Annotated in this window: 51 protein-coding genes and 1 pseudogene (2 of these 52 running past the window's edge); 27 read left to right on the top strand and 25 right to left on the bottom strand. The window is 70.4% G+C overall.

Going from position 1 to position 56,856, the window contains the following annotated elements:
• The 7 genes from Q0818_RS10300 to Q0818_RS10270 all read right to left on the bottom strand — a co-directional run.
• Positions 1-359, bottom strand: the start of a protein-coding gene (locus tag Q0818_RS10300; protein ID WP_298874141.1) for a carbohydrate kinase. 583 nt of this gene lie to the left of the window's left edge; the window shows 359 of its 942 coding nt (coding positions 1-359); the start codon lies at positions 357-359; its stop codon lies off the left edge, out of view.
• 138 nt (positions 360-497) lie between these two features.
• Entirely contained in the window at positions 498-1,511 is a 1,014-nt protein-coding gene (locus Q0818_RS10295) for an ABC transporter permease (protein ID WP_298874139.1), read from the bottom strand.
• Positions 1,508-2,206 (bottom strand): ATP-binding cassette domain-containing protein, encoded by a 699-nt coding sequence (locus Q0818_RS10290; RefSeq protein ID WP_298874137.1) that lies wholly within the window; start codon positions 2,204-2,206, stop codon positions 1,508-1,510. Before Q0818_RS10290 ends, Q0818_RS10295 begins: the two co-directional genes overlap by 4 nt.
• A gap of 68 nt (positions 2,207-2,274) precedes the next feature.
• A complete protein-coding gene (locus Q0818_RS10285; protein WP_298874135.1) occupies positions 2,275-3,267 on the bottom strand; it encodes a sugar ABC transporter substrate-binding protein in 993 nt (330 codons plus the stop codon).
• A 47-nt stretch (positions 3,268-3,314) separates the two neighbouring features.
• Positions 3,315-4,706 (bottom strand): mannitol dehydrogenase family protein, encoded by a 1,392-nt coding sequence (locus tag Q0818_RS10280; protein ID WP_298874265.1) that lies wholly within the window; start codon positions 4,704-4,706, stop codon positions 3,315-3,317.
• A gap of 140 nt (positions 4,707-4,846) precedes the next feature.
• A complete protein-coding gene (locus Q0818_RS10275; RefSeq protein WP_298874133.1) occupies positions 4,847-5,683 on the bottom strand; it encodes an alpha/beta hydrolase in 837 nt (278 codons plus the stop codon).
• Positions 5,684-5,850: 167 nt separating this feature from the next.
• Positions 5,851-6,795, bottom strand: a complete 945-nt coding sequence (locus Q0818_RS10270) for an alpha/beta hydrolase (RefSeq protein WP_298874131.1) — start codon at positions 6,793-6,795, stop codon at positions 5,851-5,853.
• A 112-nt stretch (positions 6,796-6,907) separates the two neighbouring features.
• On the opposite strand from Q0818_RS10270, the gene Q0818_RS10265 reads away from it, so the two are divergent.
• The 5 genes and pseudogenes from Q0818_RS10265 to Q0818_RS10245 all read left to right on the top strand — a co-directional run.
• Complete coding sequence (locus tag Q0818_RS10265; protein ID WP_298874130.1) at positions 6,908-8,020, top strand: helix-turn-helix domain-containing protein; 1,113 nt, start codon at positions 6,908-6,910, stop codon at positions 8,018-8,020.
• Positions 8,021-8,337: 317 nt separating this feature from the next.
• Entirely contained in the window at positions 8,338-9,045 is a 708-nt protein-coding gene (locus tag Q0818_RS10260; protein WP_298874128.1) for a TetR/AcrR family transcriptional regulator C-terminal domain-containing protein, read from the top strand.
• Between the two features lie 583 nt (positions 9,046-9,628).
• On the top strand, positions 9,629-10,045 hold the full coding sequence (locus Q0818_RS10255) for a nuclear transport factor 2 family protein (RefSeq protein ID WP_298874126.1): 417 nt from the start codon (positions 9,629-9,631) through the stop codon (positions 10,043-10,045).
• A gap of 44 nt (positions 10,046-10,089) precedes the next feature.
• Positions 10,090-10,212, top strand: a complete 123-nt coding sequence (locus Q0818_RS10250) for a hypothetical protein (RefSeq protein WP_298874124.1) — start codon at positions 10,090-10,092, stop codon at positions 10,210-10,212.
• 12 nt (positions 10,213-10,224) lie between these two features.
• A pseudogene (locus Q0818_RS10245) lies at positions 10,225-11,481 on the top strand (amino acid permease); the annotation flags it as partial.
• Between the two features lie 450 nt (positions 11,482-11,931).
• On the opposite strand, the gene Q0818_RS10240 reads toward Q0818_RS10245, so the two are convergent.
• The gene (locus Q0818_RS10240) at positions 11,932-13,179 is read right to left on the bottom strand and encodes an HAD-IA family hydrolase (protein ID WP_298874122.1); all 1,248 of its coding nucleotides are present in this window, start codon (positions 13,177-13,179) and stop codon (positions 11,932-11,934) included.
• A gap of 56 nt (positions 13,180-13,235) precedes the next feature.
• Between Q0818_RS10240 and Q0818_RS10235 the strand changes: the two genes are divergently transcribed.
• The 8 genes from Q0818_RS10235 to Q0818_RS10200 all read left to right on the top strand — a co-directional run bounded on the left by Q0818_RS10235 (position 13,236) and on the right by Q0818_RS10200 (position 22,105).
• The gene (locus tag Q0818_RS10235; RefSeq protein WP_298874120.1) at positions 13,236-14,606 is read left to right on the top strand and encodes an FGGY family carbohydrate kinase; all 1,371 of its coding nucleotides are present in this window, start codon (positions 13,236-13,238) and stop codon (positions 14,604-14,606) included.
• Positions 14,607-14,665: 59 nt separating this feature from the next.
• Positions 14,666-15,553, top strand: coding sequence for a hypothetical protein (locus Q0818_RS10230; RefSeq protein ID WP_298874118.1), 888 nt, complete (start codon positions 14,666-14,668; stop codon positions 15,551-15,553).
• Between the two features lie 279 nt (positions 15,554-15,832).
• Positions 15,833-16,804 (top strand): LacI family DNA-binding transcriptional regulator, encoded by a 972-nt coding sequence (locus Q0818_RS10225; RefSeq protein ID WP_298874260.1) that lies wholly within the window; start codon positions 15,833-15,835, stop codon positions 16,802-16,804.
• A 236-nt stretch (positions 16,805-17,040) separates the two neighbouring features.
• Positions 17,041-18,693 (top strand): alpha-amylase family protein, encoded by a 1,653-nt coding sequence (locus Q0818_RS10220; RefSeq protein ID WP_298874116.1) that lies wholly within the window; start codon positions 17,041-17,043, stop codon positions 18,691-18,693.
• A gap of 274 nt (positions 18,694-18,967) precedes the next feature.
• Positions 18,968-19,564 carry a helix-turn-helix transcriptional regulator gene (locus Q0818_RS10215; RefSeq protein WP_298874114.1) on the top strand — a complete coding sequence of 199 codons (597 nt, stop codon included), beginning with the start codon at positions 18,968-18,970 and terminating at the stop codon, positions 19,562-19,564.
• A 23-nt stretch (positions 19,565-19,587) separates the two neighbouring features.
• Entirely contained in the window at positions 19,588-20,061 is a 474-nt protein-coding gene (locus Q0818_RS10210; protein ID WP_298874110.1) for a hypothetical protein, read from the top strand.
• Positions 20,055-20,981 carry a hypothetical protein gene (locus tag Q0818_RS10205; protein WP_298874108.1) on the top strand — a complete coding sequence of 309 codons (927 nt, stop codon included), beginning with the start codon at positions 20,055-20,057 and terminating at the stop codon, positions 20,979-20,981. The genes Q0818_RS10210 and Q0818_RS10205 overlap by 7 nt, the downstream gene beginning before the upstream one ends.
• Positions 20,978-22,105 carry a hypothetical protein gene (locus Q0818_RS10200; protein ID WP_298874107.1) on the top strand — a complete coding sequence of 376 codons (1,128 nt, stop codon included), beginning with the start codon at positions 20,978-20,980 and terminating at the stop codon, positions 22,103-22,105. Before Q0818_RS10205 ends, Q0818_RS10200 begins: the two co-directional genes overlap by 4 nt.
• Before the next feature lie 148 nt (positions 22,106-22,253).
• Here Q0818_RS10200 and Q0818_RS10195 read toward each other — a convergent pair whose 3' ends face one another.
• The 5 genes from Q0818_RS10195 to Q0818_RS10175 form a co-directional block, all read right to left on the bottom strand.
• Positions 22,254-23,717, bottom strand: a complete 1,464-nt coding sequence (locus tag Q0818_RS10195) for a mannitol dehydrogenase family protein (protein WP_298874106.1) — start codon at positions 23,715-23,717, stop codon at positions 22,254-22,256.
• Positions 23,718-23,953: 236 nt separating this feature from the next.
• Entirely contained in the window at positions 23,954-24,940 is a 987-nt protein-coding gene (locus Q0818_RS10190; RefSeq protein WP_298874105.1) for an ABC transporter substrate-binding protein, read from the bottom strand.
• A 62-nt stretch (positions 24,941-25,002) separates the two neighbouring features.
• On the bottom strand, positions 25,003-26,088 hold the full coding sequence (locus Q0818_RS10185; protein WP_298874104.1) for an ABC transporter permease: 1,086 nt from the start codon (positions 26,086-26,088) through the stop codon (positions 25,003-25,005).
• Complete coding sequence (locus Q0818_RS10180) at positions 26,085-26,861, bottom strand: ATP-binding cassette domain-containing protein (RefSeq protein WP_298874103.1); 777 nt, start codon at positions 26,859-26,861, stop codon at positions 26,085-26,087. The genes Q0818_RS10185 and Q0818_RS10180 overlap by 4 nt, the downstream gene beginning before the upstream one ends.
• Positions 26,858-27,556, bottom strand: coding sequence for a nucleoside/nucleotide kinase family protein (locus Q0818_RS10175; RefSeq protein WP_298874102.1), 699 nt, complete (start codon positions 27,554-27,556; stop codon positions 26,858-26,860). Before Q0818_RS10175 ends, Q0818_RS10180 begins: the two co-directional genes overlap by 4 nt.
• A gap of 235 nt (positions 27,557-27,791) precedes the next feature.
• Here Q0818_RS10175 and Q0818_RS10170 point away from each other — a divergent pair, with 235 nt between their 5' ends.
• The gene (locus Q0818_RS10170) at positions 27,792-28,520 is read left to right on the top strand and encodes an SDR family oxidoreductase (protein WP_298874100.1); all 729 of its coding nucleotides are present in this window, start codon (positions 27,792-27,794) and stop codon (positions 28,518-28,520) included.
• 298 nt (positions 28,521-28,818) lie between these two features.
• On the opposite strand, the gene Q0818_RS10165 is transcribed toward Q0818_RS10170, so the two are convergent.
• The gene (locus tag Q0818_RS10165; protein WP_298874098.1) at positions 28,819-30,066 is read right to left on the bottom strand and encodes a D-arabinono-1,4-lactone oxidase; all 1,248 of its coding nucleotides are present in this window, start codon (positions 30,064-30,066) and stop codon (positions 28,819-28,821) included.
• Between the two features lie 103 nt (positions 30,067-30,169).
• Positions 30,170-31,330 (bottom strand): ROK family transcriptional regulator, encoded by a 1,161-nt coding sequence (locus tag Q0818_RS10160; RefSeq protein WP_298874097.1) that lies wholly within the window; start codon positions 31,328-31,330, stop codon positions 30,170-30,172.
• 151 nt (positions 31,331-31,481) lie between these two features.
• Between Q0818_RS10160 and Q0818_RS10155 the strand changes: the two genes are divergently transcribed.
• Together Q0818_RS10155 and Q0818_RS10150 are read left to right on the top strand one after the other, a co-directional pair.
• A complete protein-coding gene (locus Q0818_RS10155) occupies positions 31,482-31,967 on the top strand; it encodes a glutathione peroxidase (protein ID WP_298874096.1) in 486 nt (161 codons plus the stop codon).
• A 192-nt stretch (positions 31,968-32,159) separates the two neighbouring features.
• Positions 32,160-33,056 carry an alpha/beta hydrolase gene (locus Q0818_RS10150; protein ID WP_298874092.1) on the top strand — a complete coding sequence of 299 codons (897 nt, stop codon included), beginning with the start codon at positions 32,160-32,162 and terminating at the stop codon, positions 33,054-33,056.
• 10 nt (positions 33,057-33,066) lie between these two features.
• Here the strand turns inward: Q0818_RS10150 and Q0818_RS10145 are convergent, their stop codons facing one another.
• Positions 33,067-33,480: a PIN domain-containing protein gene (locus tag Q0818_RS10145; RefSeq protein ID WP_298874090.1), complete on the bottom strand. Its 414-nt coding sequence runs from the start codon at positions 33,478-33,480 to the stop codon at positions 33,067-33,069.
• Positions 33,477-33,782: a type II toxin-antitoxin system VapB family antitoxin gene (locus Q0818_RS10140; protein ID WP_298874088.1), complete on the bottom strand. Its 306-nt coding sequence runs from the start codon at positions 33,780-33,782 to the stop codon at positions 33,477-33,479. The genes Q0818_RS10145 and Q0818_RS10140 overlap by 4 nt, the downstream gene beginning before the upstream one ends.
• 51 nt (positions 33,783-33,833) lie before the next feature.
• Here Q0818_RS10140 and xylA point away from each other — a divergent pair, with 51 nt between their 5' ends.
• From xylA to araA, 6 genes are all read left to right on the top strand, one after another.
• Positions 33,834-35,021 carry a xylose isomerase gene (gene xylA, locus Q0818_RS10135; RefSeq protein WP_298874087.1) on the top strand — a complete coding sequence of 396 codons (1,188 nt, stop codon included), beginning with the start codon at positions 33,834-33,836 and terminating at the stop codon, positions 35,019-35,021.
• Between the two features lie 265 nt (positions 35,022-35,286).
• On the top strand, positions 35,287-36,681 hold the full coding sequence (gene xylB, locus Q0818_RS10130) for a xylulokinase (RefSeq protein WP_298874086.1): 1,395 nt from the start codon (positions 35,287-35,289) through the stop codon (positions 36,679-36,681).
• Between the two features lie 386 nt (positions 36,682-37,067).
• Positions 37,068-38,036: a LacI family DNA-binding transcriptional regulator gene (locus Q0818_RS10125; protein WP_298874084.1), complete on the top strand. Its 969-nt coding sequence runs from the start codon at positions 37,068-37,070 to the stop codon at positions 38,034-38,036.
• 239 nt (positions 38,037-38,275) lie between these two features.
• Positions 38,276-38,992, top strand: a complete 717-nt coding sequence (locus tag Q0818_RS10120) for an L-ribulose-5-phosphate 4-epimerase (RefSeq protein ID WP_298874083.1) — start codon at positions 38,276-38,278, stop codon at positions 38,990-38,992.
• Positions 38,989-40,560 (top strand): FGGY-family carbohydrate kinase, encoded by a 1,572-nt coding sequence (locus tag Q0818_RS10115; protein ID WP_298874082.1) that lies wholly within the window; start codon positions 38,989-38,991, stop codon positions 40,558-40,560. Before Q0818_RS10120 ends, Q0818_RS10115 begins: the two co-directional genes overlap by 4 nt.
• 20 nt (positions 40,561-40,580) lie before the next feature.
• Positions 40,581-42,092: an L-arabinose isomerase gene (gene araA, locus Q0818_RS10110; RefSeq protein ID WP_298874081.1), complete on the top strand. Its 1,512-nt coding sequence runs from the start codon at positions 40,581-40,583 to the stop codon at positions 42,090-42,092.
• An 813-nt stretch (positions 42,093-42,905) separates the two neighbouring features.
• Here the strand turns inward: araA and Q0818_RS10105 are convergent.
• Entirely contained in the window at positions 42,906-43,415 is a 510-nt protein-coding gene (locus Q0818_RS10105; protein WP_298874080.1) for a hypothetical protein, read from the bottom strand.
• Positions 43,416-43,522: 107 nt separating this feature from the next.
• Between Q0818_RS10105 and Q0818_RS10100 the strand changes: the two genes are divergently transcribed.
• Entirely contained in the window at positions 43,523-44,590 is a 1,068-nt protein-coding gene (locus Q0818_RS10100) for an SDR family oxidoreductase (RefSeq protein ID WP_298874079.1), read from the top strand.
• 97 nt (positions 44,591-44,687) lie between these two features.
• Here the strand turns inward: Q0818_RS10100 and dgt are convergent, their stop codons facing one another.
• The 5 genes from dgt to Q0818_RS10075 all read right to left on the bottom strand — a co-directional run bounded on the left by dgt (position 44,688) and on the right by Q0818_RS10075 (position 52,095).
• A complete protein-coding gene (dgt, locus tag Q0818_RS10095; protein WP_298874078.1) occupies positions 44,688-46,256 on the bottom strand; it encodes a dGTP triphosphohydrolase in 1,569 nt (522 codons plus the stop codon).
• A 306-nt stretch (positions 46,257-46,562) separates the two neighbouring features.
• Entirely contained in the window at positions 46,563-48,896 is a 2,334-nt protein-coding gene (locus Q0818_RS10090; RefSeq protein WP_298874077.1) for a glycoside hydrolase family 3 N-terminal domain-containing protein, read from the bottom strand.
• 6 nt (positions 48,897-48,902) lie between these two features.
• Positions 48,903-49,787 (bottom strand): carbohydrate ABC transporter permease, encoded by an 885-nt coding sequence (locus tag Q0818_RS10085; RefSeq protein WP_298874076.1) that lies wholly within the window; start codon positions 49,785-49,787, stop codon positions 48,903-48,905.
• Entirely contained in the window at positions 49,784-50,797 is a 1,014-nt protein-coding gene (locus Q0818_RS10080; RefSeq protein WP_298874075.1) for a carbohydrate ABC transporter permease, read from the bottom strand. Before Q0818_RS10080 ends, Q0818_RS10085 begins: the two co-directional genes overlap by 4 nt.
• A gap of 11 nt (positions 50,798-50,808) precedes the next feature.
• Positions 50,809-52,095 carry an extracellular solute-binding protein gene (locus tag Q0818_RS10075; RefSeq protein ID WP_298874074.1) on the bottom strand — a complete coding sequence of 429 codons (1,287 nt, stop codon included), beginning with the start codon at positions 52,093-52,095 and terminating at the stop codon, positions 50,809-50,811.
• A 175-nt stretch (positions 52,096-52,270) separates the two neighbouring features.
• Here Q0818_RS10075 and Q0818_RS10070 point away from each other — a divergent pair, with 175 nt between their 5' ends.
• From Q0818_RS10070 to mmuM, 3 genes are all read left to right on the top strand, one after another.
• On the top strand, positions 52,271-53,272 hold the full coding sequence (locus tag Q0818_RS10070) for a LacI family DNA-binding transcriptional regulator (RefSeq protein WP_298874073.1): 1,002 nt from the start codon (positions 52,271-52,273) through the stop codon (positions 53,270-53,272).
• 92 nt (positions 53,273-53,364) lie between these two features.
• Positions 53,365-53,871: a MarR family transcriptional regulator gene (locus Q0818_RS10065; RefSeq protein ID WP_298874072.1), complete on the top strand. Its 507-nt coding sequence runs from the start codon at positions 53,365-53,367 to the stop codon at positions 53,869-53,871.
• Positions 53,868-54,722: a homocysteine S-methyltransferase gene (gene mmuM / locus Q0818_RS10060; RefSeq protein WP_298874071.1), complete on the top strand. Its 855-nt coding sequence runs from the start codon at positions 53,868-53,870 to the stop codon at positions 54,720-54,722. Before Q0818_RS10065 ends, mmuM begins: the two co-directional genes overlap by 4 nt.
• A gap of 27 nt (positions 54,723-54,749) precedes the next feature.
• Here the strand turns inward: mmuM and Q0818_RS10055 are convergent, their stop codons facing one another.
• Positions 54,750-55,466, bottom strand: coding sequence for a TetR/AcrR family transcriptional regulator (locus tag Q0818_RS10055; protein WP_298874070.1), 717 nt, complete (start codon positions 55,464-55,466; stop codon positions 54,750-54,752).
• 85 nt (positions 55,467-55,551) lie between these two features.
• Here Q0818_RS10055 and Q0818_RS10050 point away from each other — a divergent pair, with 85 nt between their 5' ends.
• Positions 55,552-56,409 carry an NAD(P)H-binding protein gene (locus Q0818_RS10050; protein ID WP_298874069.1) on the top strand — a complete coding sequence of 286 codons (858 nt, stop codon included), beginning with the start codon at positions 55,552-55,554 and terminating at the stop codon, positions 56,407-56,409.
• A 94-nt stretch (positions 56,410-56,503) separates the two neighbouring features.
• Here Q0818_RS10050 and Q0818_RS10045 read toward each other — a convergent pair whose 3' ends face one another.
• A protein-coding gene (locus tag Q0818_RS10045) for a hypothetical protein (RefSeq protein WP_298874068.1) crosses the window boundary here: on the bottom strand, positions 56,504-56,856 show its 3' end. Its footprint extends 562 nt past the window's final position; 353 of the gene's 915 nt are visible here — the last part of the coding sequence; the start codon falls outside the window, past its right edge; its stop codon occupies positions 56,504-56,506.

The following is a 56,856-nucleotide window of genomic DNA, read 5'->3' as shown; positions in this document are numbered from 1 at the left end:
GGCGGGTTCCAGGAGAGGTCGAAGACGTACTGGGCCGAGCCATCCTCGCGCAGCGTCGCACGGGCGGTCGAGGTGCGCGAAGCATCGCCGTGGACAACTCTCACGCCGGAGGCGCTGAGGTGTTCGGTGATGCGCTGGCCGCGGTCGTCGTCGGCGATGTCGGTCACGAGCGTCGCCTCGCGGCCGAGCCGCGCGAGCGTAAGGGCGACGTTTGCGGGGGACCCGCCCACGTGCTCCGTGACAGAGCCGTCCTTCTCGATGACGTCGATCAGTGCCTCGCCGACGACCAGGATGCGGGCCGCCGCGCTACTGCCATAATGCTGAGCGTTGGCGGGTTGCGTCTTTCCGCTGGCGGGCATCCGCTTCTCCTTCTGTGGTGACACTACGCGACGGATGCGCGAGGTCCGGGCCCCGCAGCCCTCAGCCGTCATGGTGCCTGCGCCACTGAGCCGCCCAACAGGCGCCTCTGTGGCGCAGGCACTACAAACGCGTTGTTGTTAGCGGCGCTTGTAGAGCTGCTGGCGGCGGAGGTGGTCGACGGCGACGGCGCAGACGAGGATGGCGCCGACGACGATGTTGTTGAACTGGGGTGGGATGCGGGACACGATGAGGGCGTTGTCGATGAGGGAGAGCAGGACGGCGCCAATGGCGACGCCCGTGATGTTCCCGAGCCCTCCGAGCAGGCTGACACCTCCGATGAGGACGGCTGTGACGACGACGAGCGTGGTCGCCGAGCCGCCCGCTTCAACCTGTCCTGCCCCGACTCGCGCGGAGTAAAGCAGGCCCGCGATGCCGCCGGTGACGGCGGCGATGGCGTACAGAGCGAGGTCGAGCTTCTTCACGTGGAGGCCATTGGCAACGGCGGCCGCGCGGTTGCCGCCGAGAGCGCGGACGTTGACGCCGAAGCGGGTGTGCTCGAGAGCAAACCACGTGACGATGCCCACCAGGACAGCGATCCAGATGATGTTGGGGACGCCGATGAAATATCCCTGACCGAGACGGACGAACTCCGTGGGGAGGGGGAGCACGTCGAGGCCTCCCGTGATGAGGGAGTTTGCGCCGAGGACGACGAAGAACACGCCGAGGGTGGCGATGATCGGGGGGACGTGCCAGAAGGTGATGATCAGGTGGTTGAGCACGCCGACGAGTGCCGCGATGGCGAGTGCAGCGACGATCGCGACCGGAATGGGCACCCCCATTTTCATCAGCGAGGTGCCGGTGAGGGCGCTGAGAGTGAAGATCGCGCCGACGGAGAAGTCGAGTCCGCCGCCGATGATCAGCAGTGCCGCACCGCAGGCCATCACGAAGTAGATGACGGAACTGCGGAGGATTTCGGTGATGTTGTCGCCGGTGAGAAATGCTGGGTTGATCACCGTCGCCGCGATGACGATGACGGCGACGACGCCGAGGAGGGATGCCTCTTGGCGAACCAGCACCGAGGAGATCCGGCGTGAGGCCTTCTGAGTGACGACCGGGGCCGGGGCCGGGGCTGTCGAGGTGATCTGTGTCATGACTTCTCCTTGAAGGCGGTAGCCGCAGCGCCGCGGGGGATCGCGCCGGTGATCATGCCGATGATCTCGTCACGTGTCGTTTCGGCGGTGCGCCGGGTTCCGACGCTGTTCCCGAGCCGGAGGACGGTGATGCGGTCGGAGTGTTGGAAGACGAAGTCGAGATCATGGCTGATGACGATGACGGCCTTGCCTGCGGCGCGGAGCTCGTCGAGCATTCGTCCGACCTGTGCTGTTTCCTGCACGCCGAGGGCGGCGGTGGGTTCGTCGAGCAGGATGGTGGGGGTGTCCATGCGGACTGCGCGCGCGATGGCGACGACCTGCCGTTGACCGCCCGAGAGCAGTCCTACCGGTGTCTTCACGTCGCCGACTCGGACGTTGAGGTCGGTGAGGACCTTTGCGGCTTCTCGGTCCATGCGCTTGCGATCAAGGATCATTCCGAAGCGCTTGGGAAGGTTCCCGAGTGCCATGTTGGTGGAGATGTCGAGACATTCCACGAGAGCGAGATCTTGATAGACGACGGCGATGCCCTTCTCGAGGGTGCTGGCGCCGTGACTTTCGACGACGTCGCCGTTGATCAAGATGTCGCCGCCATCGCCTCGGTGGATGCCGGTGATGATCTTGATGGTGGTGGATTTTCCGGCGCCGTTGTCTCCGACGATGGCGTGAATTTCTCCCGGGAAGGCGGCGAGATCCACGTGCTCGAGGGCGGCGACGGATCCGAAAAACTTCTTGATGCCTCGGAGTTCGAGGGCGGCGGTGTCGGTCACGACCATCCCTTCGCGACGTACTCGGCGTAGTCGTCCTTCGTGGCCATGCGAGTGCCCATGTCGATCAAGGTTGCCGCGCCCCCGGCAGCGGTGCCGCTTTCCAGACGATCGGCGACGGCGTTGAGTGCATCCTTTCCGCCGTCGCACAGCGCTTGGAGCAGGAAGCGGTACTCGGCTCCGCTTTCGATGGCTTCCTTGCCTCCGTTGTCGGGGCCATTGCCGATGAAGGAGATCTCACCGGTGAGGCCCTTCGCTTCGATGGCGGAGATCGCACCCTGGGTAGCGGTTCCCATGTTGGTGAGGATGACGTCCACGTCGGGGTGAGCGGTGAGGAGGGCGTTGGTCTGCGCTAGTGCCTTGGCGGAGTCGTCGCCGGTGTACACCTCTCCGACGATCTCGATGTCGTCGGTGGCTGCGACGGCGGTCTTGACGCCGTCCATGAACAATTTGCCGATGCCGGTGTCGGCGCTCGTGATGATTCCCACCTTCTTGTCACCGGGGAGCTTCTCGACTTCATCGATGTAGACCTTGCCGAGTTCGGTCCAGTTGATACCGACGTTGATGTCGGCGCCGCTGCCATCGGCCCCGTCGCCGTACATGGTGGCCGTGACGATTCCTGCGTCGCGGGCCTGCTGGAGGAGGGGGCCGAAGGCGTCGCTGGCGGGCAGGGTGATGATGCCAGACTTCTTATTCGCGATGGCGCTCTGGATCTGCTCGATCATGGTGGTGGGGTCCATGGCCTGCCCGGTCGGGCCGGTCTCGTTAAAGTCCACTCCGCGTTCCTTGGCCTGGTCGGCCATGCAGTCGCCGATGACACGCCAGGCGGGATAGTTGGGCAGAGGGTTGACGAATTGGATGCTGACGGCGTCGGCGCTGGCGCCATCCTTGGCGGCGTCGGATGCGCCGAGCGGGCCGTCGCTGCATGCGCTGAGCGACACAGCGAGGGCGGCGGTGCCCACGAGCGCGATCATTCGGGTGGTGCGGTTCATGATGGTGCCTTTCTGAAACGGGTGGACAGGTGAAGAGCAGGAAGAGGTCAAAGGGCGTTTGAGGCGACGGACTCGAACGCGTTGCCTCGGCGAAGACGTTCAAGGGAGGAGACGTACGTCGTTCGGAAGGTGGGGTTCTCGCCGAGCGCACCGAACCAGTCAGTGCGATCCAGAAACGACCCTGCGACGACGCGCTCGTCCAGGAGTCCCTGCCACACGTCCTCCACTTGGCGGTCTGCCAGTGGACGTGAATTGTTGTGTCTCGTCGAGGCGACGGCGACCCAACTGGCGATGACCGCTGCGGCCTCGGGCGCCGGCTGGCTGTGCTGGATGAGGTCCCGGGCGATGGGAACGACGAACTTGGGGATGCGGTCGCTGGCGTCCGTGGCGAGGCGTTCGAGGGTGTCTCGAATAGAGGCGTTGGAGAAACGCTTCAACAGCGTCATGCGATAGGCGAGAAGATCGATGCCCGGGAGAGGGGGAACCGTGCTCTCTGCCTCTTGGAGGAAGGCGTCGACGAAGGAAGCCACGGCAGGATCAGTCATCGCCTCGTGGACGAACGTGTGACCGCGGAGAAGACCGACGTATGCGAGAGCCTGATGGGCCCCGTTCAGCATCCGAAGTTTCATCGTCTCGAATGGCGCGACGTCGTCGACAAGTTGAGCTCCGACGTCCTCCCAACGCGGGCGACCTGACGGGAAGTGATCTTCCATCACCCACTGGGTGAAGTCTTCGCTGACGACAGGCCAGGAATCGTCGTACCCCGTCGTGGCGCGAACCCACGCGCGGTCGGCGTCGGTGGTGACGGGAGTGATGCGATCGACCATGCTTCCGGGAAATGCGGTGTTCCCCTCGACCCAGTCGGCCAAATCGACGTCGGTCATCCCGATGAATGACACCAGTGCTTCGCGGGCCATGTCGCCGTTGTTCTGGATGTTGTCGCAGGACAGGACCGTGAACGGCGCTATCCCCGCACGACGACGGCGGCGAAGGGCGGCAGCAAGGTATCCGAAGACGGTGGTGGGGCGGTCTTCGTTCCAGGTGTCGGCGCGCATCGCGGTGTTCGTGGTGTCGAATCGTCCGGTCGCGTCGGAGAGGTTGTAACCGCCCTCGGTAATGGTCAGCGACACGATGCGGGTAGACGCAGCCGCGAGCATCTCGATGAGCGCGGTCGGGTCGTCGGGCCCGTAGAGGTAGCCGATGATGGACGTGATCCGGTGCACTGCATTGGTGCCGTCGGCGGCGCATTCGACGAGGGTGTAGGCGTAGTCCTGATCGCGGAGGGCGTCGCGCATGCGGACGTCTCCGGGGAGCAGCCCCGCTCCCACGATCGCCCACTCGAGGTCACGGCCCTCACTGTGTAGCTGGTGCAGGTATTTGGCTTGGTGGGAGCGGTGAAAGTTGCCCACACCGAAGTGGAGGATGTGTGAAGTGATCATGTCGGCGTCCTTCGTTCCTTTCAACGCGCCAGCGCGGTCAGTGCCCAGGCGGGCGTGCCGCCACCGGCAATTGCCGCGCCGAAGGCGGTGTATGCGCACCGGAGAGCCTCGGCAGCCGCGGGGACGCGTGGAACCATCTGCTAGAAGCCATGGGTGAGCCCAGGATTGGGGAGGTATGTGGTGGGCACCTCCGCGCTAATGAGGCGGGAAGCGAGGTCGCGGTCCTCGTCGCGAAGCGGGTCGAAATCTGCGCTGACGACAACCGTCGGGGGAAGCCCTTCGAGCTCCGCGAAGCGGGGGGCGGCGCTGGGATGACGACGGTGATCGTCTGAGGGGGTATAGAGATCCCAAAACCCGCGCATGGCTTCCGCAGTCAGAAGATAATCGGCACCGTTGTCCCGGTAGGAACGGTTGTCGAATGCCGTCGGGTCGACCACTGGGTAGAGCAGGAGCATCGACGACACGATGTGCTCGGCCTTTAAAGCGATCGTCGCGCCGAGGGCGAGATTTCCGCCGGCGCTGTCTCCAGCGAGGGAAAGTGATCGACAAGGTCCTTGGTGCAGCTCCCGGAGGACGGCGATGCAGTCGTCGATGGCCGCGGGAAACGGGTGTTCCGGTGTCCGGCGGTAGTCGATCGCAACGACGGGGAGCCTGAGGTGTGCGGCCAGCCTGCGAACATCCGGGTCGTAGGAATCGACATCGCCCGCGAGCCAGCCGCCCCCGTGTATGTACACGACGAGGTCCGAATCAGCCCGCGGCTCCTCGCCATACCAGCGAACGCGTATCCCGGCTACGGAACTGTCACGCGCAGGGACGCGCGCGAGCTCCGGCTCGACATCGCCCCGCATCCACGAGTGGAGCCGGGCCTCTCTGGCCCTGATTTCGTCCACAGTGGTCGCGGGATCGAGATTCAGTACGGAGGGCGCGTTCGCGATCAGTGTCACGACGTCGGGATCGACGGGGGCGCGAGAGGTCATCGTTGTCCTTCCGGGGCCGAAACGATCCCGGACCGCAGACACAGGGCGGTTATGCGTTCGCGGGATTCGAGGCGACTTGAGGTGTATAACCGACGCTACGTCGGCACCCTCGCCTCGTTGACCGCCATTTGGCTCGATTCACTACCAAGATTGCGCCATGCGGCGCGTCAGGTGCGAAACGCCCATCGCAACGCGGTGATTTGATCGTCGAGTGCTCGCCGGCCCAGGCCCGTCATGCGGTAGCCATCGAATCCGTGGATGGTGCCCGGATACTGCATCATCCCGACGGGGACGTTGGCTGCCATCAGCTTTTGGGCGTAGGCGTGTCCCTCATCGCGCAGTGGGTCGTACTCAGCTATCCAAATGGAAGTCGGCGGCGCTCCCGTGACGTCGTCTGCCAGAGCGGCGGCCGCTCTGTGGTCAACTGGCGCAGTGGAGCCGCCCAGGTAGAGCTCCCACATGAGCTGGTTCTGAGCGAGGTTCCACCCGGGCGTGGTCCTGAACCGTTGCATGGATGCCGTCTCACTTCGGCAATCCAAGACGGGGTTCACGAGGAGCTGATGCACGAGAGGTGGGGCCTCGTCCGTGCGAGATGCCAGCGCGACGGATGCGGCGATGGCCCCTCCGGCGCTGTTCCCACCGATGCTCAGCCGACGGTTGTCGAATCCCAGAGCGTCCGCCTCATCGTGCATCCACCACAGGGCGTCTACGCAATCATGAAAGGCCGCCGGGTAGGGATGCTCCGGAGCGAGGCGGTAGTCGACGGAGACGACAGCGCAGTGCGCGTCTCGCGCGTAGTACGCGCACCGGTCGTCCTCGGTGTCTAAGCCGCCGAGCACGAAACCACCGCCGTGAATGTAAAGGATGGCGGGTAGCGTTTCGACGAGTTCGGGTCGGTAAACGCGAACAGCGAGGGCAGAGCCGTCTCGACGGGCAATCATGATGTCCTCCGTCAAAACCCCCTCAACTGTGCGACGACCTTGAGAGACGAGCTCCTGCTCAAAACGTCGTGACCCTGCCACATCGGTGAAATCGAAGCTGGGGATCATGACGCTGATCGCTGCGAGCTCTGGGTCGAGATACAGGGGGGAGGAGAGGCCGTCGACAGTCACCCCCACATCATCCCTCTCGTCCCCGCGACGCTTCGACCGCCAATCGGCACGGGGGATCTCGAAGATCAGCCGAATGGCTGGCAATCGGCGATCGTGACCGTAAAATCGGGGCATGCAGGGCCTCATGGTGAAGCTGCTCAACGTCGACACTCCCGGGGAGCGTGCCCTTCGTGTCGTGGCATTTTTCGACCAGCTGGCATCGAATACACCCGACCTCGATGCAGTGATTCGAGCGACTGCGGTCCTCGCGGATTGCCCAGCCGGCGCTGAACTCTCGTCCCAGGGCCTGCTGATTCGATACTCCAATGACGGTTCCCGGCTGGCCGGTCCGCCCACCCAGACCCCGCGAACGGTCACCGTTGAGCTGAGTCGTCATGAAAGCGGAACGCTGTGGCTGGAGCGCAGCGATGCCGGCTATGAGCTCGATGAGTTCATCCTCGAGCGGTTTGCATTGACCGTGAGCGCTGTTCTCGCCCGGCAACGACCCTACGGTGGAGCAGAGGCCGCATCGGGTCTGTCTGACCCAGCGCTGGCTCAGCTGCTCATCAACTCGCATAGCTCTGAGGCGGAACGGTCTCGCGCCGCACGCCTCATCGGGCTCCAAGCGGCCAGTGCGATTCAGCTCATCGCGGTTGAATCGACAGACTCGGCGCCGGGAGTCCTTGCCACCCAGCCTCTGCGCACAGCGTGGCAAAGACCGGTTCACATCGCGCCGCTCTCTCGCCACCTTTCACTAGTCATTGCGGTAGGTGCAGAACCCGTTGACTGGACAGCAGCCCATGGCATCACCGGCCGAGCGGCCAGCGGCCCCGTCGTCGACATCCTCGACGCGCCACGATCCTGGGCCATCGCTCGCGAGACTCTGCGATTCGCCGGCGCGACGACGTCTTGGCCCCGCATGTTGAACTCCGATCAACTCGGCGCTCTGCGCTTGCTCGGCACACTGGACCCCTCGGCCGTCGCTGAACAATCCGACATCCTGCACCTCGAGCGGCTAGCGACCGGCCCACAAGGGGCGGAGAGCATCGAGATCTTGGACCACTACCTTCACGCGGATTCCCTGCGTTCAGCGGCGCGAGCCACAAATTTCCACCACAGCAGCTTGCAGAGCAGGATCACTCGAATCAGTCAGACCCTCGGCGTCGATCTAACATCAGCGGCAGGCCGCGAGCGGATTGCCGTCGCCATGTTGCTATGGAGAGTCTTCAGAAGCTCGATGACCTGACAATCCCGATCGCAGGGGCGCGGTCAGGCTGGGTCTAGATCGCTCATCGTTTGTGCGGTGCGTCCGACTACTACCGACCCCCGCAATGCGACGAAGTCATCTCGTCTGCTATCGCAGCGTCGCGCCTGTGATAACCCGCTGAGTGCGTCGGATCCACTCCGACCCGCTCGACCCGCGCCGAGTGGTGCGAAACCGATCGGTTTCGCACCACTCGTCTGGGTGTATCTCGCTGCCGCAACCACTCGACAGTGATCAGGTTCTGCCGCGTCGCGTATGGCGCGTTCGGAGTCGGTGAGCTCGTGAGGAAGACTGGTGCGATGAAGGACGACCCTCGACCGCGGCGCGGCCGCCCGGTGGGCGGGACTGAGTTGGACCGCCAGGACGTGCTCAGGGTCGCGCTGGGGCTCGTTGATCGAGATGGTTTGTCGGGAATGACGATGCGCTCTCTCGCTACCGCTGTGGGGGTTCGGCCGAGCGCGTTGTACTGGCATTTTCGGACGAAGGAACAGCTCGTCGGCGAAGTGTCGGCGTTGGTCTTCGACGACCTAGAACTGGCAGACGACCAGGGAACAGCATGGGATCTCTGGCTCGCCGACCTGGCGCGGAAGATGCGCAGTGCGATGCATGAGCATCCACACTTGGCCGGGATCGTGACAGGACAGATGCTCGTCACTGACCGCGGCCTGCCCTTAGCGGAACGCATCTTCCGAGTCCTCGATCGCGCTGGTTTTTCCTCGACTGAGCTGGTCGAGGTCTACAACGTCTTCTTTGGCGTCGTCCTCGGTTGGGTGACGATGGAACTCTCCGCCCCTCCCGAGGGGGATGACGACTGGCAGGGGACTCTCGCGGCTGACCTGAGAGCTGTGGACAGCACCCTTTTCCCCACGCTCGCACGAGTAATGCCGGTCGCCGCAGACCAGGCGTTCATGTTGCGATGGACCTCGGGGCGGGCCAACCCACTCGATTCCTCGTTTGCAGTGGTGCTTGAAACAGTACTCACGGGGCTACGTGCACGGTTGAGCTGAAGCGCGACGCATTGCCGCCAACGGACAGAGATCCCGAATATGGGGATAGCGATCGGCGTCGGCCGTGAGCCCCTTCGATCGCGGAGCGGGCGCTTCCGCCGGTCTCCAGGGGTCGCAGCGAACTCAGCGGTGATCCATCCGAAGACGGCTCCGGTGATCGCGCTATATGAACGCACAAGGCCGTGCCCCGGCAAAGCCTGCGCGCCGCAGCGCCGCAATCATGTGGTTAGCGATGTCCAGGGATCACTGGCTGGTCTGATGCTGCTGCTGACGGAGTATGCGGCGAATCGCGGGTGACTCCCGATCATCTGCCGAGCACGTAGGCCGGGGCGAGAGCCAATCTCGCCACGGGAGGTCTGCCCGACCAGCTCCTGAGTCTCAGTTCACGAAGGGGCATCAGGGTTGCCCCACCCGCTTAGGCGCCGCTCATCGAGCGGCTGGCCAGGGGTGCGCACTGCGTTACGAGGCCGTAACGCTAGAGAAACCTAATTGAACGCGGTTCATTACAAAATGAACGGCGTACTTTTATGGTCGGCTAGCGGCCCCTTGCCCCACCCTGCCAACGCTTCTAAGGAACACATCGATGCCTCTTTCCCGCGCTGTCGTCAGCCACCTCGTCGACAGCTACCTCGCCGCTCTCGCTGCCGCCGACATCAAAGCAGTACTCGACCTGTTCGCAGACAACGGCGTTGTCAGCTCACCGTTGTACGGAGACCTGCCCGCGAACGAGTTCTACCCGCTGCTGTTCGCCGATACCGCTCAGTCCGTCCTCACCCTCCGCAAGACGCTCCATGACATCGACGGGGCGGACGCGACCGTCGCGTTCTGGTTCGACTTCGCCTGGACCCTCGCCGATGGGACACCCGCCCCCTTCACCGCAGTCGATGTCGCCGAGCTAGACGACACCGGCCGCATCACCCATCTGCACATCGTCTACGACACCCACCCGATCCGTGAGGCGTGGGAAGCCCAGCAGCAACTCAGCAATACCTCCGCCTGACCCGCACCCGAACCCGAACCCGAACCCGAAAGACAGGACCGCTCATGCAGCTAAAAGCCGAGCCGCACCGGCTCCACAACACCCTCGGCAACCGCCACGTCACGATGATCGCCATCGGCGGCACCATCGGCACCGGACTATTCCTCGGCAGCGGCATGGTCGTCTAACAAGCCGGACCCGCTGTCATCCTCAGCTACCTCGGCATCGGCCTCGTTCTCGTGCTCATCATGAGGATGCTGGGTCGACTTGCCGCCGAGCAGCCCGATCCCGGCTCCTACACGACCTATGCCGCGCGACGCTTTGGCCCGTGGGCCGGCGTCATGACGAGCTACGTCGCCGTCTATTCAGGCGTCATCCTCATCGCGCTGGAATGCTCCGCGATCGGCATGATCATGAACGGTTTCGGCCCCGCAGTTCCGGTGTGGGCATGGAGCTTCCTGGCCCTGATCGCCCTTGGTGGTCTCAACCTTCTGCCCGTCCGGGTGTTCGCCGAGATCGAGTACTGGATGGCCATCATCAAGGTCATTGCGGTGGTCGTCTTCCTCCTCATCGGAGCCGCAGCCATCTTCGGCTGGCTCCCCCAGTACCAGTCCCCGGGCCTCACGAACTGGGCGGACTTCGCCCCCGCGGGCTGGCTGCCCGTGCTCCTCACCGGCGTGACCGTGCTCTTCTCCTACATGGGCACCGAGAACGTGGCAACCGTCGCGGCCGAGGCCACCGACCCGCACAAGGCCATCGCCCGCGCTATCCGCTCCGTGGTGACCCGCATCGTCGTCTTCTACGTGGGATCGACCATCATCGTCATCACAATCATCCCGTCCTCGAGCGAGTCGCTCACAGGTGGGGCATACCCCGCAGTCTTCAACGCACTGCAAATGCCCGTACTCGCCGCCGCGATTCAGATCGTCGTCGCAACGTCCATCCTGTCCCTGGCAAACAGCAGCCTCTACACGACATCCCGGCTGTTGTACGCCGCAGCGGTGCGCCAGGAGATGCCGGCTCGCCTCGCGGTGGTCTCTCGCTCCGGAGCACCCCGCTGGGCAGCCGGCGCCATCGCCATCGCCGCCGGACTGTGCCTTCTGCTGAACTTCCTCCTGCCCGCCGCAGACGTCATCTCTCTCCTCATCTCCGTCACCGGCGCCGGTGGAGTCCTGACCTACTCGGTCATCTCCCTCACCTACCTCCGCTCCCGCACGCACACCCAAACAGGGAAGTGGATGGCCTGGGTCGTTCTTACGATCCTCGCGGCGGTCGCGCTGGCCCTGGCCTTGGACCCCGCCAGCCGCCTGCCACTGATCCTGACGATCGTCGCCGCCGCAGTCTGTGCGCTCTTTGGGGCCGTGATCCAGCGGCGAATCAAAAACCAGGCTGCACCTACGCAGACGGGGAATCCCGACCCCGAGTTGGACGCTTCTCTCCCCAAGGCGACCGTCTGATACGGCAGGAGCAGGGTCGTCGTTTCAGCTGACACGACATGAGGAGGGGCTAGCGCCAACGCTGGCCCCTCCTTCCGCGTGTCGGTGGGTCAAACAACACGCGGACACCCCTCACAACTGGCTCGGGAGGACCTGAGCGCCCCCTCCGGGCCAGAGAAGTGCGGTGCGAAACCGATCGGTTTCGCACCACTCATGATCGCGCGCGTGACGCGCATCGAGAAGCCCGTCGACTCGCGGACGCGATCGATGCAAAACCCCGTTGCGAAACCCGGGACCGTGCAAAACGGGCCCCGACCCTTTCGCATCGGTTGTTCTCGTCTCGGCGGCGTGTTGCCCCGGGGGAGACCCCGGCGTCGTGTCGAGAAGCGGGGCTCCAGCCCGAGGGAGCGCGGACAGGGACGTCCTCCCGTCCCGAAAGGCCCTGCGCTCGCAGCGCCCGTGGCTCCGCGGTCAGGGCCGGGCAAGCACCACGCGCAACGCCCCCGATGCGAGAACCTCGACCCGCACGGCATCCAATCCATCGACCACGAGGTCGGCGCTCAACTCTTCCTCCACCGTCGTCCCGGTCAGAGCGATCACCGCGCACCCGGCCGCACGAGCCGCGGCGATACCGGCCGGGGCGTCCTCGACGACGAGGCAGCGGGTCGGGTCGACGCCCAAGCGGGACGCGGCCAGTAGAAACGGCTCCGGGTGGGGTTTGCCCTGCACGACGTCGTCCACGGTGACGAACACCGCGGGACGCTCGTACCCCGAGGCGGCGAGGCGGGCGGTCGCGATCGGCACGGAGCCCGAGGTGACGATTGCCCGGCGCTCGGCCGGCACCGAGGCGAAGAACGAGTCGGCTCCGCGGATGGGGAGGAGCCCGACGGCATCCGTCACCTCGAGGTCGGTGACATGGGTGAGCGCCTCGGCGTGCCGGTCGGTGGGCAGCAGCAGGCTCACGAGCGTGCGGGCGGGCTGCCCGTGGTTGGCGTGCAGGGCCTCCATCGAGACGTCGAAGTGCTCCGCGAAGCGCCGCCAGGAGCGGGCGACGGATGCCGTGGAGTCGACAAGGGTGCCGTCGAGGTCGAACAGCACGGCGTCGAACTCGCGCGCGAAGATCGCGGCTCCCGCGTCGAGCGGGCGGCGGATGCCGAGGGCGGGCAGCGCGCGGGCGAGCTGCTGCGCGGTCGTGAGCTCGGCGTCGACGGCGACCACGGGCACGGCGGGCGCGACCGCTGGGACGTCCACGCGGTGCGCGTCGCGGGCGGCTCCGCGCGCGACGCGGCGTGAAGCCAGGATCTCCGGATCCCCGTCGACGTGGAGGACGACCGGTTCGGTGGGGAAGAGCGCGTCGCGCAGCGCCTGCCAGTCGTCGCCGCCGGTGAGCTCGGCGGTGAAGGGGGCCACGACGACCACGCGGCCCGCGGTCGAGAGGGCGTCGGCGGCCGTCGCACGTAGCGCGGCGTAGCGACCGGCGCGGATGACGCCCGCGTGCCGGGAGGTGAGCCAGTGCCCGCCGAGGGCATCGGCGGGGAGGGCTTCGAGCAGCGGCGTGGTCACGCTGTCGAGGTCGACCAGGGGTGCCCGCAGTTCGGCGGCGAGGGCGCGTCCGAGCGTGCTCTTGCCGCTGCCGGCGGGGCCGGCGACGACGACGGCGAGCGGTTCGGGTATTTGACACGGCGACGGCATACCTCCACCATAGACGTAGCAAGTCACCGGTGTCATGCTCGTCATTCCGGGACTCGAAGAGGTTCCGGAGAGGACGGCCGCTCATGCAAGACACCGGTGACATGGATGCCGCCGAACCGCGACTGCACGGAGGGATCGACCTCGGTAGCACGGGCATCAAGATGCTGGTCATCGACGACTCCGGCGCCGAGATCGCGGGGGCGCAGGTACCGACCCCGTGGCGGGTCGGGGCCGGCGGCACGACCGACATCGACGCCGACGACCTGCTGTCGGCCGTGCGCACGCTCATCGACCTCGTCGACGCCGAGCTCGCGGCGGTGTCGTCTGCTCCGTTGACGTCGCTCGCGGTGGCCGGCATGGGTGAGACCGGAATCTTGATCGATGCCGACGGCGCGGCGGCAGCGCCCGGCTTCGCGTGGTTCGACCCGCGGGGGTGGGAGCAGATCGCCGCCTTCCCCGCCGAGGTGCGCGAGGAGTTCGCCGGGCGCACCGGCCTGCCGCTCGGCGCGCAGGTCAGCGTCGCCAAGCTCGCGTGGCTGCGCGACCAGGGCACCGACCTCGCGGGGCTGCGCTGGCTCGACCTGCCCGAGTTCGTCGTCGCCGCCCTCGGCGGAGACGTGGCGCTCGAGCTCTCCCTGGCCTCGCGCACCGGCCTCATCGATCAGGACTCCGGCGCCGCCTGGCCCGCGATGCTCGACGCCCTCGGCGTCACCGCCGACCTGCTCCCTCCGCTGCGAGGGGGAGGGACGGCCTGGGGAACGGCATCCACCGCGTTCGGACCCCGCGTCGCGGGAGCCGCGCTCACAGTCGCCGGACACGACCACCTCGTCGCCGCTCAAGCCAACGGCACCCTGGATGCCGACGGGTACCACGTCTCGCTCGGCACGGCCGAGGTGCTGCTGCGGGTGCTCGACGAGCCCCTCGGCTTCGCCGCACGCCGGCGTCTCGCCGATGCGCTCATCAACGAGGTGCGCCACGTCGTCCCCGGCAAGCACGTGCTCGTCGCCGGGGTGAAGACCGGTCTGCTGCTGCGCCGGGTGCTGCACGCCGCCGGTATCGGCGATCGCGCCGGTCGCGACGCGCTGGATGCCGCGGTCATGACGCTCCCCGTCGAGGGGGAGCTGCCGCCCGGGGCAATCGAGGTCACCGGCGCCCGCAACGACGACGGCGTGCTCCGGCTGACGCTGCACGCCGAGGCGAGCCCGGCCGAGATCTTCGGCGCGGTGCTGCGGCACAGCAACGACGAGATCGCCGCGCTCATCGCCGCGATGGACCGCGAGGTGGCCCCGGCGACCCACGCGACCCTCACCGGGGGATGGGCGGGCATGGCCTCCGTCCGCCGCGCCCGCTGCGAGGTTCTCCCGAACGTCGCCCTGTCCACCCGCGAGCAGGACGTCGCGTGGGGAGCCGCCGACCGGGCGCGACGCCTCGTCACGGCATCCGTCCCCTCCTGACCCCGACCCCGCACCGACCTCCGCGCTCACCTGCGCGATGACCCCAGAGAAGAGAGATCATGAACGCACTCACCACGCTCGAGCGCCGCGCGCTCCAGTCCATCAGCACCCCCGACGGCCACATGCTCATCGTCGCCGCCGACCAGCGCAACGGCATGAAGGCCGCCATCAAGGACGCCCCGAACGGCTCCGACGCGATCTCGCGCGAGGAGCTCGCCGAGGTGAAGGCCGACCTCGTGCGCCACCTCGCCAACCACGCCCCCGCGATCCTGCTCGACCCCGAGGTCGCGCTGCCGCAGATCGTCGACGACGGTGTGCTCTCCCGCGACACCGCCCTCGTCGTCGGCCTCGACGCCTCGGGCGCCGAGACGGTCGACGGCCTCAAGTACACGCGGTACGTCCCCGGGACCACGCCGCACTCCATCCGCGAGCAGGGCGCCGACGTCGCCAAGATGCTCTGGTACACCCGCCCCGACAAGCAGGATGCCGACTCCCGCGTCGCGCACGAGATCCGCGACCTCGTGAAGGCGTGCGACGAAGAGGGGCTGCTCCTCATCGTCGAGCTGCTCACCTACCAGCTCGAGGACGAGAGCGACGAGGAGTACCGGGCGAAGTTCGCCGACCTCGTCGTGGACGGTGCCGCTCTGGCGGTGGCCTGCGGTGCGAAGATCCTGAAGCTCCAGTACCCCGGATCGGCCGAGGCCAGCGCCCGCGTGACCGAGGCCGCGCAGGGCGTGCCGTGGGCCGTGCTCTCGGCCGGCGTCGACCACGAGACTTTCATCGAGCAGGTGCGCACCGCCGTCGCGAACGGCGCCTCGGGGGCCATGGCCGGTCGGTCGCTGTGGAAGGACAGCCTCTCGATCGACGCAGACCGCCGCGAGGAGCTGCTCTCGGGTCGCGCCCTCCCGCGTCTGCGCGAGCTCGCCGACGCCGTCGACGGTCGCTGAGGTGACCCCGCCCGCCCGGCGGCGGCTCCGTCATCCGGTCGTGTCCGACTCCCCTCGGGCCGGCTCGCCGCGGGTGCACGCGGGAGACGGATGCCGCCGGGCCGGGCGGGCGGGCGGGTCGCTCCGAGACGCCGGTCGCGCGGCGTCCGCTCGCGCGATCGGCGACGGCACGGCATCCGTCCGCCGTGCCGCGGCGCGGAACGAGTATTGGGCCCGGCGGATAGGGTTGCACGTCGAAGCCCCCACACGCCCACACCCCGGAGGTGCCTCGTGACCACGATGCGCGATGTCGCCCTGCGGGCCGGGGTGAGCACGAAGACCGTGTCGCGCGTCTTCAACGACGACCCGCACGTGCTGCCCGACACCCGCGCCCTCGTCGAGGCCGCCATGCGCGAGCTCAACTACGTGCCCAACGCCCTGGCGACCACCTTCCGCGCCGGACGCGCCTCGGTCATCGGGGTCGCCGTTCCCGACGTCGTCGACCCGTTCTTCGCCGCGATCGCGCGCGCGGTGGAGGACACCGCGCGCCGCCACGGACTGTCGACCCTCGTCACGAGTCTGGGTGAGAACCCCGACGACGAGCGGCCCGCCCTGGAGTCGCTCCTCGGCCGTCAGCTCACGGGGCTGGTGATCGCCCCCGTCGGCACCGATCACTCGTGGCTCGAGAGGTGGCGCGGGCACACCCCGATCGTGTTCGTCGACCGCGCCCCGGTCGACCTGCTCACCGACACGTTCACCGAGAACGACGAGGCCGGCGCGCACCTGGCCACCACTCACCTGCTCTCGCACGGGCACCGCCGCATCGCCTACGTGGGCGACATGGTGCACCTCTCGACCGAGACCAACCGCGTCGAGGGCTGGCGACGGGCCCTGCGTGACGCCGGCGTCGACGTTGACGAGCGACTCGTCGCCTCGCAGGTCTCCGACCGCGCCTCGGCGGCGTCCGCCCTCCAGCGTCTCCGCAGCCTCGACGAGCCGCCCACGGCCCTCTTCTCCGCCAACGCCCGGTCGTCGATGGCTCTCGCCCACGTGCTGCGCGGCGATCCGCTGCCCTTCGTCGGCTTCGGCGACTTCCCCATGGCCGACACGCTCACCCCGTCGGTCACGGTGATCGACCAGGATCCGCGTCGCATCGGCGCGCTCGCCGCCGAGCGCGTGTTCGCGCGCCTGCAGCCCGACGCCGGTCTCGGCCTCGACGAGGTCACGGTGATCGACGTCTCGCTCGTCGAGCGGGAGTCCTGCGCGCTCTGACCCGGGTTTCCCCCGTGTGAGGTGCCAGGAATCGTCGCTCGCGGCGATGCCGAAGCGACGATTCCTGGCACCTCACGCGCGTCGAGCACGGGGAGGAGAGCGGCGCAAGCGCTCACCCGACGCCGGGCGCGCGCGATAGGAAGAGGGTCCACCGCCACCGCTCCCGAGAAGAGGGCTCCGATGACGACCTCCCCGCACCCCGACCGCTGCACCGCCGATCGGACGGAGGTGACGTCGTGAGGCTCACCGACACCAGTGATCTGTGGTGGAAGACCGCCGTCTTCTACAACCTCGACGTCAAGACCTACCTCGATGCCGACGACGACGGTGTCGGCGACCTGCGCGGCCTCGCGCAGCGCCTCGACCACCTCGCCGAGCTCGGCGTGACGTGCCTGTGGCTCGCGCCGTTCTACCCGTCTCCGCAGCGCGACAACGGATATGACATCGAGGATTACTACGGCGTCGATCCGCGCTACGGCTCGCTCGGCGACATGGTCGAGGTGCTGCGCACCGCCCACGACCGCGGCATGCGGGTGATCGTCGATCTCGTCGTCAACCACACCTCCGACCGGCATCCGTGGTTCCAGCAGGCGCGGCAGAGCCCCGACAACCGCTACCGGCACTTCTACCAGTGGAGCGACGAGGTGCCCGACGACGCCCCCGCGAGCATGTTCCCCGACGTCGAGGACGGCGTGTGGTTCTTCGACGACACGGCCGGGCAGTACTACAAGCACTCGTTCTACCGTCATCAGCCCGACCTCGCCACCGACCACCCCGAGGTGCGCGAGGAGATCGCCAAGGTCATCGGTTTCTGGCTGGAACTCGGTATCGACGGATTCCGTGTGGATGCCGTGCCCCACCTCATCGACGGCGATGCGGGGCCCGAGCACGACTTTCTCCGCGCGCTGCGGGGCTATGTCTCGCGTCGCAGCGGTCACGCCATGATGCTCGGCGAGGTCAACCTCCCCTACGACGAGCAGCTGCGCTTCTTCGGCGACGCCGACGGCGACGAACTGACCATGCAGTTCGACTTCGTCGCCAACCAGCGGCTCTACCTCGCCCTCGCCCGTCAGGATGCCACGCCGCTGCGGGAGGCGCTGGAGTCGCGACCCGAGATCGCCCGCGGCAACCAGTGGGGCAATTTCGTGCGCAACCACGACGAGCTGACCCTCGATCAGCTCTCGGACACCGAGCGCGAGGAGGTCTTCGCCGCGTTCGCCCCGGAGAAGGGGCAACGCATCCACGGACGCGGAATCACGCGCCGGCTGCCGGCGATGCTCGACGGCGACCCGCGCCGCATCCGCATGGTCTACAGCCTGACCTTCTCGCTGCCGGGAGCGCCGGTGCTGTACTACGGCGAGGAGATCGGCATGGGGGAGAACCCGAGCATCGAGGGCAGCCGATCCGCGGTGCGCACGCCCATGCAGTGGACCGGGGCTCCCGACGCGGGTTTCTCCGGCGCCGAGGAGCTCATCGCCGACGTCGTCCCCGGCGGCTTCGCGCCCGAACACGTGAACGTCGCGCAGCAGCGCCGTGATCCTGACTCGATGCTGCGGTTCGTGCAGAACCTCGTGCGCCAGTACCGGGCCTCGCCCGAGATCGGATGGGGGGAGCTCGGCATCCTGGATCAGCCGCACGCGTGCGTGCTGGCCCACTCGGTGTCGAGCGAGCTCGGCATGCTCGTCGCGGCGCACAACTTCGCCCCCGACGGGCGGACGTTCCGGCTGCGCGTCGAGGGGACGGATGCCGGGGGATGGAGCATCGTCGACCTGCTCGACGATGCGGGCGGGGCCCGGCCGCTGGACGGCGACGGGTTCGACGTGACGCTCGACGGCTACGGGTACCGGTGGTGGCGGGTGATCCGGCCGGGGGAGCGGCGCATCGCTTGAGGGCGCGCACACCGGAGGAGTGAACGGACGCGGCGCCCCCCAATGGCGCCGCGCCCGTCACCGAGCGGATCGGGAAGCCTCTCCCGATCCCTCGCGCGCAGGGGTTCCCCCACGTCCGCCCGGCGCGCGGTCTGATCCATAAAAGCACAGCGTCCCGTAATTAGCACCCGGGTGGTGGTCGTAAATACGACCTCGGGCGATTCGGAGGGTCGTCTACGATCGGAACGTGGGTCGCGGCGCAGTCGGACCACCCTCCCGGTACTCCCGTCGAGTGGTGGCGAACGTGGATCGCCTGCGGAGGGCCAAGGGGCTCACCGTCGGCGAGCTGCTCAGCCGCGCCGGAATGACGAAGAGCTACTACCAGTCGCGCGCCGGCTTCTCGCTGCCCTACAACACGAACGACCTAGAGGCCCTCGCGGGGGCGCTCGGCGTCTCGCCCGAGGAGCTCGCGAGCCCCGAGACGGCGCCGCGGGTCGAGATGCGCGTTCCGGCCGCACCCCTGGCATCCCGCGTCCGACGGCTCATCGTGGCTCGAGGGGCCACCTCCGACGAGCTGCTCGCGCACCTCGACGGCATCGATTCGGCGGCCGCCGACAGCGCTCGCACGCTCCTCGCCGACGGTGCCACCAGCGTCGTGCTCGACGAGGAGGTGCTGCGTCTCATCACCCAGTGGGGCGACGTGCCCACCGAGTACCTCACCGACTACACCGACGCCACGGTGACGGACCGGACGGATGCCGAGCTCGACCTGCGCGACGCGATGCGCGAGGCCGGGGCCAGCCGCATCCGGTTCCGCGCCCTCGGCGAGATGTCGCCCGACGCCCTGCGCGCCATCGCCCAGTCGCTGCGGAACAGGCCGCCGGCGACATGAGCGACCGCGACGGGGGGAGAGCGGTGACCGAGGCGGATCTGCTGGCGAGAGTGCAGGCGCGGGTCGACCGCGCGATCGCGCGCGCGGAGCTGACGGCGGACATGGGGTTCGACGACGTGGTGCGCGCGGTCGAGCGCGCCGTCGGCATCCGTCTCCGGGTCATCCGCGAGATCGACACGAGCGGATGGGGGACGCTCACCGGCTACCTCACCTTGTTCGCCGACCGGGGCGAGGCGAGCATCCACGTGCGCGCGTCGGACGCGACGCTGTACAGCCAGTTCGCCGCCTCGCACGAGCTCGGCCATCTGCTCGACGACGCGCACTGCACCGGGCCCCTGCACGAGCCCGGCGCGCGCGAACGCTCCTCGGTCGCGCCCCACGACAACCCGACGCTGACGACGCCCGAGTTCGAGGCCGAACTCGTCGCCGAGCACGTCGCCCACCGCATCGCCCGCCTGCTGTACGCGAGCCCTCGGGTGGCCGAGTCGTCGTGGTGACCGTTCTGCTCATCGATGCGGCTCTCATCGCTCTGCTCCTGCTCGTCGTGGCGCGCGCTCGTGCCGCCCGACGCCAGCCGCGGGCGCGGATCGCGTGGCTCGCGGGGCTCGTCGGCGCCCTCGCGCTGCTGACGCAGGGCACGGTCGTCCCCCTCGACGTGCTCGACGGTCTGCTCGGCGGCACGAACGTGCTCAAACTCGTGCAGGGCGTGCTCACGATGGTGGCGCTGTGGCTCGGCATCCAGGCGGGGATCGCGCCCGTGACCGCGCGTGTCTCGACGCTGCGCTGGCGGTTCCCGGCGATCCTGGCGGGGGTGTTCGCCGTGGTGTTCTTCGTCGCCCTGCCCGAGCGCGGACCGACGTCGTTCCGCTTCATCGAAGACGCCGTCGCCACCTCGACGGGGGCCTGGGCGTACGGGGTGGTCCATATGGCCGGCATCGCCCTCGTCGGGGTGCTGCTGTGCGTGTCGGCCCGGGTCTCGCTCCCGGGCGTGCGGGGCTTCTTCCGGGCCGGGGCCATCGGCATCGTGCTCGGCTGCGTGAGCGAGATCGTCGACCTCACCCTGACGCGGTTCTTCACGCCCGTCCCGGTGGTCAGCGCCCTCTTTGACCCGCTCTTCTACCTCGGCGTGCTCGCCTTCGTCATCGGGATCTTCCGCGCCTCGCGCATGACCGGTCGCATCCGTCGTCGCGGCGAAGCGCTGCTCGACGACCTCGACGCCGTCGCCGCGCGGCGCGGGGTCGCGAGCCTGCCGGGACTGACCGACGAGCCGTCCACCGACACGCGGCTGCACGCGCTGCGCGTGGCCGTCGAGGATCACGCCATCGCGACCTCGTCGCCGCTGAGCGCCCCGGAGCGCGCGCTCCTCGACGACATCGACGCCCACCTCACCCGCCGACCCACGGGAGCCCGCCCATGATCCGCCCCCTCGCCCTCGGCGCCGGAGTCGTCGTCGCCACCGTCGCCCTCGCCCACACCGCGCTCGCCGGTTACGTCGCCCGCCGGCTCATCGCCCCGCGCGCGGCGAAGGTCTACGGCCCCGTGACCATCGCGGGCGACACGGTCACCGTGCCCGCCACGCTCGAGAGCCGCGAGCCGGGCACCTACGGCCTGTGGCTCGACGACGGTCGGCACGTGGTGATCGGCGAACCGCTCCGCGTCGAGAAGGACCGGGTCGTGCGCGAGCTCGCATCGCGCCCGGACGGACTCGTCGACGGCGTCGCCGTGGCGACCTGGACCTCGCAGAGCATCGGCTCCCCCGAAGACGTCGGGCCCACGCGGCACGTCTCCGTGCCGCTGCGGCGCGGCGGGGTCGCCGAGGCGTGGGAGATCGGCGAGCCCGACACGGCCGACGGGCGCTGGACAATCCACGTGCACGGGCTGCGGTCCAGCCGCAACGGAGCACTGCGATCGGCGCCGGCGGCGGTGGATGCCGGATGGATGGCGCTCGTGGTGTCGTACGCCGGCGACGAGGAGTGCGCCCCCGCCGATGCCCTGCCCTCCACGCTGGGCACGCGCGAGTGGCGCGACGTCGACGACGCGATCGCCTACGCCCTCTCGCGCGGGGCCCGCGAGATCGTGTTGGTGGCGTGGTCGATGGGCGGAACGATCGCGATGCTCGCGCTCGAGCACTCCGCGCACCGCGAGGCCATCGTGGGACTGGCCCTCGTGGCCCCGGCGCTCGACTGGCCGCGGGTCGTCGACAACGCCGTGGCGAACGCCCACCTGCCGCGCACGGTCGCGGCGGCGTCGATGCGCGTGCTCGGCAGCCGGCTCGGTGCGCGGGCACTCGGCCTCGTCGAGGCGGTCGACGCGCGAGCCCTGACGTGGGTGGGGGATTCGCGGCCCGGGCCCGGGGTGCCGACGCTCATCGTGCACAGCCGCGTCGACCCCGTCGTGCCCTTCTCGGGATCGGTGGCGTTCGTCGAACGGCATCCGGATGCCGAGCTCGTGGCCTTCGACGCCACCGGTCACTGCAACGAGGCCAACCAGGAGCCGGAGCGCTTCCACGACACGATCGCCGGCTGGCTGCGCGCCCGCTGAAGGACCGGGGATCGCGCGGGTGCCGGTGGCTTCGACGGGCTCAGCCACCTGGGTTCGCGGGGTGGTCGCTGCGTCGTCGGAGGTCCCTGAGCCTGTCGGAGGTCCCTGAGCCTGTCGAAGGGACCGGGCCCCCTGACAGGGCCGGCGTTCAGGCGCCGATGACGCCCGCGATCGCCCCGCGCGCCCCGCGCTCGGCCAGCGCCGCGCGGGCGGCGAGGTAGGCCTCTCGCAGGCGGGCATCCTGCCCGAGGTCGCCGAACACCGGCGTGTAGTCGAGCAGCGACGCCGGGTCGTCGGCGACGATCGCCCGCAGCTCGTCGAGGCGGCTGTCGACGGCCGGCGTCTGCTCGCCGGTCTCGGTGCGCCCCTCGAGGAACACGCTCCAGCCGGCCAGCACCAGCGCCGCGTGGTCGATGCGGCCGCCCGAGGCGAGCTGTTCGCGCACGACGGGCAGGAGGAACTTCGGCAGTCGATCGGACCCGTCGACGACCTGACGCGCGAGCGTGTCACGGATCGCCTCGCTGCCGAACCGCGCGATGAGCTCGTCGCAGTACGCGTCGAGGTCGATGCCGGGCACCGGACGCAGCGTCGGGATCGCCTCGTCGTGCATGTACCCCTGCAGGAAGTCGATGAACAGCGGGTCGGTGCACACCTCGTGCACGTAGTGGGCGCCCGAGAGGATGCCGAGGTAGCTCATCGCCTGGTGCGACGCGTTGAGCAGGCGCAGTTTCATGAGCTCGTAGGGCTCGACGTCGCCGACCAACTGCACGCCGACCTCGTCGAAGGGCGGGCGGCCGCAGGCGAAATCGTCTTCGAGCACCCACTGCGCGAACGACTCGCTGCGCACGGGCCAGCGGTCCCGGATGCCGAACTCCTCGGCGACCGCGGCGCGGGTCTCATCCGTGGTGACCGGCGTGATGCGGTCGACCATCGAGTTCGGGAACGTCGCGTTCTCGGCGATCCAGGCGGCCAGCTCCGCATCGCGGCGCTCCGCGAAGCCCAGGAGGGCGGCGCGGGCGACGTGGCCGTTGCCCTGGATGTTGTCGCACGACATGACCGTGAACGCCGGGATGCCGGCATCCCGCCGCCGACGCAGGCCCTCGGTCAGCAGGCCCATGACGCTGCGGGGGGAGTCGGAGCCCTCGAGGTCGGCGAGGGTGGCCTCGTCGCGCGGAGCGTAGGCGCCGGTGGCATCGTCGATGCCGTAACCGCCCTCGGTGATGGTGAGCGAGACGATCGCGGTGTCGGGGTGGGCGAGCTTGGCGATGACCGCCTCGGGGTCGTCGGGGACGAAAAGGTACTCGACGATCGAGCCGACCACGCGGGCCGTCGAGGTGCCGTCGGGGGCGGTGGTGACGAGCGTGTAGAGGTCGTCCTGGGCGGAGAGGGCGTCGCGCATGGCCGCGTCGAACGACAGGACGCCGACCCCGCACAGCGCCCACTCGTCGTGGCCCGCCTCGAGCAGACGGTCGAGGTACATGGCTTCGTGCGCGCGGTGGAAGCCGCCGACACCGAAATGCACGATCCGCGCCCGCACGGCCGCGCGGTCGTAGGTCGGCACGGACACGTTCGCCGCGAGGGAGGGGAGGGCGGCGGCTGTGAGTTCGGTCATGCGGGGCTCCGTGGGGTGGGGGTCGGGGCGCGCGAGTCGCCAGGTTCTGTCGCTTCCCGCGACGACGTTCGTCGGCAGTTCGCGCGGGGTGGCGGAAGGGGCGGGTCCCGGTCCCTTCGACAGGCTCAGGGACCTTGCGTTGGCGCGAGCCCGGTGGCTGGGCTTGTCGAAGCCTTCGGGCGGGGGTGGATGCCAGGACCCTGGCGTGAACGCGAGGGTCCCGGCATCCGGAGTCATCAGCAGGAGGACTTGTAGACCGCGTCCTTGCCGTCGGTGGAGATGTTGTCCTTCGTCAGGATCGTGAAGCCGGTCTGGATCTTGGCTTCCGTGGCCTCGCCCTTGAGGGCGGCGATGGCCTGCTTCACGCCGTCGGAGCCGATGCTGGCGGGCTCCTGGGCGACGAGGGCCTGGACGGTGCCGGCCTCGAGGGCCTTCACCTGGGCGGGGCCGGCGTCGAAGCCGACGATGGTGACCTGGCCCTGCTTGCCGGCCTGCTGGACGCCGGTGGCGGAACCTTCGGCGGCGAACAGGTTGGCGGCGAAGATGCCGACGATGTCGGGGTCCTTCTGCAGGGCGGCCGTCACGATCTCGGCGGCGGTGGAGGGCTCGTTGTGCGAGTACTGCACCCCGACGGATTCGAACTTGCTGTCCTTGGCGACGGCGTCCTCGAAGCCCTGGGCCCGGGCGTCGGTGGTGGAGACGCCGGGGTCGGTGGAGACGACGAGGACCTTGCCGCCGTTGGGGTTGGCCTTCTGGATGGCCTCGAATGCCGCGGCTCCGCCGCCTTCGTTGTCGGAGGAGATCTGCGACACCGCACCGGAGGGGTCTTCCAGGGTGGTGTCGACGAGCACGACCTTGATACCGGCGGCTTCGGCGGCCGCGATCGGCGCCTGCATGGCCGAGACGTCGGTCGGGGCGATCAGCAGCGCGTCGGGCTGGGAGGCGACGACGGCATCGACGATCGGCTTCTGAAGCGTGGGGTCGAACTTTTCCGGGCCCTGGGTGGTGACGGTGGCGCCCTGGGCCTCGGCTTCGGCTTCGATGCCGCACTGCATGGAGATGTAGAACTCATCTCCCGCGACGCCCTGCACGAACGCGATCTTGTAGCCGTCCGAGCCGGCCGAGGCGCCGCCCGAGGCCGTGCCGCCGGAGCAGCCCGCCAGGGTCAGGGTCGCCGCCATGCCGAAGACCGTCAGTGCGGTCGCCTTCTTGTTCCACTTCATTGTGATCACCGTTTCTTGGGTCGGGGTGTGGGGTTGTGATGGGGACGGGATGCCGCCGCGGCTCAGCCGCGCCGACCTCCGCTGAGGAACTTGCGCCAGAGGCCTTGCGAGTTGCCGCGCGTGGCTGCGGTGCGGCGCACCTGGTCGACGTAGACCGCGGTGATGAGGACCGCGCCGACGGCGACCTGCTGCCAGAAGGGCTGCACGCCGGTGATGACGAAGCCGTTCTGCAGCACGGCGGGGATGAACAGGCCCACGACGGTGCCCATGATCGTGCCGACGCCGCCGAAGAGCGAGGTGCCGCCGATCACGACGGCCGCGATGACGTTGAGGTTCGTCTGCGACTGTCCGGCGATCGCGGTCGTGGAGAACTGCGAGAGCGAGAGGATGCCGCCGAGCCCGGCCAGGGCGCCCGAGATCGTGTAGATCTTGATCAGCTGCGCGTCGACCTTGACGCCGACCCGGCGGGCGGCGATCTCGCTCGAGCCGACGGCCAGCGTGTACAGGCCGAAGCGCGTGTAGTGCAGCACGATCGCGCCGATCACGACGACCACGAGGGCGATGACGCTGATGATCGGGACGCTGCCGAAGACGTTGCCGTAGCCGATCGAGACGGTCAGCACGGTGGGCACGTCGCGGATGTCGACGCCGCCGGTCAGGATCTGCGCGAGACCCAGTGCCATGCCGAGCGAGCCGAGCGTGACGATGAGCGGCGGGATCTTCGCCTTGGCGATGAGGAAGCCGTTCAGCAGCCCCCAGCAGACGCCGCTCAGGATCGCGACCAGGATGCCGACGATCGCGACGCCCCAGCCCTCCCCGCCCATCGCCCGCATGACGAGGGCCGCGACGACCCCCGAGAACACCAGCACCGAGCCGACGGACAGGTCGATGCCGGCGGTGATGATGACGTACGTCATCCCGACCGCGAGGACGGCGAGGATCGACGCGTTCTGGATGATGAGGCGGAAGTTGGTCCACTGCGCGAACGAGTCGGGCGCGAGGATGCTGAAGACGATGATGATCGCCAGGAGCACGAGGAGGATCTGGAAGGCCTGCGTGCGGAGGATCCGACGGACCGGGTTCACCTTCTGGTTGTCGTCGAAGGTGCCGATCGCGACGGTCTCGGTGGGAGGGGTCGTGGTGCTCACTTCTGGTCGTCCTTCGTGACGGCGCCGGTCATGAGCCCGACGAGTTCTTCCATGGAGGTGTCCGCGGCCTGGATGTTCGCGACGCGGGTTCCCAGGCGCAGCACCTGGATGCGGTCGGAGACGTCGATGACGTGCGGCATCGAGTGGGAGATGAAGACCACGGCGATGCCCTTGTCGCGCACGCGGCGGATCGTCTCCAGGACGTTCTTCGTCTGGCGCACGCCGAGGGCGGCGGTGGGCTCGTCGAGGAACACGACACGGCTCGCCCAGTGCACGGCGCGGGCGATCGCGATCGCCTGCCGTTGACCGCCCGACATCTCGCCGACGGGGGAGGTGAGGCTGCCCACCGTGGCGCCCAGCTCGTCGAAGGCTTCGCGAGAGGCCGTCGCCATGTCCTTGGTCTTCATGAACCCGAGCGCCCCCGCCAGTCCCGGGCGGCGGATCTCGCGACCGAGGTACATGTTCTGCACCGGGTCGAGGTGCGGGGCGAGGGCGAGGTCCTGGTAGACCGTCTCGATGCCGAGCGATGACGCGACCTGGGGGTTCGACATGTCGATCGGCTTGCCGTCGAAGCGGATTTCGCCCTCGTCGACCGCGAGGTTGCCCGAGAGGGCCTTCACGAGGGTCGACTTGCCGGCGCCGTTGTCGCCGATGAGGGCCGTGACCTCTCCGGGGTAGACCTCGAAGTCGACGTTGTTGAGGGCGCGGACGGATCCGAACTGGCGTGACAGACCTCGCGCCTGCAGCACGGGCACAGCCGTGGTGGTGCTCATGAGGAAGCTCCTTCGTGGTGGCCGAGACCCCCGGCGGGGGCCTCGGAGACGATGACGACGAGATCGGCGCGGTGCCGACCGCCCTCGACGACGGCGGCGTTGCGCTCGTCGACCTCGCGGACCCAGGCCTCGGCCTCGTCGTACGGGTGGCCGTGGGAGAGCCGACGGGCGATCAGGCGCTCGCGGCGGGCGTGCGGTTCGACGTCGAGGAACCAGACCTCGTCGAGACGGGATGCCACGGCATCCCACCCCTGCTCGTCGTGCAGCAGGTAGTTGCCCTCGGTGATGACGAGGGGGACGTCGGCGGGAACGTGCACCGCGGAACCGATGGACTCCTCCAGGCTCCGGTCGAAGCGCGGCGCGTAGACCGCCTGCCCGGCGCGGATGCGATCGAGCAGGTCGACGTAGCCGTCGACGTCGAACGTGTCGGGCGCACCCTTGCGGTCGCGGCGACCCAGGCGGACGAGCTCTTCGTTGGCCAGGTGGAAGCCGTCCATGCCCACGAGCACCGCGTCGGAGGCGAGGGCGGCGAGCAGTGCGTCGCTGACGGTGGACTTGCCCGCTCCCGGAGTGCCGGTGATCCCCAGCACGCGGCGCTCGCCCGACGCCGCGAGCTGCCGGGCACGGTCGACGAGGTCGTCGAGGTGCGCGGTCGCGGCGGTGAGTGGCGCGGCGTTCTGCGAGGTGCGGGTCACGGCGGTGTGGTCCTTCCGGGGACGCCGCACGTCGGAGTGCTGCGTCGATGAAGCGGTCCGGTGGGGCTGTCCACCGGTCGAACGATGGTTACGGTAAGCCCAGCGTGACACCGGTGTCAACACCCGTGACCAATTCGTCATGACACCGAAGTCATCCGCGTGATTCTGTGGTTATCATGGGCCGCGACGACACCGACGTCGTCCCCGCCCTCAGGACCCGCGAAAGAGCCCTCCCATGACCGAATTCACCGAACGCACCATCCTCGTCACCGGCGCCGGTGGCGGTATCGGCGGGGCGACCGTGCGCCACCTCGTCGCCGCCGGAGCGACTGTGCTCGTCGCCGGACGCACCGCCGACAGCGTCGCCGCCATCGCCGAGGAGACCGGCGCCGAGCCCGTCGTCTTCGACCTCGAATCCGAGGACGAGATCCGCTCCGCGATCGAGGGACGCGACCTCTACGGCGTCGTCAACTGCGGCGGCTGGGGCGGCGAGATCGCCACGCCCATGGAGACCGACATCGACGTGTTCGACAAGGTCATGAGCATCAACGCCCGCGGGTCGCTGCTGGTCACCAAGTACGCCTCGCGCGAGATGATCCGCGTCGGCAAGGGCGGCGCGATCGTCAACGTCTCGAGCCAGGCGAGCCTCGTCGCCCTCACAGGACACATCTCGTACGGCTCGTCGAAGGCGGCCCTCGACAACATCACGCGCGTCTCCGCCCTCGAACTCGGGGGCTACGGCATCCGGGTCAACAGCGTGAACCCCACGGTCGTCATGACGCCGATGTCGGCCTGGTATTGGGGTCGGCCCGACATCGAGGGCCCCTTCCTCGAGGCGATGCCCCTGCACAAATGGGCGACCGAAGACGACATCGCCGCCCCGATCGTCTTCCTCCTCAGCGACGGCGCCGGCATGATCTCCGGCGTCTCGCTCCCGATCGACGGCGGCTACTCCAGCCGCTGATCCGGATGCCGTGAGGCGGCGCCGCGGTGGGCGGCGCCGCCGCGCGGTGAGCTGCGCGCCGCGCGGGTCCCGGTCCCTTCGACAGGCTCAGGGACCGAGGTGGGCGCAGGGACCGAGGTGGGCGCAGGGACCGAGGTGGGCGCAGGGACCTGGGTGGGCTCAGGGGCCCAGGTGGGCGCAGGGACCTGGGTGGGCTCGGGGACCGGGTGGGCTCAGGCAGCCGGGTGGACGCAGGAGTTCGGTTCTCGATCCCGACCGCGCGAGAGGTGGCTGAGCCTGTCGAAGCCACCGGTCCCGATCAGCCCCCGAACACTCGCTGCAGGAACGGATTGCGGAAGACGCCGCGCGGGTCCGCCTCGCGAGCGATCGCGTCGAATTCGTGCGCGCGCGGCAACGACTCGAGGATGCGCTCACCCGGCATCGTGAACGCCTTGCCCCAGTGCGGCCGCGCGTCGAACGGGGCGAGCGCCGCCTCGATGCCCGGCAACGCCGAGAGCACGCCGTCGGTGTCGTTGCGCCAGGTGAAGTGGATCGCCAGAACGTCGCGCCCGAAGGCCGGGCTCAGCCACAGCCCGTCGGCGGCGACCGTGCGCAGTTCGGTGACGAGCAGCTGGTCGTGGAAGCCCGGGGCGATCGCCCGCACCGCCGCGAGGGCCTCGCGAGCCGAGGCGAAGGGCACGAAGTACTCCGACTGGATCTCGTCGCCGTCGCTCGGCAGCGCGTCGGCGCGGAAGTGCGGCAGCCTCGTATGCCACGGACCCGGGGTGCCGCGCGGGGTGGTGTTGTCGACCGTGCGGATGCGGCCGAGGTGGATGTCATCGCCGACCGGGCGCCCGCCGAGTTCCTCGACCCAGGTCGGTTCCCCGGTGTCGCTCTTGGCCCACACGAGGTCGTGCGCCGGATCGCCCCACGTCGTGAAGACGCTCACGCTGCGCGATGAGCCGAAGACCCTGTCGCAGTCGCCGACGATGTCGTCCCACGAGACGCCGGTGTAGGCCTGCTGGGTGACGGTGTAGGTGGGCTCGGTGCGCAGCTCGACGGCCGTGACCACGCCGAAGGCGCCGATGCCGAGAGCGGCGGCCGGAAACCACGCGTGGTCGCGGTCGACGCGGTGCGTGCGGCCGTCGGCATCCAGGATCTCCAGCGCCTCGACGGCGCTGGAGAGGTTGCCGTTGCGCAGCCCCGAGCCGTGCGTGCCCGTCGCAGCGGCGCCGGCGACGGAGATGTGGGGGAGGGAGCCGAGGTTGTGCAGGGCCCGCCCCTCGGCCTCGATCACCGGGGCGAGCTGGGCGAAGGTCATGAGGCCCTCGACGCGCACGCGGTCGCCGCCGACATCGATGCAGGTCGGCATCCGCTCGAGGGAGACGAGGACGTCGTCGGAATCGGCCACGTCGTTGAACGTGTGCCGGGTGGCCTGCACGCGCACGCGCGCGTGCGAGGTCACGACCTCGGCGAGCTCGTCGGCGTCGGCGGGCAGGAGCACCTCGGCGGCCCGGTAGCGGTGGTTGCCCGACCAGGTCGATCCGGAGGGTCGTGTGGCGGTCATGGTTCTCCTCGCGTCGGTCCCATCCTGCACCGCGCCGCCGACATCGCCGGCCGCTTCCGGTTTTCGAAAACGTCGGATGCCGGGCCTCCGGGGCCCCGTCCGCTCAGCGGGCGGGGAACAGGGCGGCCTCGAACACCGCCTCCGCGGCGCCGACGAGCAGGCGCTTCTCGCCGAGTTCGGCGGCGGCCAGGCGCAGGTCTTCAGCGCACGCGGGCATCGTCTGCGCGCGGACGGCGGCGTCCAGACCCGGCAGATCGAGGTCGGCGAGGATCGCCAGGAACCCGCCGAGCACGATCACGGCGGGGTTCATGACGTTCGCCGCGTTCGCGAGCGCGGTGGCGAGGATGCGGCGTTGCCGGTCGGTCTCGGCGCGCACCGCGGGGTCGTCGCTCGCGGTGAGGGCGTGAGCGAGCACCTGGTCGTCGCCCGCCTCGAGCCCGACGGCCTCGAGGAGGAGCGCACGGCTGACCTCGTCTTCGAGCACGCCGTCGTCGGCCCGCCGGTCGCCCGGGTCGACGATCCCGGGACGGTTCTGCCCGAACTCGCCCGCGTAGCCGCCGGCGCCGCCGAGCAGAGCCCCGCCCACGATCACGGCCCCGCCGATGCCGCTCGCGCCGCCGTTGAGGTAGACCACGTCGTGCGAGCCGCGCGCGGCGCCGAAGAGGTACTCGGCCAGGGCGCCGAGGGCGGCGTCGTTGCCGACGTGGACCGGAGCGCCCGTGGCATCCTGCAGCATCGCCCCGATGCGCGCTTCGGCCCACCCGAGGTGCGGCGCTTCGCGCACGACGCCGTCGGAGGCGCGGACGGGACCGGGCACGGCGACCCCCGAGCCGACGACGCGGTGCTCGGCGAGGGGCCCCTCGGTCCAGGCGGCGAGACGCTCGGCGACGATCGCGGCCGTGCGCTCGGGGGTCAGGAGCGTGCGCTGCTCGATGCGCTCGCGCACGACGATCGCGCCGTCGAGGCCGACCGCCGCGACGTCGAGGGCGTCGACCTCGGGGTTCACCGCGATGGCGACCACGCGCGGATCGGGCGCGACGATGGGGGAGGGGCGACCGACGCGGCCCTGCGCGTCGGAGGCGCGTTCGACGACGAGGCCCGATCGCTGCAGTTCGCCCACGAGGTCGGCGATCGTCGACCGGTTCAGGCCCGTGGCCTCGGTGAGCGCGGCGCGCGAGCGCGGGCCGTCCCGGTGCACCGTGCGCAGCACGAGCGACAGGTTGGCGCGGCGCATGCCGTCGCCGCGGGTGCCCTCGGTGACCATCCGACCACTGTGCCACGCGTCGGCCGCCCCCGCCGCTGCATCCGACGCTCCCCGCCGCGCCCGGACCCGCGCCCGCGAGCGCCGACCCCGCGCAGCTCGGGGAGTCGACGATTCCCACCCCGGGCAAAGCGGGCGGTGCCAGGATCGGATCATGGACCTCACCGGCATCCCCATCACCACCATCCGCGGCGAAGAGACCACCTTCGGCGAGCTGACCGCCGGCAAGGCGGCGCTCGTGGTCAACGTCGCCTCGCGCTGCGGCCTCGCGCCCCAGTACGAGGCCCTCGAGGCGCTGCACAAGAAGTACGCCGACCGCGGGTTCACCGTGATCGGCTTCCCGAGCAACCAGTTCCTGCAGGAGCTCAGCGACGAGGACAAGATCGCCGAGTACTGCTCCGCGACGTGGGGCGTGACCTTCCCGATGTCGGAGAAGGTCAAGATCAACGGGCGCAGCGCCCACCCGCTCTACAAGGAGCTCACGACGACCCCGGATGCCGACGGCAAGACCGGCCGCATCTCGTGGAACTTCGAGAAGTTCGTCGTGGCCCCCGACGGCAAGGTGACGCGTTTCAGCCCCCGCACGCTCCCCGACGCGCCCGAGGTCGTCGCCGCGATCGAGGACGCCCTCCCGCGCTGACGCACGGCGCCGGGCTCTCTTCCGTCGAGTGTCCAGGACGCGCCGTCGCGCGAGGGTCCGGTGCGGTGTGTCCTGGACGCTCGCCGGGGTGAACGGGGGGTGACGCGGCGGGTGCTGGACACACTGCCGGGGCGGGACGAGCTGCGCGGCCTGCCCTATCCTGACCGGGACCCGACCTGTGAAGGAGCCGCCATGGCTGACGCCGTCGTCCTCGTTTCCGGGGGAGCCGCCGTGACCCCGTTCACCGATCCCGAGCGCGCGGCCGCGTCGGGCCTGGCGGCGGGCAACACGATGACGGCCCTGCGCGCGCACCTGCTCGATCGCGGCATCCGGGTCTTCACCGCCCCCGCCCGCATCGGCCCGGGAGAGGTGCGGGAGGATGCCGGGTGGCAGGGCTTCGCCGACGTCCCCGTCGTGCTGCCGGCTGAGGTGACGATCAACGCCGTCGGCCGCGTCGACGACGCCGGGGTCGCGCTCGCCGGGTTCCTACGACGGCTCGCCGCGGAGGAGGGCGTCGGGAGCGTCGCCCTCGTCGGCCACTCGATGGGCGGGTTGTTCTCGCGCGCCGCGATCCGCGAGCTCGGCGGCGCGGGTCCGCGCATCGAGCGCCTCGTGACCCTCGGCACCCCGTGGGACGGCTCGGTGCTGGGCGACCTGCTCGACGACGAGATCTCGGAGGTCGACGCGCACGGCGACCCCGCCACGCTGCAGATCTTCGCCGAGGCGCGCCCGTACGCCGACGCGAACTCCCAGGGGGCGGCGGACGAGGTGTCGCGCCGGTTCCTGCGCGAGTGGAACGACGCCCAGGCGGGGGTGCTCGACGGCATCCCGGTGACCGCGATCGGCGCCGGATACTTCGCCGCGGCGACCGCGCCGGTGCAGCTGTGGCCGCACGACGGCCTCGTGTCGATGACCAGCGGTCGCGCCGACGAGGTGCCCTCCGCGGTGCTGCCCGACGTCGAGCGTCACTCGTTCGCCGACCACGTGCACAGCATCTTCTTCGCCGAGGCGTTCGGGCTGCCGTGGGAGCGCGCGCTGACGTGGGACCCCGCGGTGTTCGCCGTCGTGGACGACGCGCTCGGACTCTGACGAGGCCGGGTCAGAGCGTCGGCGCGACGTACTCGTGAGCGAGGTCGGTCACGGCGGCGATGTGGTCGAAGTCGTGGTCTGCGCTGAGGATCGTGGCATCGTTCGCGATCGCGTAGGCCGCGATGAGAATGTCGACCGCGCCCGCCGTTCGAACGAGACCGGCTCGCCAGAGGGCGGACTGGATGCCGACGGCGAGGGACTCGTCGGGTGCCCGTTCGAGGGGGAAGCCCAGGGAGATCTGCTCGAGGTAGTGCGCGTGCTCCTCGGCGGAGCGGGCGCTGTGACAGAACTCCAGCACCTGGGGAGGGCACGTGACGAAGAGGTCGGAGGGAGACCGGGCGATCCGTTCGAGCCGCGTCCGGATGATGGGATCCCCTGAGGCCAACCGCGCCCAGACGGAGTTGTCGACGAGGTAGTCGGTCACGACGTCGGGGCCACCACGGGTGAATCGAGGTGCTCTTCGAGATCGGTGAGTCCCGCGATCCCGGCGATCATCGCGTCTTTCTGCTTGGACGCGATGAGTCGGCGAAGGGCGAGGTCGAGAACCGCGCGGTTGGACGGCTCTCCGGTGAGGATGCGAGCGCGTTCGATGAGGCGCGGATCGAGGTCGACGCTGGTGAGGGCCATGAGGGCTCCCTTCGTTATATAGACGATTATATGCCAGATGCCCGTCACGAGGGGGCTGGACGCCGCGGCATCCGGGGTATATGTTGCGAGAACCAACAAACCCGCCGTGCGTCACTGCGCACTCGTGCGTTTTCATGCGAAGGAGCAGGAATGCCCACCCCCACCCGCGATGACAAGTTCTCGTTCGGACTCTGGACCGTCGGTTACAACGGCACCGACCCCTTCGGCGGCCCGACGCGCGAGCCCCTCGACGTCGTGCACGTCGTCGAGAAGCTCGCCGAGCTCGGCGCCTACGGCCTGACCTTCCACGACGACGACCTCTTCGCCTTCGGCTCGACCGACGCCGAGCGCCAGACGCAGATCGACCGCCTCAAGGGCGCGATGAAGGACACCGGCATCGTCACGCCGATGGTGACCACGAACCTCTTCTCGGCCCCCGTCTTCAAGGACGGCGGGTTCACCTCGAACGACCGTCAGGTGCGTCGCTTCGCGCTGCGCAAGGTGCTGCGCAACCTCGACCTCGCCGCCGAGCTCGGCGCGCAGACGTTCGTCATGTGGGGAGGCCGCGAGGGCGCCGAGTACGACTCCGCGAAGGACGTCCGTCAGGCGCTCGAGCGCTACCGCGAGGCCGTCAACCTCCTCGGCGACTACGTCACCGACAAGGGCTACGACATCCGCTTCGCGATCGAACCCAAGCCCAACGAGCCCCGCGGCGACATCCTGCTGCCCACCCTCGGTCACGCGATCGCGTTCATCGACTCGCTCGAGCGCCCCGAGCTCGTGGGCCTGAACCCCGAGGTGGGCCACGAGCAGATGGCCGGGCTGAACTTCGCCGCGGGCATCGCCCAGGCGCTGTACCACGGCAAGCTCTTCCACATCGACCTCAACGGCCAGCGCGGCATCAAGTACGACCAGGACCTCGTCTTCGGTCACGGCGACCTGCACAACGCCTTCGCCCTCGTCGACCTGCTCGAGAACGGCGGCCCCGGCGGGGTCCCCGCCTACGACGGTCCGCGCCACTTCGACTACAAGCCCTCGCGCACCGAGGACGAGTCGGGTGTCTGGGACTCGGTTTCGGCCAACATGAACACCTACCTGCTGCTCAAGGAGCGCGCCGCGGCCTTCCGCGCCGACCCCGAGGTGCAGGAGGCCCTGGAGGCCGCGAAGGTCGCCGAGCTCGCCCAGCCGACGCTCAACGAGGGCGAGTCGTACGACGACCTCCTCGCCGACCGCTCGGCCTACGAGGACTTCGACACCGACGTGTACCTCGGCGGCAAGGGCTTCGGCTTCGTCCGTCTGCAGCAGCTCGCGACCGAGCACCTGCTCGGCGCACGCTGAGTCGTCCCGGGCCCGGATGCCACGGCATCCGGGCCCTTCCGGGTCGAGGCCGCGCTTCGCCGGCGCCTCCTCCCGCGCGGACACTCGACGGGCGGCGGGCTGGGGCTCGGGGCCCGCGGCATCCCGCTCGTCGAGAGTCCAAGACACGCCGTGACGGGGCCCGCTCTCGCGGCGTTTCCTGGACACTCGACACCACGGGAGGCATGGGCCTCCGTGCGGAACACGGGCCGCGCCACTGGCGGCGCGGCGGAGAGAAGGGCAGAGCATGGCGCTCGTCATGGGAGTCGATTCGTCGACGCAGTCGTGCAAGGTCGTCGTGGTCGACGCCGAGACCGGACGGGTGGTGCGCGAGGGACGCGCCTCGCACCCCGCCGGCACCTCGGTCGACCCCGAGGCGTGGTGGACGGCGCTGCAGGATGCCATCGCCCAGGCCGGAGGCCTCGACGACGTGGCAGCGGTCTCGATCGCCGGACAGCAGCACGGCATGGTCGTGCTGGATGCCGATGGCGCTGTCATCCGCGACGCGCTGCTGTGGAACGACACGCGCTCGGCGCAGGCTGCGCGCGACCTCATCGACGAGGTCGGCGCCGCCGAGTTCGCCGAGCGCACGGGCGCCGTGCCGGTCGCGTCGTTCACCGGAACGAAGCTGCGTTGGCTGCGGGATGCCGAGCCGGAGAACGCCGCGCGCGTCGCCGCCGTCGCGCTGCCGCATGACTGGCTCACCTGGCGCCTGCGCGGGTTCGGTCCGGGCAACGCGGTGCTCGAGGAGCTGGTCACGGATCGTTCCGACGCCTCGGGTACCGCCTACTGGGGCGTCGACGGCTACGACGTCGACCTGTTCGTCCGCGCGCTCGGCCACGACGCGGTGCGCCCGCGCGTGCTCGGGCCGTGGGAGAGCGCCGGGACGCTGCCGGGCGGGGCGCTCATCGGACCCGGTGCCGGCGACAACGCCGGCGCGGCCCTCGGCCTCGGCGCGGGGGTGGGCGATGTCGTGGTGTCGCTCGGCACCTCGGGCACGGTCTTCGCCGTCTCCGACGCCCCGAGCCGCGACACCACCGGCACGGTGGCCGGCTTCGCCGACGCGACCGGGAAGTTCCTGCCGCTGGTCGCGACCCTCAACGCCGCCCGCGTGCTCGACGCCTTCGCGGGCCTGCTCGGTGTGTCGCACGACGAGCTCGGCGCCCTCGCCCTCGAGGCCGAGCCCGGCGCGGGTGGCGTCGTGCTGGTGCCGTGGTTCGAGGGGGAGCGCACGCCGAATCTGCCGCACGCCCAGGCGTCGCTGACGGGGCTGACTCTGGCATCCACGACCCGTGCGAACTTCGCGCGCGCCGCGATCGAGGGCATGCTGGGCGGGCTCGCCGTGGGGCTCGAGGCGATCCAGGCGCAGGGCGTCGAGGTGCGGCGCATCCTGCTGATCGGCGGGGCCGCCGCGAACGAGGGCGTCGCGCGGATCGCCGCGCAGGTGTTCGACGCCGAGATCGTGGTGCCGTCCGCGGGCGAGTACGTCGCGCTCGGCGCCGCCCGTCAGGCCGCGGGGGTGCTGGCGAACGGTCCCGTCGAGTGGACGGTGGCCACGACCCGGGCCGTCGAGCCCGATCACCGGCCCGAGATCCGCGCGCGGTACGACGTGATCGCGGCGCTTCGCGCGGCCGAGAGCTGAGCGCCCCGTCCCGGGCGGCGGGGTGAGGAGCGTCCCGTCTCCGGTGTTCGGGAGCTCATCCGCGCCGTTTCGGGGCGACACGCGGTGGAACCCCGCCGCCGGAGTGGAATCGGGCGCTCCGAATACGCCAGAGTGATACCGGACCCGTCGACGCCTTGTAAGGGGGGCGTCGGCGGGTTCTTCGCGTGAGCGCTCCCATAGATGAGCGTGGCTCGGTGCCGGGACGTCCGGCCGACCGGGCTGCCGCCGTTCCCGGTCGAGGACGCCGCGGGGTCGCGCGGGCGGGATGCGTGCGCCGGACGCCGGCGACGGGCCGTGCGCCGACAGATCCTTCCGCGAGCCGCCGAGGCCGACCACGGCGTCGCGCGCCACTACTGTGAGTCACCATGAGCGGCGAGATCGGGACCAAGCGCATCGGCGTGCGCGAGGTCGCCGCCGCCGCGGGGGTGTCGACGCAGACCGTCTCGCGGGTGCTGAACGACTATCCGGGCATCCGCGACGCGACCCGTGAGCGCGTGCTCGCGGCGGTCGCCTCCCTCGACTATCGCGTCAACAACGCCGCCCGCGCCCTCGGCACGAGCCTCACGCGCACCGTGGGCGTCGTGGCATCCGATGCCGTCCTGCACGGTCCGTCGGCGGGGATCGCGGCGCTCGAGCGGGCGGCTCGAGCGCGCGGGCGATGGATCTCGACCGCGTACACCGATTCGGACGACCCCGCCGACATCGACGCGGCCGTGCGCCACCTGCTCGACCAGGGGGTCGACGGGATCGTGCTCGTCGCCGCGCACGGGGTGACGCCCCTCGAGGGGTACGACGTGCCGCTCGTGCCGTTGTACGGCGAGTCCGGGATCCGCCAGCGCGATGCGGCCGCCCTCGTCGTGGACCATCTCGCCGACCTCGGACATCGGCGCCTCGTCGAGGTCTCCGGACCGGCGGACTGGCGCGAAGCCCTCGCGCGCACCGCGGGCGTGGCCGACGCCGTCGCCCGCCGGGGGCTGAGCCTCGTCGACCGCGTCGAGGGGGACTGGAGTGCCGCTTCGGGCTCCGCGCTCGCCGAGGTCGTCGCCGAACGTGTGCGGGCGGGGGCCACCGCCGTCGCTGTCGCGAACGACCAGATGGCCCTCGGGCTCGTGGCGGGGCTCGCCGCTCGCGGTCTGACCGTCCCGGCGGACGTCTCGGTCGCCGGTTTCGACGACAACCCGGATGCCGCTTTCTACACGCCGGCCCTGACCTCGGTGCGCCTCGACGTCGAGGGGGAGGCCGCGTACGCGGTCGCCGCCGTGCTCGGAGACGATGCTGACGCGCCTGCGCCCCCGGTGCTCGTCGCGCGCGCCTCGACCGCTCCGCCGCGTTAGCGCGCGAGCGGCATGCGCGGGCGGCCCGAGGATCAGCGCGACACGGCGGCTGGAGGCCGTTCTCTTCGACGAGACAGCATGCGATCGTCGAGACCGCGCGTTCGCGCGACGCCTCCCGCGGTCTCGGCACATCGGTGCGCTTCGGCCCAGACCGGCGCTCGCGCCGACGCGATGTTACCGGTAACATCAACACGGGCGCCTCGCGCCCGACCACTCGAACCCCGTCGAAGGAGACCCGCGTGTCCGATGCCGCCACGTTCGCGCCCGAGGTGCAGGAGGCCATCGACGCCGTCCGCGCCGACGTCGCGCGACTGCACGCCGAGCTCGTGCGCTACAACCTCGTCATCTGGACCGGAGGCAACGTCTCGGGCCGCGTCCCCGGCGCCGACCTGTTCGTCATCAAGCCCTCGGGTGTCTCCTACGACGACCTGGCGCCCGAGAACATGATCCTCTGCGACCTCGACGGCAACGCCATCCCGGGTGCCCCCGGCTCCGAGCGCAGCCCCTCGAGCGACACCGCCGCGCACGCGTACGTCTACCGCAACATGCCCGAGGTCGGCGGCGTCGTCCACACGCACTCGACCTTCGCCGTGGCCTGGGCGGCACGCGGCGAGGAGATCCCGTGCGTCATCACCGGCATGGCCGACGAGTTCGGTGGGCCCATCCCGGTCGGCCCCTTCGCGATCATCGGCGACGACTCGATCGGTCGCGGCATCGTCGAGACCCTGAGCGGACACCGCAGCCGCGCGGTGCTCATGCAGAACCACGGTCCGTTCACCATCGGCGTCAGCGCGAAAGACGCCGTCAAGGCCGCCGTCATGTGCGAAGACGCGGCGCGCACCGTGCACTACGCCCGCGAGGCCGGGCCCCTCGTCCCGATCCCGCAGGACAAGATCGACGCCCTCTACAACCGCTACCAGAACGTCTACGGACAGAGCACGGACGACCGCCGATGAATGCCCTCATCACCGAAGGCCGCGCTTCGCTCGGCATCGAACTCGGTTCGACTCGCATCAAAGCGTGCCTCATCGGCCCCGACGCCGAAGTGCTCGCGGTCGGCTCCCACGAGTGGGAGAACGTCTACGCCGACAAGCTGTGGACCTATTCGCTGGATGCCGTGTGGTCGGGCCTGCAGGCCGCCTACGCCGAGCTGGTCGCCGACGCTCGGCAGCGCCACGGCGTCACCCCCGTGCGCTACGCGGCGATGGGCGTCTCGGCCATGATGCACGGCTACCTCGCGTTCGACGCCGAGGGCGAGCTGCTCGCCCCCTTCCGCACGTGGCGCAACACGAACACCGGTGTCGCCGCGGCGGAGCTCACGGAACTCCTGGGCGTGAACATTCCGCTCCGCTGGTCGATCGCCCACCTGCACCAGGCGGTCGTGGACGCCGAGCCCCACGTGCCCGAGATCCGCTTCCTCACGACCCTCGCCGGTTACGTGCACGAGAAGCTCACGGGCGAGAAGGTGCTCGGCGTGGGCGACGCCTCGGGCATGTTCCCGATCGACTCCGCGACGCGTGACTACGACGCCGAGCTCGTGTCCCGCTACGACGCCCTCGCCGCCGGACGCGTCCCCGCCCTGACCGACCTCCTGCCGCGCGTGCTCGTGGCGGGCGCCGACGCGGGCAGCCTCACCGCTGCGGGCGCGGCGCTGCTCGACCCGAGCGGAACGCTGCAGCCCGGCATCCCGTTCGCCCCGCCCGAGGGCGACGCCGGAACGGGCATGGTCGCCACCGGAGCCGTCGCTCCGCGCACCGGCAACGTCAGCGCCGGCACGAGCATCTTCGCGATGGTCGTGCTCGAGCGTCCGCTGTCGCAGGTGCACCACGAGCTCGACCTCGTCACGACGCCCGTGGGTGACGCGGTCGCGATGGTGCACTGCAACAACGGCGCGAGCGAGCTGGCCGCGTGGGCGAACATGTTCACCGCGTTCTCCGTCGCGGCCGGTACCCCCGCGACCCCGGATGCCACGTACGCGGCGCTCTTCTCGGCCGCGCTCGAGGGCGAGGCCGACGCCGGTGGACTGCTGGCCTACAACCACCTCGCCGGCGAGCCCATCGCGGGGCTGGAGGAGGGCCGCCCGCTCGTGGTCCGCACGCCCGACAGCCGCCTGACGCTGCCGAACTTCATGCGCGCGCAGGTGTACGGCGTGTTCGGCACGCTCGCCCTCGGGATGGACGTGCTGCACGGCGAGGGAGTGGCGCTCGAGAAGATGTACGCCCACGGCGGCATGTTCCGCACCGCCGGGGTCGCCCAGCGCTTCCTCGCGGCGGCGCTCGACGCTCCCGTCGCGGTTGCCGAGACGGCGTCCGAGGGCGGCGCGTGGGGCATGGCCGTGCTCGCGGCCTACGTCGCCGACGGCGCCGGCCGCGACCTCGACACCTACCTCGCCGAGGTCGTCTTCGCCGACGCGCCCATCACCACCGTCGACCCCGACCCGGCGGACGTCGCCGGATTCTCGGCCTACCTCGACCGCTACCGCGCAGGCCTCGCCGTCGAGGCCGCCGCCGTGGCATCCCTCTGAACACGCGAAAAGGAACAGTCATGACCCGCACGAAGCTCAAGAACGACCTCGACGGTTACGAGGTCTGGTTCGTCACCGGCAGCCAGAACCTCTACGGCGAGGAGACCCTGAAGCAGGTCGCCGAGCAGTCGCAGGCCGTCGTCGAGGGCCTCGACGGCCTCCCGGTGAAGGTCGTCTGGAAGCCCGTGCTGAAGGACTCCGACAGCATCCGCCGCATGGCGCTGGAGATCAACGGCCGCGACGACGTCATCGGCGTCATCGCGTGGATGCACACCTTCAGCCCCGCGAAGATGTGGATCGCGGGGCTCGACGCCCTGCAGAAGCCGCTGCTGCACCTGCACACGCAGGCCAACGTCGAGCTGCCGTGGAACGACATCGACTTCGACTTCATGAACCTCAACCAGGCCGCCCACGGCGACCGCGAGTTCGGGTACATCCAGACGCGCCTGGGCGTCTCGCGCAAGACGGTCGTCGGCCACGTGTCGAACCCGGCCGTGCGTCAGCAGATCGAGGACTGGGAGCGCGCCGCCGCTGGCTGGACCGCCGCCCGCACCCTCAAGCTCGCGCGCTTCGGCGACAACATGCGCTTCGTCGCCGTCACCGAGGGCGACAAGACCGAGGCCGAGCTGCGTTTCGGCGTGCAGGTCAACACGTGGGGCGTCAACGAGCTCGTCGAGGCCGTCGAGCAGGCCTCGGATGCCGACATCGACGCGCTCGTGCAGGAATACGTCGACAGCTACGACGTGGCCTCCGAGCTGCTTCCCGGCGGCGCGCGCCACCAGTCGCTGCGCGACGGCGCGGCGATCGAGCTGGGCCTGCGCTCGTTCCTCGAGGAGGGCGGCTTCGGCGCCTTCACCACGTCGTTCGAAGACCTCGGTGCGCTGAAGCAGCTGCCCGGTCTCGCGGTGCAGCGCCTCATGGCCGAGGGCTACGGCTTCGGCGCCGAGGGCGACTGGAAGACGGCGATCCTCGTGCGCGTCGCGAACGTGATGGGTGCGGGCCTGCCCGGCGGCGCCTCGCTCATGGAGGACTACACCTACGACCTCGTGCCCGGAAACGAGCGCATCCTCGGCGCGCACATGCTCGAGGTGTCGCCGTCGCTCACGACGAAGAAGCCGCGCCTGGAGATCCACGAGCTCGGCATCGGCGGCAAGGACGACCCGGTGCGCCTGGTCTTCACCGCCGACGCGGGCCCCGCGCTCGTCGTCGCGATGAGCGACATGCGCGACCGCTTCCGCCTCGTGGCCAACGTCGTCGAGAACGTCGACGCCCCCGACCTGCCGAAGCTCCCCGTCGGCCGCGCTGTGTGGAAGCCCGCCCCCGACTTCGCGACCTCGGCCGGCTGCTGGCTCGCCGCCGGTGCCGCCCACCACACCGTCATGACGACGGCCGTGGGCATCGAGGTGTTCCGCGACTTCGCCGAGATCGCCAAGACCGAGCTCGTCGTCATCGACGACGACACCACGGTCCGCGGTTTCCAGAGCGAGCTGCGCTGGAACCAGGCGTACTACCGCCTGGCCCAGGGCCTGTAAGACCCGTCGCCCCGGGCCGCCGCACGGCCCCGGGGCGACGCGGCGCGTGCGCCTCGATCTTCGGGGCGCCTTGCGTGCACCGGGGCGTCCGTCGGACATCCCACTGCACGGATCGTGCCCCGGAACCTCCGCAGCGGTGGGCTGCGCCGGTTCCGGGGCATTTCCGCGTGCGGGCTGCGATCACGTCTCGCGCGCGGGGTCCATAGCATCCGGTGTTGCGGACCCTTGTCCCAGTTCTGGCGGTGCGTGTCCCACTTGTGGGGGGGTTGTCAGGCTTTGGACTGACCATTTTCGGGACATGGATGCCGCTGTGCCCGGGCTGCGCCGGTTCCGGGGCATTTCCGCGTGCGGGCTGCGATCACGTCTCGCGCGCGGGGTCCATGGCATCCGGTGTTCGCGCCCCTTGTCCCAGTTCTGGCGGTGCGTGTCCCACTGGTGGGGGGGTGGCAGGCTCTGGACCGACCATTTTCGGGACATGGATGCCGCTGTGCCCGGGCTGCGCGGCCGTGTGCGTGGGCATGTCCCAGTTCTGGCGGTGCGTGTCCCACTTATGGGGGGTTGGCAGGTTCTGGACCGACCATTTTCGGGACATGGATGCCGCTGTGCCCGGGCTGCGCGGCCGTGTGCGTGGGCATGTCCCACTTCTGGCGGTGCGTGTCCCACTCGTGGGGGGTTGGCAGGCTCTGGACCGACCATTTTCGGGACATGGATGCCGCTGTGCCCGGGCTGCGTGGCCGTGCGCGTGACGACCCTCGTTCCATCGGCCCACGCCAGGCACGAGGGTGGCGGACATCGCGAACACCCCCGCCGCTTTCACCGGACGATGACTTCCGCCTGCGCGTTCGTCTCGGTGTTGCACGTCGTGACCTGCCACGCGGGAGCCCCGTCGTCGACGACCCGCCGCATGTCGATGATGAGGGGGCTCGGGTATGTCTCCCCGGACTCCTGGGCCGCGACCCACGCGGAGGGCGCACCGACTTTCCGCTCGGCATCGGTGAGGTCGACCTCCTGCGACGCGCGCTTCTCGAGCGTCTGCACATCGAGCAGGGCCTCCTCGCCGCGGGTCGGATCGTTCCCGGTCACGCTCCGTACGCGCCAGACCCACTTCTCGTCGAGGTACTCGAGTCGGAGACCCACGACGGTGCCCGTCGACTCCCCCGGGAGGGACTCGAGGAAATCAGTGGGCCAGCTGAGCTGGTCGGGAAGACACGTGCCCGGATAGCCGTATCCGAGCGCGCGCTGCGCGGGCGGGGTCGTCGCGCACCCGACGAGGATGCCGAGCAGAACCGTCGTGGCGCAGGCGGCCATCGCGCGTCGTCTCATCGCCCCACCGTATCGGCGGGCGCGACGTGCGACGCGCCGCGTCGGAATACCCCCGCCTCACCCGTCGTTGCGGACGGTTCACCCCCCCGACCGATGGGAACCCCGCAGTGACTGACACCCCACACGCCCTCGTGGTCGGCGCGACCGGCATCGCCGGCGGCGCCCTGCTCGACCGCCTTTCCGACGACGGATGGGCGGTGACGGCGCTGTCCCGCCGGCCGGGAGCAGGGCGCGCAGGCATCACGTGGCGCTCCGCCGACCTGCGCTCACCCGATTCGTTGCGGGCTGCGCTGAGCGGCATCCCGGTCACCCACGTGTTCTTCACGGCCTGGTCGCGGCAGGACACCGAGGCCGAGAACATCGCCGTCAACGGCGGGATGGTCCGCGACCTGCTCGCCGCCCTCTCCGACGCCCCGGTGCGCCACGTGGCGCTCATGACGGGACTCAAGCACTACCTCGGTCCCTTCGAGGCGTACGGCCAGGGCGCGATGCCCGACACGCCGTTCCACGAGGACGAGCCCCGGCTCGAGGTCGACAACTTCTACTACGCGCAGGAGGACGAGCTGTTCGCGGCCGCCCGGCGCCAGGGCTTCACCTGGTCGGTGCACCGCTCGCACACCGTCCTGGGCCACGCGGTCGGCAACGCGATGAACATGGGGCTCACGATCGCCGTCGCCGCGGCGATCAGCCGACACCTCGGCCGGCCGCTGGTGTTCCCGGGCAGCGAGACGCAGTGGAACGGTGTGACCGACGTCACGGATGCCGACCTGCTCGCCGCCCAGATGGTGTGGGCGGCCACGCACCCAGAGGGGGCCGACGAGGCGTTCAACACGGCCAACGGCGATGTCTTCCGGTGGCGGTGGATGTGGCCGCGCATCGCCGCCGACCTGGGGGTCGAGGCGGAGGGCTTCGACACCGCCCCGCGCCCGTTCGAGCAGCAGATGGCCGATGCTGCGCCGGTGTGGGCCGAGATCGTCGAGCAATACGGTCTCGTCGAGCCCGACCTCGCCCGGGTCGCCTCGTGGTGGCACACCGACGCCGACCTCGGACGCGAGATCGAGGTGATGACCGACATGTCGAAGAGCCGCCTGGCCGGCTTCACCGAGCACCACCGCACTCGCGACTCCTTCACTCGCCTCTTCGAGCGCTATCGCGCGGCACGCCTCATCCCCTGAGCGTGAGGCTCCCGGCGGTTCGTTTCGCGGAGCGTCCTTTCGCTCGGGGTGGAGAATGCCGCGCGCCGAAGGGTGGAATGGGCCGCGAACCCGGGTCCTACAGCCGCTGCCCCAGCGCCCACAGGCGGTCCGCGCGCCCCGAGATCGCCTCCGACAGCGCGAAGGCCTGCGCATCGGTGAGGGATGCCACGTAGTCGACGATCCCGCGCGAGCGGGCGAGGCGTTCCGCGTCGGCATCCGACGGGCGGCGCTCCGCGGGCAGGGCGGTGTACTGCTCTCGAGCGAGCGCGATGAGCTCGCGCAGGCGCCGCGGGGTGCGCGCGCGGTCGAGGTCGTCGTCGAGCCACTCGCCGAGCGCCCGCACCGAACGGGCGAGGATCCGGCTCATGCCGCGCTGCTGGATCGCCAGGTCGGGGCGGCTGAGCACGAAGCGCTTGTGCACGAACTTCAGCACCTCGACGTGGTGCCAGGCCGACGCCGACAGCACGACGGGGCCGGCGCGCGGGGTGTCGAGCGGGCGCAGGCGTGCGGACTCCTGGAACCGGCGGATCCACCGGTCGGTGAAGGCGGCGAGCCGGCGCTCGGCCGTCAGCGAGCCGTCGAACGGGCGGGCGAGCAGGTCGGTGACCATCTCGGCATCCACGTCGCTCACAGCGGCGAGGAAGGCCTCGTCGTCGGCGATCCACGGGTCGTCGCGGCGCATCTTGCGGCGCAGGCGCTCCAGGCCCGCGCCCGGCGCCAGCTCGGCGCGCACCTCGGCGTCGTCGCGGTCGCGCCACTCGAGCACGTCGTCGAGCCAGCCGCGGAACTCCGCCGCGATCGGGGCGTGATCCAGGATGCCGGCGCGATAGAAGTCGTCGACGTCGTGCACCGAGTACGCGATGTCGTCGGCGAGGTCCATCACGGCGCCCTCGATGCTCTGGCGCAGGGGCTCGGCATCCACTCCCTCGCGCGCGTCGTCGAGGTCTTCGAGGTCGAGGTCGTACGCGGAGTACTTGTGCACGCGATACGCCCCGTCGGGGGAGCGACGGATGCCGCGGGGCGGGCCGATCCGCTCGACGTCGGCCGCGTCGACCGACGGCGCCCACGGGTACTTCGCCGAGGCCGCGCGCACGGCGGCGGTGAGGTTGAGCCCGCGCGGGGCGTTCTCGACCACGTCGAGCGAGACGAGGATGCGGTAGGTCTGCGCGTTGCCCTCGAACCCGTCGGGAAGCCCCAGCTCCTCGCGCGCGAGGCGGTTGAGCGTCGACTCGCCGAGGTGGCCGAACGGCGGGTGGCCGAGGTCGTGCGCGTAGGCGGCGGCCTCGACGACCGTGGCGTTGCAGATGTCGCCCTCGCCGGCCCGACGCGAACGGGTGTTCAGCTGCAGGGCCACCACGCGCGCGATTGCACTGACCTTCAGCGTGTGCGTGAGGCGGTTGTGCACGGGCGCGCCCGAGATCGACGGCGAGACCACCTGCGTCACCGCCGACAGGCGCGAGAAGTACGGCGAGAACTGGATGCGCTCGAGGTCGATCGACCACGGATCCGCGCGGGCATCGTCGTGGTCGGGGAAGACCCGGGATGCCGGGTTGCCGACGACCGTTCCCCGCTCGACGCGCGCGGGGTCGGCGGGCAGGGGCGGTGCGTCCGCCGCCGGGGGCGTGGTCTCGTCGTGCAGCGTCATCCGGTCCTCCCGCGGCGTCGATGGCGTGGATCCACGCTAACGCGTATGCGGTGGCCGTTCGCCGCGCGCACACCTCCTGCAGAGATCGACCGTTACGGCGCCAGCGGCTTGATGTGACGCCAGATTGCAGGAGTTGTGCTCGTTGACCGGAGGAGCGGCCGGCAGAACGGGTCAGCACGGGCTGGGAGGCGGGGCGTGCACAACTCCTGCGTGAGACGACAGGAGACGTCGGCGGGGACCGGTTCGGTCGCTTCTGCAGGAGTTGTGCACACAGGGGCGATGGCGTGGTCCCCGGCGGGGCGCCAGTCAGCCCCGCCGCACCTCCACGTCGACCACGCGGGCGTCGTCGAGACCGAGCTCGTACGTCGGGCCGGTGATACGGAGCCCCACGGCCTCGTCGACCTCCGCACACGACGGTCCGAGCCGCAGCTCCACCTCGCCCGGCTCGACCACGCGACGCATCGCCCGGTCGCTGTACGCCAGCCGCGAGGCGGGCACGGTCAAGCGCACCTCGGCGCGCTCGCCCGGCTCGAGCTCGACGCGCGCGTACGCGACGAGCTGCGCGACGGGCCGCGTGACGCTCGCAACCGCGCGGTGGGCGTACACCTGCACGACATCGGCTCCCCGCACAGCGCCGGTGTTCTCGACGCGTGCCGTCACGGTGAACGCGTCGCCCGCCCGCACCTCGGCGGAGGCACCGGATGCCGACCCCCCGGCCGAGCCGACCCCGTCCACCCGCAGCTCCCGCCGCGCGAACGTCGTGTACGACAGCCCGAACCCGAACGGCCGCACCGGTGTCGGGTCGGTGCTGGTCACGCCCGACGGCCCGCCGAGCAGGGGGTGCAGGTACGAATACGGCTGCGACCCCGCCGAGCGGGGGAGCGAGACGGGCAGGCGCCCCGAGGGGGTGGCATCCCCCGTCAGGAGCGCGGCCAGCGCGGGCGCCCCCTCCTCTCCGGGGAAGAACGCCTGCAGCACCGCCGCCGGAGCCGCGGCGCCGTCGAGCGCCCAATCGAGCGCGTACGGGCGGCCGGTCAGCAGCACCAGCACCACCGGGGTCCCGGTCGCGACGACCGCCTCGACGAGCTGACGCTGCACGCCGGGCAGGTCGAGCGAGTCGGCGTCGTTGCCCTCGCCGACCGTGCCGCGACCGAAGAGCCCGGCGCGGTCGCCGACCACGACGATCGCGACGTCGGCGTCGCGCGCGGTGTCGACGGCGGCGGCGATGCCGGAGGCGTCGGCGCCCTCCACCGCGCAGCCCTCGGCGTACGCGACTTCGCCGAAGCGGTCGGCGACGGCCTCGCGCACCGTCGGGATCTCGAACCCGAGCGGGAACGAGGGGTGGTGCGCGAGCACGTGGTTGGCGAACGAGTAGCAGCCCATGAGCGCCTCGGCGCTGTCGGCATTCGGGCCGATGAGGGCGATGCGTCCGGGCTCCCGCAACGGCAGGACGCCGTCGTTGCGCAGGAGCACCGCGCTCTCGAGAGCGAGCCGGTACGCCAGCGCGCGGTGCTCCGCGTCGTCGAGGTCGATGCTCGGCGGGGGCGTGGAGAAGTCGGCATCCAGGAGCCCGAGGTCCTCCTTCTCGGCGAGCACGCGCGCGACGGCGCGGTCGACCACCGCCTCGGGGAGGGCGCCGGATGCCACCCGCTCCGCGAGGAAGGGGTAGGCGTCGGGCCCCGGGAGCTCGACGTCGATGCCCGCCTCGAGCGCGAGCTGTGCCGCCTCGCCGCGGTCGGCGGCGATGCCGTGCATCGAGCGGAGGAACTCCACCGCGAAGTAGTCCGACACCACGGTGCCGTCGAACCCCCAGCGGCGGCGCAGCAGATCGGTGAGCAGCTCGTGGGAGCTGGCCACGGGCACCCCGTCGATCTCGGTGTACGAGTTCATGACCGACCGCACCCCGCCGTCGCGCACCGCCATCTCGAACGGGGGCAGGAACACGTCCTGCAGCTCGCGCTGCCCGGCGGACACCGGAGCGTGGTTGCGCCCGGCGCGCGAGGCGGAGTAGCCGACGAAATGCTTCAGGGTCGCGTGCACCCCGGCCCCCTGCAGTCCGCGCACGAAGGCCGTGCCAATCGTGCCGACGACGTAGGGGTCCTCCGCGATGCACTCGTCGACGCGCCCCCAGCGCGCGTCGCGCACGACGTCGAGCACGGGAGCGAGCCCCTGGTGCACGCCGAGGTCGCGCATCGAGCGGCCGATCGCGGATGCCATGAGCTCCACGGCATCCGGGTCGAACGAGGCGCCCCAGGCGAGAGGCGTGGGGAAGGTCGCCGCCTTCCACGCCGCGAAACCGGTGAGGCACTCCTCGTGCACCAGGGCGGGGATGCCCAGGCGCGTCTCGGTCTTCAGCCGCCGCTGTTCGCCCCACAGCCACTCGGCGCGTTCGATCGGGTCGACCGGGCGGGTGCCGTAGACGCGGGTGAGGTGGCCGAGGCCGTGCGCGGTGGCATCCACGTAGGCGGTCGAGGTGACCTTCTCGCCCGAGAGGGGGGCCACGACCTCGTCGCCCTGGTCGACCCAGTACCCGACGAGCTGAGCGAGCTTCTCGTCGAGGGTCATGTCGGCCACGAGCGCCCGCACGCGGGCGGAGGTCCCGGGCAGGGCGGCGCCGACGTCGGTGTTCTGGATGGTCATGTGGGGTCAGCCCTTCACGGCGCCGGTGAGGCCGCCGACGATCCGGCGCTCGAAGACGCTGAAGAACAGCAGAGCGGGGATCATCGACAGCGAGGTGAAAGCGAGCACGCGCGCGGTGTCGACGGAGTACTGCGAGGCGAACGCCTGGGTGCCCAGCGGCAGCGTGTACACGGCCTCGTTGTTGAGGATGAACAGTGGCAGCATGTACGAGTTCCAGCTGTTGACGAAGGCCAGGATGCCGACCGTTACCACCGCAGGCACCGCGAGGGGCACGACCATGCGCCAGAAGAAGCCGAGGCGGCCGAGGCCGTCGATCGACGCCGCCTCCTGCAGCTCCTTCGGGATCGCCGAGAGGAACGGCGACAGGATGATGATCGTCAGCGGCAGAGCGAAGGCGATCTGCGGCACGATGACGCCCGCGAGGGAGTTCATCAGACCGAGGTTGCGCACGAGGATGTACAGCGGCGTGATCGCCACCGTCATCGGGAACATCAGGCCCGCGGTGAACAGGGCGAACACCGCGCCGCGTCCGCGGAAGCGGTAGCGCGACAGCGCGTAGGCGGCCATGAGTCCGAGGATCACGACGAACGCCGTGGTGGCGACGGCGGCGATCGCGGAGTTGCCGACCTGCCCCCAGAACACACCGCTGGCGAGCACATCGGCGTAGTTCTCCCAGTTCCAGCGGCTGGGAAATCCGGCCGGGTCGACCGTGATCTCGGCGTTCGAGCGGAAGCCGCCCAGGATGATGTAGACCACCGGGGCCAGCATCATGCCGATCAGCAGCAGGGCGACGAAGGCCACGAGCAGGGAGCTCGAGCGCTTGGTGCCGGCGGGGGAGCGGTGCACGGAGCGCGGCGCCTTCGGCGCGACGAGCGTGGCGGTGGCGGTCATGAGGTACCTCCCGTGAGGGCGCCGGCGGTGTCGCGGCGCAGCACGAAGCGCTGGTACACGAGCCCGACGGCGAGAGAGATGAGGAACATCACCACGGCCACGGCGCTGCCGTAGCCGAAGCTGCCGGCGTTGCGACCGTTGGCGACCATGTAGGTGGCCATGGTCGAGGTGCCCGCGGTGGAGGCGACGTACTGGCCCCAGATGATCCAGACGAGGTCGAACAACTGCAGCGAGCCGATGATCGACAGGAACGCCCAGATGCGGATGGTCGGGCCCATGAGCGGCAGCACGATGTTGCGCTGGATCTGCCAGTACGAGGCGCCGTCGATCGCGGCGGCCTCGCTGAGCTCCTCGGGGATGCCCTGAAGGCCGGCGAGGAAGAGGATGACGGCGAAGCCGATGTACTTCCACGTGATGATGATCAGCAGGGTCCAGATCGCCAGGGCCGGGTCGGAGATCCAGTCGGCGCGCAGCGAGCCGAGGCCGATCTTCTCGAGGGCGCCGTTGAGGGCGCCGCCCGACTGCAGCATGAGTCCCCAGCCGAGACCGACCACGACCTCGGAGATGACGTAGGGCACGAAGATCAGCACGCGGATGAGCGACTGGGCCCGCATCTTGCGGTTCAGCAGCAGCGCGAGACCGAGGGCGAGGGGCCCCTGGAGCACCAGTGAGCCGATGACGATGAACGCGTTGTGCCCGAGCGCCTCGTGGAAGGCGGGGTCGGTGAGGATCGTGACGTAGTTGCGGATGCCGACGAAGTCGGTGGGGGTACCGAAACCCGACCACTTGTAGAAGCCGTAGTAGGCGGCGAGGGCGACGGGCAGGATGACGAACGAGACGAACACGACCAGGGCGGGGCCCAGGAGGATCGCGAGTTCGCCGCGGATGCGCCAGTTCTCGACGCGCCGACGCGCGGTCGGCCGCCCGGCCGAGGGGGCGCGGTGAGCGCCCTCCCCGGCCGGGCGGCGAGACCCGGCGTCGACCGCCGAGGCGGTGAGTTCGGTGGTCATGACCGGTGTCCTCAGCGGGATGCCGCGGCGTTGACCGCGTCGACGATGCCCTGCGGGCTGCCCTTGCCGGCGAACATGTCGACGACGGCGACGTTCAGCGCGTTGCCGACGTTCTGGCCGTACAACGTGTCGAGCCAGACCGAGACGTAGGGCGCCTCGGAGTAGGCCTCGAGCACCGACTGCAGCGCGGGGGTGGTCACCGCACCCTGCGCCTCGGACGAGGCGGGGAGCGTCTGGAACGCGGTGGCGTACGCCTCCTGGTTCTCCTGGTTGACGAGGAAGTTCAGGAAGTCGGTGCACTGCGCGGGAGCGTTGACCCAGCACGAGTAGCCGTCGACGCCGCCCATCATGGCGCCGGGCTCGCCGTCGCCGCCGGGGACCTCCGGGAAGGGGAACCAGCCGAGGTCGGGCAGCGGCTTCTCATCGGGGGTGAGCGAGGCGATCACGCCCGGGTCCCACGCGCCCATGAGCTCCATCGCGGCCTGCTTGTTGGCCAGGAGACCGGCCGACGAACCGGCGCCCTGCTGGGCGGCGGTGGTGAGGAAGCCCTCGTTGAAGGGCGCGGTCGCCAGGAACGACTCGAGGTCTTCTCCGGCCTTCAGCCAGCACGGGTCATCGAAGCTGCGGCTCGAGGCGGCCGAATCGAGCACGTCCTTGGAGCAGGCGCGCAGGGCGAAGTTGTAGTACCAGTGCGCGGCGGGCCAGGCGTCCTTCGCACCGACGGCGATCGGGGCGACCCCGGTGGCCTTGATCTTGGCGTTGGCGGCCTCGAGCTCGTCGATCGTCGCCGGAGCAGAGGTCACGCCTGCGGCGGTCAGCAGGTCTTGCGACGTGAAGATCCCGGAGGGGAGCACGGCGACCGGCATCCCGTAGTTCTTCCCGTCGATCTCGAAGGCCGAGAGCGAGGAGCCGAGGGCCGTCTTGGCCTCCGGGGTGATCTTGTCGGTGAGGTCCATCGCCTGACCGGCCGTGACGATGTCGGCGAGCTTGCCGCCGCCGCGCGCCATGAACAGGTCGGGGGCGTCGCCGGAGTTCAGCGCCGTCTGCAGCTTGCCGTCCATCTCCTCGTTCTGCACAGCCTGGATCTCGACCGTGACGCCGGGGTTGGCCGCCTCGAAGGCGGCGGCGGTGTCTTCCCAGTACTTCTTGCCGTCGCCCGTGGTGGAGTTGTGCCAGAGCGTCAGGGTGACGCTGCCGTCGGCGTTCTGTCCGCTTCCGCCGCCCGCGGCGCAGCCGCCGAGCGCGAGGGTGCCGGCGACGGCGAGGGCCGCTCCGGCGAGGATCTTGCGCGTGTTCATGTGATTCCCGTTTCTCTTCGTCGAGGTGCGCCGTGGGACGCGTCGGTGTTCGGCTGCTTCGCCGTTCCTGCGCTTCTCGGGGTCTGCTGCCCGCCGAGGTGTCAGCAGTGTCGCCCGGGATCTCGGGGCTCGTCAAACGTTTTCGAAAATGATTTCCACGCTAGGGTCGGATGCCATGACGAGGCGCGCCACCATCCACGACGTCGCCGCGGCGGCCGGGGTCTCGGTGGCCACGGTGTCGAAGGCCGTGAACGGCCGCTACGGCGTCGCACCCGAGACGGTGGGACGCGTGCTCGACGCCGTGAAGACCCTGGGCTACGAGTCCAGCCTCGTCGCCAGCAGCATGCGGTCGCGGCGCACGGGGGTCATCGGCGTGCTGGTGGCCGACATCGAGCCGTTCTCCGCCGAGATCCTCAAGGGCGTGGGCGGTGCCCTGCGCGACACCGGGTACGACCTGCTCGCCTACACCGGGGCCCGCCGCGACGGCGAGGGCTGGGAGCGGCGCTCGCTCAGCCGTCTGAGCGGCACGCTCATCGACGCGGCGATCATCGTCACCCCCACCGTGGTCAACGTCTCGAGCGACGTGCCGATCGTCGCGATCGACCCCCACACCGGCCGCGGAGACGTGCCCACGGTCGAATCCGACAGCTTCAGCGGGGCGCAGCAGGCGGTGCATTATCTCGTGCAGCTCGGCCACCGCCGTATCGGCTTCATCGCCGGACGCCCCGATCTGCGCTCGGCGGTGGCGCGCGCCTCGGGGTACCGCGCGGGGCTGTCGGCCGCCGGCATCCCCTTCGATCCCGCGCTCGTCGGCGTGGGTCGCTACGAGCAGGACGTCGCGCGCGAAGCCGCCCACGCCATGCTCGCGCTGGCCGACCCGCCGACCGCGGTGTTCGCCGCGAACGACCTGTCGGCCCTGTCGATCGTCGAGGTCGCGACCGAGCGCGGCCTGCGGGTTCCCGAGGATCTCTCGGTCGTCGGGTTCGACGACGTGCCCGAGGCCGCCCGCGCCCAACCGGCGCTCACGACCGTGCGGCAGCCGATGAAGCGCCTCGGCGCCGAGGCCGTCCGCATCGTGCTCGCCCTGCTCGCGGGCGACGAGCTGCCCGAGACGCACATCGAGCTGCCCACGCGACTCGTCGCGCGCGGCACGACCGCGCCCCCGCGCGAGCGCTGAGGCGGGTCGTCCCGGCGCGCTGGGCCGCATCGCCCGGCGCCACACCGGCTCGGGCGCGCCGCACCACCCCGTGGCTCCGGTACCGTCGAGGTGTGAATCCCGCCAGCAGCAAAGACGACGAGGTCGATCTCCTCATCGACGCGTGGTCGCAGTTGCTGCCCGAGGTCGACCTCACCCCCCTCGACGTGATGTCGCGCCTGCGCCGCGCCGCGTTCCACCTGTCGAAGCTGCGCGCCAAGGCCTTCGCCAGCGCCGGCATCGCCGTGTGGGAGTTCGACGTCCTCGCGGTGCTGCGTCGCGCCGGCACCGAACTGAGCGCCACGCGCCTCATCACGGCGACCATGATCGGCAGCGCGGCGATGACCAACCGCCTCGACAAACTCGCCGACCGCGGTCTCGTCCACCGCCGCCCGAACCCCTCCGACGGGCGGGCGATCCTCGTCGCGATCACCCCCGAGGGGATCGAACGGGTGGATGCCGCCATGACCGAGCTCGTGCGCCTGGAAGCCGATGCCTTGCGCGACGTCAGCCGCGCCGACCAGGCCCTTCTCGCGAGTGCCCTGCGCGTGCTCGCCGCCGGCGAGACGCACGAGGCGTGATCGACCTCCTCGACACCCTCTCTCGACGTCCGGTCGTGCTCGACGGCGGACTCGGCACGCTCCTCGAGGCGAGGGGCAACGACGTCACCTCGGCGCTCTGGTCGGCGCGGGTGCTCCGCGACGATCCCGCCGAGGTGCGCGCCGCGCACGCCGCGTTCGTCGACGCGGGCGCCGAGGTCGTGATCACGGCCTCGTACCAGCTCGGTTTCGGCGGCGACATCCCGGATGCCGAGGTCGAGGCGCTCCTGCGTCGGTCGGTCTCCCTCGCCCGCGAGGCGGGCGATGCGGTCGTGGCGGCATCCGTGGGTCCGGTGGGCGCGCTCCGCGCCGACGGCAGCGAGTACACGGGCGACTACGGCCTCACCGTCGACGAGCTGCGGATGGCCCACCGCCGGCGCCTGGAGGTTCTCGCCGACGCGGGCGCCGACCTGCTCGCCGTGGAGACCATCCCCTCGCCGCTCGAGGCCGAGGCCCTCTCCCTCGAACTCGCCGCCCTCGACACCCCCGCGTTCGTCAGCCTCTCGGCCGACAGCACCGGTTTCGCGACCCCGGGAGCGCTCGCCGCGGCGCTGGGTATCGCGGCATCCGGATCATCGGTCGTCGCCGTGGGCGTCAACTGCTGCTCGCCCGGCGCGGTGCTCGGCGCCCTGACCGAGGGGCCCGGCATCCCGCTCGTCGCCTACCCCAACACGGGGGAGACCTGGGATGCCGCCACGCGCACGTGGAGAGGGGCCGCGGCCCCGTTGGCCGCCGACGCCCCGTCGTGGGTCGCGGCGGGAGCCCGCCTGGTCGGCGGCTGCTGCCGCTCGATGCCGGCCGACATCGCCGCGATCGCCGCCGCGGTGCGCTGACGGCGCGCGGGAGGGGTCGACCGGATCTCAGCGCGCGTCGATCACGCGGTCGAGCCACTCCACCAGGAGCGAGCGTTCCGCGCTCGAGAGGGCGTCGAGTCCGGCCGCGTCCGCGCGCAGCGTGACCGCGGCGGTGCGGTGCGCGGGCTCGGTGGACGCGGCGGTCGCCTCCGGGACGATGATGGATCCGAGCACGGCCTCGAACAGGGCGTCGGCGACGGCGGGATCCCGCGCGTCGCTCGGGTGCTCGAGCAGGGTCAGGATCGCGCCGGTCCCCGCCGCGTGGATGAGGGCGACGGCGTGCGCTTCGGAGACGCGCAGTCGGCCGGACGACGCGACGCGGCGGACGCGTTCCTCCAGCGCGTGCACGCCGGCGGCCAGGGCGGGGGAGTCGCGACCGCGTCTGGGATCGCTGAGGAGGACGAAGAGGTCGGGGTGCTCGAGGCCGAACCGCACCGTCTGATGCCAGCCGTGACGGAGGTCCTCGATCGGGTCGCCCCAGGATCGCTCCGCGTCGAGGTCGGCGACCTTGCCCGCGCTGAACGTCGCCATCGTCCACTCGGCGACCGCGTCGAGCAGTCCCTCCTTGTCGCCGAAGAGGCGGTAGATCGTGGGGGCCTGGATCCCGGCCCTCTCCGCGACCGCGCGGGTGGTGACGCCCGCGGTCCCCTGGTCGCGCAGGAGCGCGGCGGCGGAGGCGATGATCCGCTCGCGCACGTCGTCTCGGGGCGTGGCGGGGGTCATGTGAAGACGATAACAAATCCTTGTAAGCGGCGGTAATGAATGTTACCTTTCGAGCGTTTCCATCGATAACACGAAAGGCATTCCAATGATCACCATCACCGGCGCGACGGGTTCACTGAACCGCGCCACCGTCGATCACCTTCTGCAGAGCCTCGACCCGTCCGAGCTGGTGGTGGTCGTGCGGGATCCCTCCCGCGCGGACGATCTCGCGCGTCGAGGCGTCGAGGTGCGGGCGGGGGACTACGCCGATCCACACGGACTCCGGGCGGCGTTCGAGGGTGCCGACCGTCTGCTCCTCGTCTCCTCGAACGACCAGAACGCCGATGCGGCGGCTCTGCACCGCGGAGCCATCCAGGCGGCGAGCGACGCGGGGGTCGGGCACGTGCTCTACACGAGTCATCAGGGGGCCGACGCCAGCTCGCCGTTCGCCCCCGCGCGGGATCACGCGGCGACCGAGGAGGCGCTCGCCGCCAGCGGCCTCCCCTGGACGGCCTTGCGCAACGGCTTCTACGCCCACTCCCTGCAGTGGCTGCTCGGGCCGTGGCGGAAGACGGGGGCGGTGTCGGTGCCCGCTGATGGCCCGGTCTCCTGGACGTCGCGCGACGATCTCGCCGAAGCGGCGGCACGCTTGCTGGGGCGCCAGGTCCTCCCGCAGGGGCCGGTGACGCTCACCGCCACGCACGCCCCGAGCTTCGCCGACCTCGCCCGCTGGGCGGGGGAGACTGCGGGTCGTGAGGTCGCCCTCGACGTGATCGACGAGGAGGAGTGGATGCAGCGCTCGCTCGCCGCGGGTCGGCCCGAGGGCGCGGTCCGCTTCACCCTTGGCGTCTTCCAGGCGGCGGAGGGCGGCTTCTTCGCCGGAACGGATCCGGCGCTGCGCACCCTGCTCGGTCGCGAGCCGGTGACGGCCAGGAGCGTCGTGGACTCCCTGGCGCGGGCCTGATCGTCGTCTGAGCCTCCGGCGCCCGGGCACCGGACGTTCCGCCGCCCGGCCGGCAGGGGAGCCGCGATCGCCGCGGCGGTGCGCGGCCGACGCCTCACGTCCTCCGGCTGCCGTCGACGCTCTCGCGCAGAAGCGTGAGCTGCGCGGCGCGCCAGCCGTACGCGTCCCTCAGGCGGGACCGTACGGTCGACAGCGCCGACGGCACGAGCATCTCCACGCCCCGGTAGACGTCGACCGCCGAGGGGTCGACCTCGCGGGCGGCCATGCGGAGTTCGGTGAGCAGGGCCAGCAGGCCGTCGGGGCCGAGCTCGGTGCGCGCCCGGGGCCAGTCGCCGAACGCGACCCGCGTCCACGGCGCGGTGGTCGCCGCGCCCCCGAACGCGGGAGAACGGCGCACGAGCACGACCGCCACCCCCGCCAGCAGGACCGTGGCCGTTGCGATCACCC

This window comes from uncultured Microbacterium sp., assembly GCF_947489255.1.
GTDB lineage: Bacteria > Actinomycetota > Actinomycetes > Actinomycetales > Microbacteriaceae > Microbacterium > Microbacterium phycohabitans.
This window is presented reverse-complemented; position numbering and strand designations above follow the sequence as displayed.

Excerpts from the sequence above, each read along its gene's own strand:
- Q0818_RS10070 (WP_298874073.1), top strand. The coding sequence starts at position 52,271 with ATGACGAGGCGCGCCACCATCCACGACGTCGCCGCGGCGGCCGGGGTC.
- Q0818_RS10170 (WP_298874100.1), top strand. The coding sequence starts at position 27,792 with ATGACCGAATTCACCGAACGCACCATCCTCGTCACCGGCGCCGGTGGC.
- Q0818_RS10150 (WP_298874092.1), top strand. The coding sequence starts at position 32,160 with ATGGCTGACGCCGTCGTCCTCGTTTCCGGGGGAGCCGCCGTGACCCCG.
- Q0818_RS10125 (WP_298874084.1), top strand. The coding sequence starts at position 37,068 with ATGAGCGGCGAGATCGGGACCAAGCGCATCGGCGTGCGCGAGGTCGCC.
- Q0818_RS10075 (WP_298874074.1), bottom strand. The coding sequence starts at position 52,095 with ATGAACACGCGCAAGATCCTCGCCGGAGCGGCCCTCGCCGTCGCCGGC.
- Q0818_RS10230 (WP_298874118.1), top strand. The coding sequence starts at position 14,666 with ATGAACGCACTCACCACGCTCGAGCGCCGCGCGCTCCAGTCCATCAGC.
- xylB (WP_298874086.1), top strand. The coding sequence starts at position 35,287 with ATGGCGCTCGTCATGGGAGTCGATTCGTCGACGCAGTCGTGCAAGGTC.
- Q0818_RS10285 (WP_298874135.1), bottom strand. The coding sequence starts at position 3,267 with ATGAACCGCACCACCCGAATGATCGCGCTCGTGGGCACCGCCGCCCTC.
- Q0818_RS10160 (WP_298874097.1), bottom strand. The coding sequence starts at position 31,330 with ATGGTCACCGAGGGCACCCGCGGCGACGGCATGCGCCGCGCCAACCTG.
- araA (WP_298874081.1), top strand. The coding sequence starts at position 40,581 with ATGACCCGCACGAAGCTCAAGAACGACCTCGACGGTTACGAGGTCTGG.
- dgt (WP_298874078.1), bottom strand. The coding sequence starts at position 46,256 with ATGACGCTGCACGACGAGACCACGCCCCCGGCGGCGGACGCACCGCCC.
- Q0818_RS10235 (WP_298874120.1), top strand. The coding sequence starts at position 13,236 with ATGCAAGACACCGGTGACATGGATGCCGCCGAACCGCGACTGCACGGA.
- Q0818_RS10055 (WP_298874070.1), bottom strand. The coding sequence starts at position 55,466 with ATGACCCCCGCCACGCCCCGAGACGACGTGCGCGAGCGGATCATCGCC.
- Q0818_RS10260 (WP_298874128.1), top strand. The coding sequence starts at position 8,338 with ATGAAGGACGACCCTCGACCGCGGCGCGGCCGCCCGGTGGGCGGGACT.
- Q0818_RS10085 (WP_298874076.1), bottom strand. The coding sequence starts at position 49,787 with ATGACCGCCACCGCCACGCTCGTCGCGCCGAAGGCGCCGCGCTCCGTG.
- Q0818_RS10195 (WP_298874106.1), bottom strand. The coding sequence starts at position 23,717 with ATGACCGAACTCACAGCCGCCGCCCTCCCCTCCCTCGCGGCGAACGTG.
- Q0818_RS10115 (WP_298874082.1), top strand. The coding sequence starts at position 38,989 with ATGAATGCCCTCATCACCGAAGGCCGCGCTTCGCTCGGCATCGAACTC.
- Q0818_RS10165 (WP_298874098.1), bottom strand. The coding sequence starts at position 30,066 with ATGACCGCCACACGACCCTCCGGATCGACCTGGTCGGGCAACCACCGC.
- Q0818_RS10250 (WP_298874124.1), top strand. The coding sequence starts at position 10,090 with ATGCAGCTAAAAGCCGAGCCGCACCGGCTCCACAACACCCTCGGCAAC.
- Q0818_RS10050 (WP_298874069.1), top strand. The coding sequence starts at position 55,552 with ATGATCACCATCACCGGCGCGACGGGTTCACTGAACCGCGCCACCGTC.
- Q0818_RS10090 (WP_298874077.1), bottom strand. The coding sequence starts at position 48,896 with ATGACCATCCAGAACACCGACGTCGGCGCCGCCCTGCCCGGGACCTCC.
- Q0818_RS10080 (WP_298874075.1), bottom strand. The coding sequence starts at position 50,797 with ATGACCACCGAACTCACCGCCTCGGCGGTCGACGCCGGGTCTCGCCGC.
- Q0818_RS10275 (WP_298874133.1), bottom strand. The coding sequence starts at position 5,683 with ATGACCTCTCGCGCCCCCGTCGATCCCGACGTCGTGACACTGATCGCG.
- Q0818_RS10295 (WP_298874139.1), bottom strand. The coding sequence starts at position 1,511 with ATGACACAGATCACCTCGACAGCCCCGGCCCCGGCCCCGGTCGTCACT.
- Q0818_RS10225 (WP_298874260.1), top strand. The coding sequence starts at position 15,833 with ATGCGCGATGTCGCCCTGCGGGCCGGGGTGAGCACGAAGACCGTGTCG.
- Q0818_RS10280 (WP_298874265.1), bottom strand. The coding sequence starts at position 4,706 with ATGATCACTTCACACATCCTCCACTTCGGTGTGGGCAACTTTCACCGC.
- xylA (WP_298874087.1), top strand. The coding sequence starts at position 33,834 with ATGCCCACCCCCACCCGCGATGACAAGTTCTCGTTCGGACTCTGGACC.
- Q0818_RS10105 (WP_298874080.1), bottom strand. The coding sequence starts at position 43,415 with ATGAGACGACGCGCGATGGCCGCCTGCGCCACGACGGTTCTGCTCGGC.
- Q0818_RS10180 (WP_298874103.1), bottom strand. The coding sequence starts at position 26,861 with ATGAGCACCACCACGGCTGTGCCCGTGCTGCAGGCGCGAGGTCTGTCA.
- Q0818_RS10190 (WP_298874105.1), bottom strand. The coding sequence starts at position 24,940 with ATGAAGTGGAACAAGAAGGCGACCGCACTGACGGTCTTCGGCATGGCG.
- Q0818_RS10255 (WP_298874126.1), top strand. The coding sequence starts at position 9,629 with ATGCCTCTTTCCCGCGCTGTCGTCAGCCACCTCGTCGACAGCTACCTC.
- Q0818_RS10155 (WP_298874096.1), top strand. The coding sequence starts at position 31,482 with ATGGACCTCACCGGCATCCCCATCACCACCATCCGCGGCGAAGAGACC.
- Q0818_RS10200 (WP_298874107.1), top strand. The coding sequence starts at position 20,978 with ATGATCCGCCCCCTCGCCCTCGGCGCCGGAGTCGTCGTCGCCACCGTC.
- Q0818_RS10265 (WP_298874130.1), top strand. The coding sequence starts at position 6,908 with ATGCAGGGCCTCATGGTGAAGCTGCTCAACGTCGACACTCCCGGGGAG.